Annotated in this window: 46 protein-coding genes and 1 pseudogene; 28 read left to right on the top strand and 19 right to left on the bottom strand. The window is 72.6% G+C overall.

What is annotated here, in order from left to right; translation table 11 throughout:
• Together N865_RS07010 and N865_RS07005 are read left to right on the top strand one after the other, a co-directional pair.
• Positions 1-2,771: alpha/beta fold hydrolase (locus tag N865_RS07010; RefSeq protein WP_034803419.1), on the top strand; the 2,771-nt coding region annotated here is incomplete at its 5' end.
• On the top strand, positions 2,768-3,691 hold the full coding sequence (locus tag N865_RS07005) for an ABC transporter permease (protein WP_084328026.1): 924 nt from the start codon (positions 2,768-2,770) through the stop codon (positions 3,689-3,691). The genes N865_RS07010 and N865_RS07005, both read left to right, overlap by 4 nt.
• Positions 3,692-3,808: 117 nt before the next feature.
• On the opposite strand, the gene N865_RS07000 is transcribed toward N865_RS07005, so the two are convergent.
• Positions 3,809-5,374: a catalase gene (locus tag N865_RS07000; protein WP_034803357.1), complete on the bottom strand. Its 1,566-nt coding sequence runs from the start codon at positions 5,372-5,374 to the stop codon at positions 3,809-3,811.
• Positions 5,375-5,457: 83 nt separating this feature from the next.
• Positions 5,458-5,940, bottom strand: a complete 483-nt coding sequence (locus tag N865_RS06995; RefSeq protein ID WP_084328025.1) for a Fur family transcriptional regulator — start codon at positions 5,938-5,940, stop codon at positions 5,458-5,460.
• 139 nt (positions 5,941-6,079) lie between these two features.
• Here N865_RS06995 and N865_RS06990 point away from each other — a divergent pair, with 139 nt between their 5' ends.
• The gene (locus N865_RS06990) at positions 6,080-6,994 is read left to right on the top strand and encodes an NADP-dependent oxidoreductase (protein WP_034803355.1); all 915 of its coding nucleotides are present in this window, start codon (positions 6,080-6,082) and stop codon (positions 6,992-6,994) included.
• Positions 6,995-7,021: 27 nt separating this feature from the next.
• Here the strand turns inward: N865_RS06990 and N865_RS06985 are convergent, their stop codons facing one another.
• From N865_RS06985 to N865_RS06970, 4 genes are all read right to left on the bottom strand, one after another.
• Positions 7,022-7,522 carry a hypothetical protein gene (locus tag N865_RS06985; protein WP_034803354.1) on the bottom strand — a complete coding sequence of 167 codons (501 nt, stop codon included), beginning with the start codon at positions 7,520-7,522 and terminating at the stop codon, positions 7,022-7,024.
• A 128-nt stretch (positions 7,523-7,650) separates the two neighbouring features.
• On the bottom strand, positions 7,651-8,712 hold the full coding sequence (locus tag N865_RS06980) for an alpha/beta fold hydrolase (RefSeq protein ID WP_157557596.1): 1,062 nt from the start codon (positions 8,710-8,712) through the stop codon (positions 7,651-7,653).
• 131 nt (positions 8,713-8,843) lie between these two features.
• A complete protein-coding gene (locus N865_RS06975) occupies positions 8,844-9,368 on the bottom strand; it encodes a phosphoribosyltransferase (RefSeq protein ID WP_034803353.1) in 525 nt (174 codons plus the stop codon).
• 34 nt (positions 9,369-9,402) lie between these two features.
• Positions 9,403-10,362: a phosphotransferase family protein gene (locus N865_RS06970; protein ID WP_034803352.1), complete on the bottom strand. Its 960-nt coding sequence runs from the start codon at positions 10,360-10,362 to the stop codon at positions 9,403-9,405.
• A 189-nt stretch (positions 10,363-10,551) separates the two neighbouring features.
• Here N865_RS06970 and N865_RS06965 point away from each other — a divergent pair, with 189 nt between their 5' ends.
• From N865_RS06965 to N865_RS06955, 3 genes are read left to right on the top strand one after another with little or no spacing between them, the layout of a single operon-like run.
• Positions 10,552-11,733 carry an aminotransferase class I/II-fold pyridoxal phosphate-dependent enzyme gene (locus tag N865_RS06965; RefSeq protein ID WP_407636745.1) on the top strand — a complete coding sequence of 394 codons (1,182 nt, stop codon included), beginning with the start codon at positions 10,552-10,554 and terminating at the stop codon, positions 11,731-11,733.
• Positions 11,730-12,344 carry a flavin reductase family protein gene (locus N865_RS06960; protein WP_034803351.1) on the top strand — a complete coding sequence of 205 codons (615 nt, stop codon included), beginning with the start codon at positions 11,730-11,732 and terminating at the stop codon, positions 12,342-12,344. Before N865_RS06965 ends, N865_RS06960 begins: the two co-directional genes overlap by 4 nt.
• Before the next feature lie 41 nt (positions 12,345-12,385).
• Complete coding sequence (locus N865_RS06955) at positions 12,386-13,141, top strand: DUF5995 family protein (RefSeq protein ID WP_051510299.1); 756 nt, start codon at positions 12,386-12,388, stop codon at positions 13,139-13,141.
• A 36-nt stretch (positions 13,142-13,177) separates the two neighbouring features.
• On the opposite strand, the gene N865_RS06950 is transcribed toward N865_RS06955, so the two are convergent.
• The gene (locus N865_RS06950; protein ID WP_084328023.1) at positions 13,178-14,479 is read right to left on the bottom strand and encodes an MFS transporter; all 1,302 of its coding nucleotides are present in this window, start codon (positions 14,477-14,479) and stop codon (positions 13,178-13,180) included.
• A 133-nt stretch (positions 14,480-14,612) separates the two neighbouring features.
• Here N865_RS06950 and N865_RS06945 point away from each other — a divergent pair, with 133 nt between their 5' ends.
• The 6 genes from N865_RS06945 (at position 14,613) to N865_RS06920 (ending at position 22,042) form a co-directional block, all read left to right on the top strand.
• A complete protein-coding gene (locus N865_RS06945) occupies positions 14,613-15,122 on the top strand; it encodes a MarR family winged helix-turn-helix transcriptional regulator (RefSeq protein ID WP_034803350.1) in 510 nt (169 codons plus the stop codon).
• A gap of 104 nt (positions 15,123-15,226) precedes the next feature.
• The gene (locus N865_RS06940; protein ID WP_034803349.1) at positions 15,227-16,069 is read left to right on the top strand and encodes an SDR family NAD(P)-dependent oxidoreductase; all 843 of its coding nucleotides are present in this window, start codon (positions 15,227-15,229) and stop codon (positions 16,067-16,069) included.
• 78 nt (positions 16,070-16,147) lie between these two features.
• On the top strand, positions 16,148-16,828 hold the full coding sequence (locus N865_RS06935; RefSeq protein ID WP_051510298.1) for a hypothetical protein: 681 nt from the start codon (positions 16,148-16,150) through the stop codon (positions 16,826-16,828).
• A 201-nt stretch (positions 16,829-17,029) separates the two neighbouring features.
• Positions 17,030-18,742 carry a VWA domain-containing protein gene (locus tag N865_RS06930; RefSeq protein WP_034803347.1) on the top strand — a complete coding sequence of 571 codons (1,713 nt, stop codon included), beginning with the start codon at positions 17,030-17,032 and terminating at the stop codon, positions 18,740-18,742.
• A gap of 9 nt (positions 18,743-18,751) precedes the next feature.
• Positions 18,752-20,446 (top strand): 5,6-dimethylbenzimidazole synthase, encoded by a 1,695-nt coding sequence (gene bluB / locus N865_RS06925; protein WP_034803345.1) that lies wholly within the window; start codon positions 18,752-18,754, stop codon positions 20,444-20,446.
• Positions 20,447-20,524: 78 nt separating this feature from the next.
• Positions 20,525-22,042, top strand: a complete 1,518-nt coding sequence (locus N865_RS06920; RefSeq protein WP_034803343.1) for a peptide MFS transporter — start codon at positions 20,525-20,527, stop codon at positions 22,040-22,042.
• Positions 22,043-22,055: 13 nt separating this feature from the next.
• Here N865_RS06920 and N865_RS06915 read toward each other — a convergent pair whose 3' ends face one another.
• Positions 22,056-22,886: a helix-turn-helix domain-containing protein gene (locus tag N865_RS06915; RefSeq protein WP_034803341.1), complete on the bottom strand. Its 831-nt coding sequence runs from the start codon at positions 22,884-22,886 to the stop codon at positions 22,056-22,058.
• An 82-nt stretch (positions 22,887-22,968) separates the two neighbouring features.
• On the opposite strand from N865_RS06915, the gene N865_RS06910 reads away from it, so the two are divergent.
• A complete protein-coding gene (locus N865_RS06910; RefSeq protein ID WP_034803340.1) occupies positions 22,969-23,541 on the top strand; it encodes a TIGR03086 family metal-binding protein in 573 nt (190 codons plus the stop codon).
• A 20-nt stretch (positions 23,542-23,561) separates the two neighbouring features.
• Here the strand turns inward: N865_RS06910 and N865_RS06905 are convergent, their stop codons facing one another.
• Together N865_RS06905 and N865_RS06900 are read right to left on the bottom strand one after the other, a co-directional pair.
• Positions 23,562-24,248, bottom strand: a complete 687-nt coding sequence (locus N865_RS06905) for a response regulator (protein WP_211244872.1) — start codon at positions 24,246-24,248, stop codon at positions 23,562-23,564.
• Positions 24,245-25,864, bottom strand: coding sequence for a sensor histidine kinase (locus N865_RS06900; RefSeq protein ID WP_245603693.1), 1,620 nt, complete (start codon positions 25,862-25,864; stop codon positions 24,245-24,247). Before N865_RS06900 ends, N865_RS06905 begins: the two co-directional genes overlap by 4 nt.
• Positions 25,865-25,955: 91 nt before the next feature.
• Between N865_RS06900 and N865_RS06895 the strand changes: the two genes are divergently transcribed.
• Together N865_RS06895 and N865_RS06890 are read left to right on the top strand one after the other, a co-directional pair.
• Positions 25,956-27,374, top strand: a complete 1,419-nt coding sequence (locus tag N865_RS06895) for a cation:dicarboxylate symporter family transporter (protein WP_034803399.1) — start codon at positions 25,956-25,958, stop codon at positions 27,372-27,374.
• Positions 27,375-27,528: 154 nt separating this feature from the next.
• Positions 27,529-28,716, top strand: coding sequence for an SMI1/KNR4 family protein (locus tag N865_RS06890; protein WP_051510296.1), 1,188 nt, complete (start codon positions 27,529-27,531; stop codon positions 28,714-28,716).
• 17 nt (positions 28,717-28,733) lie between these two features.
• Here N865_RS06890 and N865_RS06885 read toward each other — a convergent pair whose 3' ends face one another.
• The 3 genes from N865_RS06885 to N865_RS06875 are packed head-to-tail and all read right to left on the bottom strand — an operon-like array spanning position 28,734 to position 31,448.
• On the bottom strand, positions 28,734-29,456 hold the full coding sequence (locus N865_RS06885) for a nucleoside/nucleotide kinase family protein (protein WP_051510295.1): 723 nt from the start codon (positions 29,454-29,456) through the stop codon (positions 28,734-28,736).
• Between the two features lie 10 nt (positions 29,457-29,466).
• Positions 29,467-30,960: a PH domain-containing protein gene (locus tag N865_RS06880; RefSeq protein ID WP_034803338.1), complete on the bottom strand. Its 1,494-nt coding sequence runs from the start codon at positions 30,958-30,960 to the stop codon at positions 29,467-29,469.
• Positions 30,957-31,448: a PH domain-containing protein gene (locus tag N865_RS06875; protein ID WP_051510294.1), complete on the bottom strand. Its 492-nt coding sequence runs from the start codon at positions 31,446-31,448 to the stop codon at positions 30,957-30,959. Before N865_RS06875 ends, N865_RS06880 begins: the two co-directional genes overlap by 4 nt.
• A gap of 151 nt (positions 31,449-31,599) precedes the next feature.
• On the opposite strand from N865_RS06875, the gene N865_RS06870 reads away from it, so the two are divergent.
• Positions 31,600-32,457, top strand: a complete 858-nt coding sequence (locus tag N865_RS06870) for a P-loop NTPase family protein (RefSeq protein WP_034803334.1) — start codon at positions 31,600-31,602, stop codon at positions 32,455-32,457.
• A gap of 22 nt (positions 32,458-32,479) precedes the next feature.
• Here N865_RS06870 and N865_RS06865 read toward each other — a convergent pair whose 3' ends face one another.
• Positions 32,480-34,345 (bottom strand): ABC transporter ATP-binding protein, encoded by a 1,866-nt coding sequence (locus tag N865_RS06865; RefSeq protein WP_245603692.1) that lies wholly within the window; start codon positions 34,343-34,345, stop codon positions 32,480-32,482.
• Between the two features lie 88 nt (positions 34,346-34,433).
• Here N865_RS06865 and N865_RS06860 point away from each other — a divergent pair, with 88 nt between their 5' ends.
• From N865_RS06860 to N865_RS06845, 4 genes and pseudogenes are all read left to right on the top strand, one after another.
• Positions 34,434-34,883, top strand: a complete 450-nt coding sequence (locus N865_RS06860; RefSeq protein WP_034803332.1) for a MarR family winged helix-turn-helix transcriptional regulator — start codon at positions 34,434-34,436, stop codon at positions 34,881-34,883.
• A gap of 10 nt (positions 34,884-34,893) precedes the next feature.
• Complete coding sequence (locus N865_RS06855) at positions 34,894-35,457, top strand: 2'-5' RNA ligase family protein (RefSeq protein ID WP_034803394.1); 564 nt, start codon at positions 34,894-34,896, stop codon at positions 35,455-35,457.
• Positions 35,454-36,481: pseudogene (locus N865_RS06850) on the top strand (LLM class flavin-dependent oxidoreductase). The gene N865_RS06855 and the pseudogene N865_RS06850 overlap by 4 nt, the downstream one beginning before the upstream one ends.
• Positions 36,478-37,809, top strand: a complete 1,332-nt coding sequence (locus tag N865_RS06845) for a glycosyltransferase (RefSeq protein WP_051510292.1) — start codon at positions 36,478-36,480, stop codon at positions 37,807-37,809. Before N865_RS06850 ends, N865_RS06845 begins: the two are co-directional and overlap by 4 nt.
• An 89-nt stretch (positions 37,810-37,898) precedes the next feature.
• On the opposite strand, the gene N865_RS06840 is transcribed toward N865_RS06845, so the two are convergent.
• Entirely contained in the window at positions 37,899-39,917 is a 2,019-nt protein-coding gene (locus N865_RS06840; RefSeq protein WP_034803330.1) for an NADPH-dependent 2,4-dienoyl-CoA reductase, read from the bottom strand.
• 66 nt (positions 39,918-39,983) lie between these two features.
• On the opposite strand from N865_RS06840, the gene N865_RS06835 reads away from it, so the two are divergent.
• On the top strand, positions 39,984-41,447 hold the full coding sequence (locus N865_RS06835; RefSeq protein ID WP_034803390.1) for a flavin-containing monooxygenase: 1,464 nt from the start codon (positions 39,984-39,986) through the stop codon (positions 41,445-41,447).
• 85 nt (positions 41,448-41,532) lie between these two features.
• Here the strand turns inward: N865_RS06835 and N865_RS06830 are convergent, their stop codons facing one another.
• Positions 41,533-42,489 carry an SGNH/GDSL hydrolase family protein gene (locus tag N865_RS06830; RefSeq protein WP_157557595.1) on the bottom strand — a complete coding sequence of 319 codons (957 nt, stop codon included), beginning with the start codon at positions 42,487-42,489 and terminating at the stop codon, positions 41,533-41,535.
• 262 nt (positions 42,490-42,751) lie between these two features.
• Here N865_RS06830 and N865_RS06825 point away from each other — a divergent pair, with 262 nt between their 5' ends.
• Both N865_RS06825 and N865_RS06820 read left to right on the top strand, forming a co-directional pair.
• Positions 42,752-44,230 (top strand): HNH endonuclease signature motif containing protein, encoded by a 1,479-nt coding sequence (locus N865_RS06825; RefSeq protein ID WP_034803326.1) that lies wholly within the window; start codon positions 42,752-42,754, stop codon positions 44,228-44,230.
• A gap of 95 nt (positions 44,231-44,325) precedes the next feature.
• Positions 44,326-44,568: a hypothetical protein gene (locus N865_RS06820; protein WP_157557594.1), complete on the top strand. Its 243-nt coding sequence runs from the start codon at positions 44,326-44,328 to the stop codon at positions 44,566-44,568.
• 23 nt (positions 44,569-44,591) lie between these two features.
• Here the strand turns inward: N865_RS06820 and N865_RS06815 are convergent, their stop codons facing one another.
• Positions 44,592-45,857: a DUF4921 family protein gene (locus N865_RS06815; RefSeq protein WP_034803324.1), complete on the bottom strand. Its 1,266-nt coding sequence runs from the start codon at positions 45,855-45,857 to the stop codon at positions 44,592-44,594.
• A gap of 82 nt (positions 45,858-45,939) precedes the next feature.
• Here N865_RS06815 and N865_RS06810 point away from each other — a divergent pair, with 82 nt between their 5' ends.
• Positions 45,940-46,908, top strand: a complete 969-nt coding sequence (locus N865_RS06810) for an NADPH:quinone oxidoreductase family protein (protein ID WP_034803323.1) — start codon at positions 45,940-45,942, stop codon at positions 46,906-46,908.
• A gap of 32 nt (positions 46,909-46,940) precedes the next feature.
• Positions 46,941-47,771 (top strand): SDR family NAD(P)-dependent oxidoreductase, encoded by an 831-nt coding sequence (locus N865_RS06805; RefSeq protein ID WP_034803322.1) that lies wholly within the window; start codon positions 46,941-46,943, stop codon positions 47,769-47,771.
• Between the two features lie 37 nt (positions 47,772-47,808).
• On the opposite strand, the gene N865_RS06800 is transcribed toward N865_RS06805, so the two are convergent.
• Positions 47,809-48,270 (bottom strand): acyl-CoA thioesterase, encoded by a 462-nt coding sequence (locus N865_RS06800; RefSeq protein ID WP_034803321.1) that lies wholly within the window; start codon positions 48,268-48,270, stop codon positions 47,809-47,811.
• 65 nt (positions 48,271-48,335) lie between these two features.
• The gene (locus N865_RS06795) at positions 48,336-48,590 is read right to left on the bottom strand and encodes a Smr/MutS family protein (RefSeq protein WP_034803320.1); all 255 of its coding nucleotides are present in this window, start codon (positions 48,588-48,590) and stop codon (positions 48,336-48,338) included.
• Between the two features lie 319 nt (positions 48,591-48,909).
• On the opposite strand from N865_RS06795, the gene N865_RS06790 reads away from it, so the two are divergent.
• The 3 genes from N865_RS06790 (at position 48,910) to N865_RS06780 (ending at position 54,190) form a co-directional block, all read left to right on the top strand.
• Entirely contained in the window at positions 48,910-52,356 is a 3,447-nt protein-coding gene (locus tag N865_RS06790) for a DEAD/DEAH box helicase (RefSeq protein ID WP_034803319.1), read from the top strand.
• A gap of 68 nt (positions 52,357-52,424) precedes the next feature.
• Positions 52,425-53,471: a potassium channel family protein gene (locus N865_RS06785; RefSeq protein ID WP_051510291.1), complete on the top strand. Its 1,047-nt coding sequence runs from the start codon at positions 52,425-52,427 to the stop codon at positions 53,469-53,471.
• Between the two features lie 98 nt (positions 53,472-53,569).
• A complete protein-coding gene (locus tag N865_RS06780; RefSeq protein WP_034803317.1) occupies positions 53,570-54,190 on the top strand; it encodes a superoxide dismutase in 621 nt (206 codons plus the stop codon).
• Positions 54,191-54,253 lie beyond the last annotated feature (63 nt).

The following is a 54,253-nucleotide window of genomic DNA, read 5'->3' as shown; positions in this document are numbered from 1 at the left end:
CGGCCGCGGCTGCGGCCGCTGCTGCCGTCGCTCCCGCGGCGGCGCCGGCCGCCTCTCCGGAGGCCGCGCGCCTGTCCGTCCGCCCCGAGCCCGACGGCACTGCCGTGACGCTCGACGTGTCCTTCTGGCCGCAGTCCGACGGGCTCAAGCACCCTCTCGTCCTCCTCGCCCACGGGTTCGGCGGCAGCAAGGACTCCGTCGCCGACCAGGCCAAGGCGCTCCAGGACCGCGGCTACGTCGTCGTGACGTGGAGCGCCCGGGGCCACGGCGCCTCCGGGGGGCGGATCCACCTCAACGACCCTGCATACGAGATCGCCGACGCACGAGCCCTCCTCGACGCTGCAGCCAAGCGCGCCGACGTCGAGCTCGACGCCGCCGGCGATCCGCGGGCCGGAGTCCTCGGCGGCTCGTACGGCGGCGCGCTCGGCCTCATGCTCGCCGGGGCCGACCCCCGTGTCGATGCCGTCGTCTCGGCCATCACGTGGAACGACCTCGCCGACGCCTTCTTCCCCCAGGCGGCCCTCAGCGCCGCACCGACGACCCCCGCCGGGCGCACGCCGATCGCGACCCCCGGGCCGTTCAAGCAGGTCTGGGCCTCGACCTTCTTCCTCGGCTCGCTCGGGAGCGCGGCACGGGCGGGGGGCGGCGCCCCGGCCGCCACGTCGTGCGGCCGCTTCGACCCGACGATCTGCCGGCTCTTCGTGCAGGCCTCCGAGACGGGCACGCCGAGCCCCGCGCTGCTGGCGCTGCTCCGGGCCCACAGCCCCAGGCCAACCCTCACGCGCGTGACTGCCCCGACGATGCTCGTCCAAGGCATCGCCGACTCGCTCTTCGGCCTCGACCAGGCCGACGCCAACGCGAAGGCGCTCGCCGCGGCCGGGACACCGGTCGCGGTCCGCTGGAGCGACGGTGGCCACGACGGGCCGAGCACCCATGAGGCCGAGGAGACCGAGGCCGGGTACGCCTGGCTCGACCACTACGTCCGCGACAAGGCGCCGCGCACCTCCGCCCCGCCGACCGAGGGCTTCGTCTACCCGACCGCCGCCAACCGCCGGGGCCAGCCCTCCGACCTGTGGTCCCTCCCGGCATACCCGGGGCTCGGCGGCTCGACCGTCAGCACGACGACCATCCCGCTCGCGACGACCCGCGGCGGGATGGTGCACCCGCCCGGTGGGCAGCCCGCCGCCCTCGTCGCGGTCCCGGCGCTCTCGGCCCTCGGCGGTGGCGCCCTGTCGACCTACCAGATCGCGGCCCTGCCGGGTCAGTCGACCGCCCTCGACACCGACCCGGTCGAGAAGGGCGTCACCGTCGTCGGCTCTCCGACCGTGCGCCTCACCCTCACCGCTGACACGCCGACCGTCACGCTCTTCGCCTCGCTGTGGCGCCTCAACGGCGACCAGCCGGTCCTGCCCAACGCGCTCGTCGCCCCGATCCGGGTGCCCGTCACACCCGGCAAGCCGACCACGGTGACGGTCTCGCTCCCGGCGGCGACGTACGAGATGCCGACGGGCAGCCGCTGGCGCGTCCTGCTCACGACGACCGAGTCGACCTACTCCAACGACCGCACGCCGAGCCGCGTCATCGTCGAGGCAGCGGCCCAGCTCAGCGTCCCGACCTCGGTCGGCGCCCCGCTCGGCGGCGGTTCGGCGGGTGGGCCCGACACCGAGACGGTCATTGCCGCGTCGGTCCTCGCCGCCCTGCTCGTTCTCGCCGCGGTCAGCGCGCTCCTGCGTCGCCGCCGTCGTCGTCTCGAGCCCTCCCGCCCCGACCTCGCCGACGTGCCCCTCGTCGTCGACAGCCTCGTCAAGACGTATGCCGACGGGCACCGGGCCGTCGACGACGTGAGCTGGCGTGCCGAGAAGGGCCAGGTCGTCGGGCTGCTCGGCCCCAACGGTGCCGGCAAGACGACGACGATGCGGATGGTCATGGGCCTCATCTCGTCCGACTCCGGCTCGGTCCACGTCCTCGGCGAGCCGGTCCACGCCGGCGCACCCGTCCTCGGCCGGGTCGGTGCGCTCATCGAGGGGCCCGGGTTCCTGCCGCACCTCACCGGCCGGGCCAACCTCGAGGCGTACTGGGCGGCCACCGGCCGGGCCCCGGAGGAGGCCCGCTTCGACGAGGCCCTCGACGTCGCCGCGCTCGGCGGAGCCGTCGACCGGCCGGTCAAGTCCTACAGCCACGGCATGAAGCAGCGGCTCGGGATCGCCCAGGCGATGCTCGGCATGCCCGACCTGCTCATCCTCGACGAGCCGACCAACGGTCTCGACCCGCCACAGATCGCGGCGATGCGCCCGATCCTGCGGCGTTACGCGGAGACCGGGCGCACCGTCGTCGTGTCGAGCCACCTGCTCGCCGAGGTAGAGATGACGTGCACCCACGTCGTCGTCATGCACGCCGGCCGGGTGATCACCCAGGGCGCGGTCGCCGACCTCGTCGACAGCAATGACACGACGATCGTCGACCTCGCCGACGGCGTCGCCCCGGATCGGCTCGCCGCCGAGGCCGCGGCGCTGCGCAGCCGTGACGGCATCGGCGACGTCCGCGTCGAGACGCCCACCCGCCTGGTCGTGGTCGCCGACGTCCCCCGCGCCGAGGTGGTCCTCGCGGCCGTCGAGGCGGGACTTCCCGTCGTCGGGGTGAGCAGCCGTCGCCACCTCGAGGAGGTCTTCCTCGGGGTCATCTCGACCGCGCAGGGCGGCACCGGGACCGGGAGCGACGACACCTCCGGCTCGTCGATGATCGAGAGGCTGAGGCAGGTGCGGGCACGATGACCGACGCAACCCCGAGCGGCGGCAAGCCGACCCTCGACAGCAGCCCAGCGGCATACGGCACGGCGGTGACCGAGAGGCCACCGACGATCGAGACGGTCCACGACCCGCTGTCGTGGCGTGCGGAGATCGGGCGGCAGTGGGGGAGGCGTCGCACCAAGGTCGCGTTCGCGCTCATCCTCGCGCTGCCCGTCATCCTCGTCATCGCGTTCGCGTTCGGCGACTCGCCCAACGGTCGCCGCACGACGACGGCGGCGCGCTTCATCGACCTCGCGCAGACCGGTTCGGCCAACTTCACGCTCTTCACCATCTTCGTCAGCGCCGAGCTGCTGCTCACCCTCCTCGCCGCGCTGTTCTGCGGCGACTCGGTCCCGGCCGAGGCGTCGTGGTCGTCGCTGCGCTACCTGCTCATGGCGCCGGTCCGGCGGGCCCGGCTCCTGACGAGCAAGCTCGTCATCGGGCTCGGCACGACGGCGCTCGCCATGGTCGTGCTCGTCGGCTGGGCCCTCATCGTCGGTGGGCTGGCCTACGGGGTGGCGCCGCTGACGAACCCGCTCGGCGAGGACCTCTCGTGGGCGCAGCTGCTGCCGCGCCTCGGCCTCGCGCTCGCCTACATCTTCGTCACGCTGCTCCCGGTGGCCGCGATCGCCTTCTGGATCGGGGTGCGGTCCGACGCGCCGCTCGCCGCGGTCGGCGGGGCGGTCCTCGTGTCGATCGTCCTCAGCATCCTCGACCAGATCGACGCCCTCGACCCGTGGCGAAACGCCCTGCCGGGGCACTACTCGCGGGCCTGGCAGGACCTCATCGCCGTCGACCCGCAGTGGACCGACATCGTCCACGGCACGCTCTGGTCGCTCGTCTGGGCAGTCGCCTTCACGATGCTCGGCTACCGCCGCTTCAGCCGCGCCGACATCCTCAGCTGAGGGTCGCGTTCGCAACAACTCCGCCCGGGCGGAGTTGTTGTGGTGCCTCCTGCCCGCACGTATGCCGCGGGGCCGGCCACGCGGGTGCGTGACCGGCCCTGCGGCGGAGTGGCTCGGTCAGAGGACGTCGGCGAAGTCGTCCTGCGCGACTCCGGAACCGTTGCCACCGGCCGGACGGCTCGTCTCCTCGGGCAACGGCGCGGCCGCGGCCGAGAGGGCCTCGATCGCGGCACGGACTCCGGCGCCGTAGGCCGGGTCGGCCTTCGTGCAGTTGGCGATGTGCCGCTCGATCGTCTCCTTCGAGGCGCCCGAGATCGCCCGGGCGGTGTTGTCGAAGAGGGCCTGCTGCTGCTCCGGCGTCATCTTCTCGCGGAAGAGGATGCCCGGCTGCGAGAAGTAGTCGGCGTCGTCCTCGCGGAAGTTGAACCGGTCGGCGTACGGGTCGATCTTGAGGCCCGGCTCGCGGAACTGCGGCTGCTCGGCCCAGCGGCCGTACGAGTTGGGCTCGATACCGGGCGTCGGCTCGCTGTCGATCCGCATGGCGCCGTCGCGGTGGTACGAGTTGACGTTGCCGGCGGCCTTGGGCGAGTTGACCGGGATCTGGTGGTGGTTGACCCCGAGGCGGTAGCGCGCGGCGTCACCGTACGAGAAGAGCCGGCCCTGCAGCATACGGTCGGGGGAGAAGCCGATGCCGGGGATGACGTTGGCGGGCGAGAAGGCGGCCTGCTCGACCTCGGCGAAGTAGTTCTCCGGGTTGCGGTTGAGCTCGAAGACGCCGACCTCGATGAGCGGGTAGTCGGCCTTGGGCCAGACCTTCGTCAGGTCGAACGGGTGGTAGGGGACCTTCTCGGCGTCGGCCTCGGGCATGACCTGGACGTACATCGTCCACTTCGGGAAGTCGCCGCGCTCGATGGCGTCGAAGAGGTCGCGCTGGCTCGACTCGCGGTCCTTGCCGACGAGCGCCTCGGCCTCGGCGTCGGTGAGGTTCTTGATGCCCTGCTGGGTCCGGAAGTGGAACTTGACCCAGTAGCGCTCGCCGGCCTCGTTGTAGAAGCTGAACGTGTGCGAGCCGAAGCCGTGCATGTGGCGGTACGACGCCGGGATTCCGCGGTCGGACATGACGATGGTGACCTGGTGGAGGGCCTCGGGGAGGTTGGTCCAGAAGTCCCAGTTGTTCTCGGGGTTGCGCAGGTTGGTCTTCGGGTCGCGCTTGACCGCGTGGTTGAGGTCGGGGAACTTCAGCGGGTCGCGGAAGAAGAACACCGGCGTGTTGTTGCCGACGATGTCCCAGTTGCCCTGCTCGGTGTAGAAGCGGACGGCGAACCCGCGGATGTCGCGCTCGGCGTCGGCGGCCCCGCGCTCACCGGCGACGGTGGAGAAGCGGGCGAACGTCTCGACCTGGTTGCCGACCTTCGAGAAGAGGGCCGCCGACGTGTACTTCGAGATGTCGTGCGTGATGGTGAACGTGCCGTACGCACCGGAGCCCTTGGCGTGCATGCGACGCTCGGGGATGACCTCGCGGTCGAAGTGCGCGAGCTTCTCGAGGAACCACACGTCCTGCAGGAGGAGCGGCCCGCGCGCACCGGCGGTCAGGCTGTTCTGGTTCTCCCAGACGGGGGCTCCCGCGACCGTGGTCAGCGGTTTGGTGTTGCCAGGCTCCTGGCGGGGTCCTTCAACGCTCATCAGTTCTCTCCTGAGGTGTTTCTCGTTGGCTGGACATGGACAGCAGGGAAGGATCAGGGGGTATGCCGCTGGGCCGGCTCGGCCTACCGCGTGGGCTCGGTCGCAGGGTCGGGTGTCGGGCGAGGTCGTGAGCCCCGCGTCGGCGCGTTGTCGGCGGCGACGCAGCTCGGGCACCTGCCCCAGTAGATGACCTCGGCCTCGTCGACCTCGTAGCCGTGGCCGTGCCCTGCGTCGAGGCAGGGTGCCTCGCCGACGGCGCAGGCGATGTCGACGATGTCGCCGCAGGCCCGGCACACGAGGTGGTGGTGGTTGTCGCCGCGCTGGAGCTCGTAGCGGGCCGGGGAGCCGGCGGGCTCGAGGTGCCGGACGAGGCCGGCCTGGCACAGTGCCGAGAGGACGTCGTAGATCGCCTGGGTCGAGACCTTGCCGAGCTCGGCGCGGACGTGGAAGGCGATGGTCTCGACATCGGCGTGCGGGTGGAGGCGCAACTGGTCGAGGACGGCGACGCGGGGCCGGGTGACGCGCAGCTGTGCCTCGCGCAGCAGGGCCGTCGTCTCCGTCGTCATGCCTCCACACCATCACGCAATCTGGAACAAGTCAAGAAAATGGCCATTCCCGAGCGCGAACCACCGAGCGTAGAGTCTGCGCATCGGCGCTGGCGCGTGACCGGCTGCTCAGGGGGTCGACCGACCGCTGGAGGCCCCCATGTTCGCGCTCACCTACGACGAGTACGGTCCGGCCGAGGTCCTGAGGGTCGGTGACATCCCTGAGGTCCACGCGGGCCCGGGCCAGGTGCGCGTCGAGGTCGTGGCGTCCAGCGTCAACCCGATCGACTGGAAGGTGCGGGCGGGCTATCTCAAGGACGTCCTGCCCGCCACCTTCCCCGTCGTGCCGGGGGTCGACGCCGCGGGGGTGGTGGACGAGGTCGGCGACGGCGTCGAGGGCGTGGCCGTCGGAGACAAGGTCTTCGGCGTCGGCAGTGCGACGAACGCGCAGTATGCCGTCCTCGACGGCTGGGCCCGCAAGCCGGAGGGGATGTCGTGGGCCGAGGCCGCGGGGGCCGGGCTGGCGGTCGAGACGGCGGCGCGTGGGCTCGACGACCTCGGGGTCGGCACCGGCTCGACCCTGCTCGTCGAGGGCGCCTCGGGCGGGGTCGGTTCGGCGGCCGTCCAGCTGGCCAGGCAGCGCGGGGCCACGGTGATCGGCACGGCCTCGGAGGCCAACCACGACTACCTGCGCAGCCTCGGGGCCACGCCGACGACCTACGGTCCGGGTCTCGCCGACCGCGTGGCCGGCCTCGGCCTCGGACCTGTGACTGCGGTGCTCGACGCCGCGGGCTCGGGCTCCATCACCGACCTCGTGACCCTCGTGGCCGATCCGAGGGACGTCGTCAGCATCGCGGACTACACCGCGGCGGCCCACGGCGCGCGGGTCGTCCGCAGCGAGCCGCGGGCGATGGAGGCCCTCCAGACGTTCGCCGACGGCCATGCCCGGGGCGCCTTCCGCGTCGAGGTCAACCAGGTGCTGCCGCTCGAGCAGTCCGCGCAGGCGCACGCGCTGAGCGAGACGGGCCACGTCCGGGGCAAGGTCGTCCTCGCGGTCCGTCCCGGGTTCCTCTGAGGCGCAGTCGCCCCAGCGCACGAGGGGTCAGCGGCGGCGACGGGGGCGCATGGCGGGCCCGAGGTCGCGCGCCCGACGGTGCCGGCCGATCGACGCGAGCGTGTAGCCGAGACCGAGGAGCAGGAAGGTCGCGCTCCCGAGCGCCCCGAGGACGGCGAGCCCGTGGAAGAGCGCGTCGATGCCGAGGTAGTCGTCGACGCGGTTCGCCCCGAGCCACGTCACGAGGCTCGCGGCCAGGCCGATGAGGAGGACGACCGCCCCGGCCCGGGACGCGCGGAGCGCCGTCGGGGAGGCGCTCCGCGCGCCCTTGGGCGTGGCCCGCGCGACGTGGCGGCGCTCGAGCCACGCCCCGAGGGCGCCGTCGCCGACGGCGACGAGACTCAGGCTGACCAGCGTGATGGCGAACGAGCCGCCGTGCGACCGGGAGAGGATGCTCGAGACGAGGATGTCGGCCGCGAGCAGGACGGCCGAGGCCGCGACGGCGACCCCGAGCGGTGGGAGCAGGTGGCTGAGGGTGCGGCTGCCCACGCGACGGGCGTCGGCCACGGCAGACGGGGATGGGCCGCCAACAGCTGGATCTGACACGGTGAGAAACCTAGTGGCGCAATCGGATCCACGTCCAACGGAACCGTGGAGGAATCTGCCCTGAGAGGCGCTCAGCGCACGAGAGTGGCCACGATCTCCTCGGCGAGCCGGGCCGGGACCTCGAGTGGTATGCCGTGGGCCACGCCCTCGAGGGCCACCTCCCGCGTCGTCCCGCCGGCAGCGGCATACGCTGCGAGGACGGCGCGCATCTGGGCGACCATCGGCTGGGGTGGCAGGACGTCGGCGCCCGGCCAGCCGGGGATCGCGCCGAGCTCGCCGAGGGTGGCGAGGTCGAACATCGAGCGGTCGCTGACGACCTGGTCGGCGGTGCCGTGGACCCACGTGACGGGCGGCTTGCGGGTCAGGTCCACGATCCCCGACGCGTCGTAGTGCGTCGGCGCCATCGTGTTGAGGATGCCGCGGTCGCCGGGAGCGAGGGTCGGCCAGTTCTCCGACGGCGCGGCATCGCCCGGGTAGAAGTCCTCGCCGGTCCTGGTCGTCAGCAGCTCCGCGACGAGGAAGTCCTCGTCGACGTGGGGCGCGTTGTCGCCCGCGCCGAAGAAGGTCCGCATGACGACCCGCGGGCTCGACATCGGCTCGTCCTCGCTCGCGTCCCTGGCGCCGAGGCGCCGGACGAAGTCGGGGTTGGCCCCACCGGCTCCGGCGCTCGCACCGTCGGAGAAGGCCCGGGTGCCGTGTTCGTCGGTCGTGCCCCCGAAGCCGTAGGGCGAGAGCGGCGCGACGAGCGTGACGGAGGCGAGGTCGTCGGGGTGCTCGATCATGAGCTGCTCGAGGACCCCGCCGCCCATCGACCACCCGACGGCGTTGACGACGGCGCGGCCGGCCAGGCCCAGCGTCTCGAGGAGGGCGTGGACGTCGTCGACCATGTCACCGAGGCCGCGCGTCGCATCGACGGGTGCGGGGTCGGTCAGCCCGAAGCCGCGCAGGTCGGGCGCGATGACCCTCACGTCGTCAGGGAGCTCTGCGGCGACGTACGTCCAGAAGCCGCCCGTCGTGAGATTGCCGTGAACGAGCAGGAGCGGCACGCCGTCCTCTGGGCCGCTCGTCCAGACGTTGACGGCCAGGCGCGGGGTCTCGACGATCGAGCAGGTGAACGGCGACGACGGTGTCACGGAAGGTCCTCTCCCTCAGGGAAGGTGTGCTGGGGCCCCTGTCCCGCCCTGTCTATCGGGCGGTCACACCCCAGGGCCATGTGTGCCGACGACACCTCGGCCGTGTCCCTGTGGTGTCGCGCCTCACCTCGTCAGGCGCTCGACCCGGCCGGCCCCGCCGTGACGGGCGGTTCGGCCGACCACGGGAAGACGATCCACTGGTCGGTCTCCTTCCAGACGTAGTCGGGGCGCACCTCCGATCGCGGCTTGGCGTAGAGGACGGCGCTGCGGGCCTCGGCCCCGTGCTCGCGGAGCAGGTCGAGGACGAGCCCGAGGGTGCGGCCCGAGTCGGCGACGTCGTCCACGACGAGCAGCCGGTGTCCCTTGAGGCTCGCGGTGTCGAGGTGCGGGGCGAGCAGGACCGGGTCGGGGAGCGTCTCGTGGACGTCGGTGTAGAACTCGACGTTGATCGCGTCGGTCAGCTTGAGGCCGAGCGCGTAGGAGAGGCCGCCGCCCGGCAGCAGGCCGCCGCGGGCCACCGCGATGAGGATCTCGGGCGCGAAGTCGGACTCGGCCACCTGGACGGCGAGCTCGCGGCACGCCTCGCCGAAGCGCTCCCAGGTGAGGACCTCCTTCTCGGCGAGGTCGGAGGAGTCTGCGTGGTAGGCCGTCGTCATCGCTCGAGCGTATCGACCCGCGCCCGTATGCCGCTCAGTCCGCAGGTGCCCCCGCGCGGTCGAGTGCCTCCGAGAGATAGGGCACGAGCGCCTCCGCCCACCGGCTCGAGGTCGCGACGAGGGTCGGCAGCCCGACCGCGCCGGGCCCGCGCGACCGGACCTTGAAGGACATGGCCGCCGCCGCCGCGACGGCGAGCAGGTCGTCCGGATCCAGGTGGCGCAGGACGGAGTCCGTGCGAGCGAGCTCGCCCGTGGTCACCGCGCTGCCACTTATCGAGCAGTCGAGCGCGAGCATCGCGTGGTCCATCCACGCGCGACCGACACGGACCTGACCCCAGTCGACGAGCACGGTGCGATGTTCACCGAGCATGACGTTGTCCGACCGGATGTCCCAGTGCAGCAACGAGTCCCCGTCGATCAGGTCCGCGGCGCGCTGCGCGTGGGCGGCGAGCACGTCGAGGTGCTCGGCCCACCACGGCTCGAGCCTCGCCCGCAGGGCGGGGAGCTCGCGCCAGCGGGAGACGAAGATCGGGGCCGACGCGCTCGCCCTGGGCACGCCCTCCAGCTCGACGTCGTCGAGGACGTGCCGTAGGTCGCTCAGGGTCGCCGACACCCGGTCGAGGTCGGGCCGCCGCCATGGACTCGCTGGAAGGCCGCCGTCGAGGTCTTCGATGAGCAGCGCGACCCAGTCACCGTCGTCGTACACGCCGAGCAGCCGTGGCAGCGACGGGTGTGCCGGAAGGGCCGACAGGACCCTCGCCTCCGTCCGAAGCAGGTCCGGTGTGCGCGGGTTGAGCTCGGTGCCGCATGCCTTGACGAACCCGCGACGCCCGTCGGCTCCGACGACTCGGGCCGCCGGCCCGGGCGACATGCCCCCCGTGGCATCGAGCGCCTCGACGACGGAAGCCCCGAGCTCGCGCTCGACCCAGCGGCGGACGTGAAGCGGCCCGGCGGCATACGGGAGTCTGACCCCCTGCGCGTAGCCGTTCGCCATCGCCACATCCTCACCGGCCCGCGCGGGCGCGGGCAAACCGACTCGCGCGCGGCGCTCTCGATGCTGGTCCGATGGTCACGGCGAGACGGCGGAGGCCGGGCGCGAACGGTGGAGGAGACTGGCGGGGTGACGACGACGCCCCCCGCCTTCTCGCCCTCCCGCCGGTCGCAGGTCCAGCCGTTCGAGGTCATGGACATCCTCGACCGGGTGGCCGTGCTCCGGGCGGAGGGTCGCGACGTCGTCTCCCTCTGCGCGGGCGAGCCGTCCGGGGGCGCCCCGTCCCTGGTCTCCCAGGCCGCGGCCGCGCTCCACGCCTCGGGGCGCGCCCTGACCTACACGTCGGCTCTCGGCATCCGTGAGCTGCGCACCGAGATCGCGGGGCACTACCGCCGCTGGTACGGCCTCGACGTCGACCCCGCGCGCGTCGCGATCACGACCGGGTCGTCCGGGGCCTTCGTCCTCGGCTTCCTCGCCGCCTTCGACGCCGGCGACCGCGTGGCCCTGGCCCGGCCGGGCTACCCGGCGTACCGCAACATCCTCCGCGCGCTCGGCTGCGAGGTCGTCGAGATCGACTGCGGTCCCGAGGTCCGCTTCCAGCCGACGCCGGAGCTGCTCGACGCGGCCCAAGCGGCCGGTCCGCTGGCGGGGCTCATCGTCGCCTCGCCCGCGAACCCCACGGGCACCATGGTCGACCGGGCGGAGCTGACGGCGATCTCGCAGTGGTGCGAGGCGCACAGCGTCCGCCTCGTCAGCGACGAGATCTACCACGGCGTGACCTACCCCGAGGCGGGCGCGGACGACCCGCGCGGCGTCTGCGCGTGGGAGATCGACGACCGCGCGCTCGTCATCTCGTCGTTCAGCAAGTACTGGGGCATGACGGGCTGGCGCCTCGGCTGGATGCTCCTCCCGGAGGACCTCGCTCGCCCGGTCGACGCGCTCGCCGGCAACGTCGCGCTGTGCCCACCCGCGCCTGCGCAGTATGCCGCGGTCCCCGCCTTCGCCGAGGAGTCCTACCTCGAGTGCGACGAGGCCGTCGCAGAGTTCGCCCGGACCCGAAAGCTGCTGCTGGACAACGAGGCCCGTCTCGGCTGGGGCACGGCGGCCCCGGCCGACGGCGCCTTCTACTACTGGGCCGACCTCGGGACGCAGCTCGACCGCTTCGGGAGCTCAGCGGCATACGCGAAGGCCCTCATCGAGGAGGCCGGCGTCGCGATCACGCCGGGAGGCGACTTCGACGACCGGGCCGGCGGCCGCTCGGTCCGGCTCAGCTTCGCCGCGGGGAGCATCGCCGTCGGCGAGGCGATCGAGCGCATCGCCGCGTTCCACGCCCGACCTCACACCATGGCTACGTCGCGCGTCTACCGGGTGTGAACAGCCACATCACCATCGACCCGGCCATCCTCTACCTCGGCACCCCCGTCGTCCTGGTGTCCACGACGAACGAGGACGGGACGGCCAACCTCGCCCCGATCTCCTCGGCCTTCTGGATGGGCCACACCGCCACGCTCGGCTTCGGGCTCGCCTCCCACTCGCTCGCGAACCTCCGACGCACGCGCGAGCTCGTCATCAACCTCCCCAGCCACGACCAGGTCGACGCGGTCGACCGGCTCGCCCTCACGACGGGCGCCGAGCACGTGAACGCCTGGAAGTCGGCCGCGGGCTACCGGCACCACAAGGACAAGTTCGGCCTGGCACGCCTCAGCCCGGTCGCGTCCGACGTCGTCACCGCACCGCGTGCTGCGCAGTGCCCGGTCGCGCTCGAGGCGTGCGTCGAGGCGATCCACGAGACCGACCACGCCCTCGTCGTGGCGCAGGTCGTCCGGGTCCACGTCCACCCGGACGTCAAGGCCTCCGGCCATGCCAACCGGATCGACCCTGACGCATGGCGGCCGCTCATCATGAGTTTCCAGCGCTTCTACGGGCTGGGGGAGGAGCTGCTCCCGTCACGCCTCGCCTCGATCGACGAGGAGCACTACCGCTGATTCCCCGGCGCGCCGGTGCGTCCCGGTCTACCGTCCGCAGCATGAGCTGGTTCTCCGACGTCGTCGCGGCGGTCGGTGCGCGTCTGCGCCCGCAGAAGCCGGTGCCTCCTCCTCCCGGACAGCTGGGGTCGGTCGATGCCGTCGTCGCTCGGATGCAGGCCATCGAGACGGGCCTGCCGCCGACCGACGGGGTCGCCGAGTTCAACCGGATGTACCTCGAGGTCACCGAGCTCGTCCGCGACCGGATCGCGGCCGGGACCTTCGTCGACGCCGCCTTCGTGACCCGGCTCGACCTCGTCTTCGCGGGGCTCTACTTCGCCGCGGTCGACGCTGCCGCACCCGACCCGGCCTGGGCCCCGCTCTTCGCCACCCGCGCCGAGGCGGGGCGGGCGCCGATCCAGTACGCGCTCGCCGGCATGAACGCCCATATCAACCACGACCTGCCCATCGCCGTCGTCGCTGCGTGCCGGCAGCTCGGCCTGACGCCGGAGAGCCCCGGCGTCGAGGCCGACTACCGCAAGGTCAACGACCTGCTCGCCTCGGTGCAGCAGCAGGTCCGCCAGTCCTTCCTCGACGGGCTCGCCCTCGAGGTCGACAAGACGTATGCCGGACCGCTCGCCAACCTCGTCAGCGGCTGGAGCATCACCCGGGCCCGCGACGCCGCCTGGACCAACGCGAAGGTGCTGTGGACGCTCCAGGGCGTCGAGCCGCTGCGGACCGACTTCCTGGCGACGCTCTCCCAGACGGTCGGCCTCGCCGGCCGCGGCCTGCTCACCCCCATCGCCGACCTCCCGTGAGGGGCACCGCCTCGTGGGCGGGGCCCCTCCGCGGGGTCAGGCGGCGGCCGGAATTGCCGAGCCGGCCTCTTGCTCCCCGACCGCGACCGCGGGCGGGCCGGCCGCGGCCGGGCCGTCGGTGACCCGGACGACCGCGGACCGGTGCAGGGCCGCACGAAGGCGCCACGCCGCATACAGGGCCGTGAGGCTGATCCCGAGGTGCAGCGCGAGGAACCCGTTCGCGAGACCCGCGCCGAGCAGGGCCCCGGCGACGAGCGGGCCGAGGGCCGAGAACGTCGTCTGGATCGCCGTGAAGGTGCCGAGCGTCGTGCCGACGAGGCCCTTGGGCGCGAGGCTCGCCGTGAGCGGGTTGAGGACGGGGGAGTACATCGTCTCGCCGACGGCGAAGATGCCGTAGGTCGTCACGAAGAGCGTCGACGCGATGGCCGGGCTCAGCTGGGCGACCGAGAGGACGACCCATGCGAGGACCCAGATCGCCCCGACGGCCATGAGCAGCGAGCCGGCGCCGCGCCGCGCCGTGAGACGGACGACGACGACCTGGAGCGCGACGATGACGATGCAGTTGACCGCAGCGGCCAGCCCGATCGACGTCTCCCGGACGTCGAGGACCGTGAGGGCGTAGGCGGGCAGGCCCGACTCGAACTGGGCGTAGAACCCGAGCGCGAGCGCGACGGTGACGAGCGCGGTCCAGCGCAGGGCGGGGACGGCGAAGATGCGGCGGAGCCCCTCGAAGGTACCGACCCGCTCCTCGGCGTCGGCCGCCGCGAGGTCGGCGGGCGACGTCGTCGGCGCGCCGATTCCGGCGAGGTGGACGAGCGCGGCCGAGATCGCGAAACCGAGGCCCGCCGCGACGAAGGCGAAGGTCATGCCGTCGGGGCGGTGGAGGTCGACGACGTAGCCGGCGACGAAGGCGCCCACGGCCATGCCGATCGCCTCGCCCGTGAACTTGTAGGCGAAGACCCTCCGCCGGTCGCTGCTGTCGGCCCAGCGCAGCACGAGGACGGACGCGGCGGGGCCGGCCGCGGTCAGGCCGAGACCGAAGACGAACATGCCGACGAGGAACGTCGACGCCTGGTCGGCGAGGACGAGCGAGGCGACGCCGAGGGCGGCGACGACCTTGGCCCAGACGGCGACCGTGACCGGGTTGAACCGGTCGGACAGCCGTCCGGCGAACGGCGCGGCGACGAGCGCCCCGGCCGAGAACAGCGTGCTCGCCAGCGCGGCAGCGAGCGGTCCCCACCCACGGGTGTTGGCGGCATACGCGTACTGGTAGGGGAGCACGGTGCCCCAGCCGAGCATGCCGATGGAGGACGCGAGGATGAGCAGCTTGGTGCGCATGGGAACACCCCTTTCCTGGGTGGGCTGGCAGTTGGGCGAGCCACGGCGGTGGGGCTTCGATACCTAAGTCTTCGAAATCTAACTTTCGACTTCGAAAGATTAGCATTCGAACGTTTCGTGGGACAATCGGGATATGGGAGCCAGGCGCCGCACGGCGCAGCAGCAGCACGCGGAGGACGTCGCGTCCTACGTGGCGGCGGGCGGCGAGGAGACCGTCCAGCGCGTCATCACGGCCGTCTACGCGGTGACGAAGCGGCTCGACCAGTGGTACGCCCGTCAGTTCGCCGACCTCGGCCTGACCCAGGGCGAGTGGGCGGTCCTCGCCGCCCTGGCCAAGGCCGGTGACACGTGCCTCACGCCGAGCCAGCTCGCCGACCGCTCGAGCGTCGCCCCGTCCTCGATGACGCACCGGCTCGACAAGATGGCCGCCCGCGGACTGGTCAAGCGCACCCCCGACCAGACGAACCGCACCCGGACCCTCGTCTCGTTGACGAAGGACGGGTGGGCCCTGTTCAGCGCCGCGGTCCGGGAGTCCAACGTCGTCGAGAGCGACACGCTGCGCGGCCTCACCGCCGACGAGCGAGACGAGCTCGGCCGGCTCCTCGAGATCGTCATCGCCGGCCTCGACGACGTCGAGGCCTGAGAAGGAGGCCTGAGGAGGAGGCCTGAGAAGACGGTCGCGCAGGCGGCCGCGCGCCAGCCCGAGCGAGCGTCGACGGGTGCCCGCCTCGGGCGTAGCGTCGGGCCATGAACCAGATCGCCGTCGTCACCGGAACGTCCAGCGGCATGGGGCTGCACGCAGCAGTCGAGCTCGCCCGCCGCGGCCTCACCGTCGTCGCCACGATGCGCGACGAGACGCGCAGCACGGCCCTGCGTGACGCCGCGGCCGGCGCCGGGGTCGACCTCGACGTCCGCACCCTCGATGTCACGGACCACGAGGCCGCGGCCGCCTGCCTCGACTCCGTCGTCGCCGACCACGGCCGTATCGACGTCCTCGTCAACAACGCCGGGCGCGGCGCCGTCGCCACCGCCGAGCAGCTGAGCCTCGACGACATCCGGGCGCAGCTCGACGTCAACTACCTCGGCCCGGTCGCCCTGACCAAGCTCGTCCTGCCGGCCATGCGCCACGCCGGCAGCGGCCGCATCCTCACCGTGACGAGCGTCGGCGGCGCCGTCGGCCAGCCGTTCGCCGACGCCTACTGCGGGGCGAAGTTCGCCGTGGAGGGGTTCATGCAGTCGCTCGCACCCGTCGCCGAGCGGTTCGGCGTCTGGGTCAGCGTCATCGAGCCGGCGGCTGTCGCGAGCGACTTCGTCGGCAACGTCGCCAGGGTCGAGGCCGACGACTCCGACCCGTATGCCGCCCTGCTCGCCGCCTACCTCGCCCGCACCGCGGGGGCCTTCGACCGGGCCCAGACGGCCGAGGACGCCGGCCGGGCGATCGCCGATGCGGTCACCTCCGAGACGTACCGCTTCCGCTGGCAGAGCTCCGAGGCCGCGACGGCGTTCGTCGGGATGTCCCTCGACGACCTCGACGGCGAGCGGGTCCTCGGCGCGACGCGGACCTGGGTTCGCCTGACGACAGAAATGTGAGCAGTGCTCTTGCTTTTGACTGGGCCATGCCTCATGATCGTCCTGTAACGAGAGCACTGCTCACATAATGGAGGAATCATGAGCTCGCTGTCTGGCCGCACCGCGGCTGTCGGTTTCGTCGTCTCGGGCCTGGCGCTCGCCGCCTACCCCCTGCTCCGCCCCTGGGGCCCGGAGACGGGAGCCGAGGGAGCCCTGACCTACGCGTCGACGGCGTGGCCCGTCGCGCACCTGCTCGGGATGGTCGGTTTCGTCACCCTCGCCCTCGCCCTGCGCGGCCTCGCCTCGACCCCCGTCCCCACCTGGCCCGGGCGCGGGGTGAGGAGCGTCGAGACCCTCGCCTGGCTCGCGGCCGCCTTCCTCCTGCCGTACTACGGCGCCGAGGCCTTCGGCCTGCACGCCCTCGGGACGTATGCCGCTGAGCGCGGTGACGCGGCCGTGCTCGCCGTCGCCGACTCCTTCCGCTACGGCCCCGTGGCCCTGACGATCTTCGCGCTCGGGCTGCTTCTCCTCGCCGTCGTCGGGGTCCGGCTCGCCGTCGGCCTCTGGCGCTCGGGGACGGCCGGGCGCCTCGGCGGCCTCCTCGCTGCGGCGGGTGCGGTGACCTACCTCCCGCAGTTCTTCGGGACGCCCGTCGTGCGGGTCTCGCACGGTCTCGTCCTGGGGGTCGGTCTCGTCCTGATCGGCCTGGTCGTGGCGCGCACGGCAGTCGCGGGCGAGGCGGCCTCGACCGAGCACGGAGCCCTGGTCCGGACCTCCTGAGCGCGCCCGGATCTCGGGATTCGGCAGGTTCGCGGTATTGGGATGTGGTATCTCCTTGTCCTCGCCGCACCCCGCTGACAAACTCTGCGCATGGGGACACAGTCGAGCGGGCCAGTCACTGGTCCCCAGGGGGAGACTCGGAGGACCGCCGGCGGGGGCCGGCACCGTGCGCCGAGACGGTCGGCGGGGCGAAATGTCCTGGTGACCGCCCTCGTCCTCGCTCTGCTGGCCGGCGTCGGGGTGTGGTTCTTCGTCTCACGCTCGGGCGACTCGGCCGAGGCGGCGACGTGCGACTCCTCCCGGTTCCCGTTGCGCATCGCGGCGTCGCCCGAGGTCGCCCCGATCCTGAAGAAGGCCGCGGCGGCCTTCGACGCGGGCACCGCCTCCTCCGTCAACGGCGCGTGCGCGACCACGACCGTGACGGCCGTGGCACCCGATGCCTTCGGTGACACGCTGGGCGCGGCGCTCCAGGCCCGCGGCGGCGCGCAGGCCCCCACGGCCTGGGTGCCCGAGTCGGGGCTCTGGCGCAGGGTGCTCGCCCGGCGACCGGAGCTGTCGGCGGCACTTCCCCGCGCCAACCCCGTCGTTGCCGTGAGCCCGACCGTGGTCGCCGCCCCGCGGCCCATGGCCGAGGCGCTCGGCTGGCCGCAGCACGAGCCGTCCTGGTCCGAGCTCCTCGGCCTGGCCCAGGACGCCAAGGGCTGGGGTGCCCGCGGCCACAGCGAGTGGGGCCCGCTCCACCTCGCCTGGCAGGACCCGCTGCACAGTCCGTCGAGCCTCGCCGCCACCGCCAGCATCTACGACACCACGGTGCAGGACCAGACCTCGGTCGACGACGTGCGCCGTGACCTGCTCTCGGCCCAGAGCGCCATCACCTCCCTCGGGACCGACCCGTCCAAGGCGTTCGCGCCCCTGCGCGACGGCGCGATGACGACCGCCGAGGCGCTGCGCCAGACGCCGCTCATGCCGTGGACCGAGCGCGAGGTCATGGCCTTCAACCGCACCTCGCCACGGGTGCCGCTCGTCGCCCTCTACCCGAGCGACGGCGTCGCGCCCGCCGAGGTCCCCGTCATCACGCTCAACGTCCCCTGGGTCACCGACCAGCAGCGGGCCGCCCTCGACCGGTTCGCCGACTTCCTCGTCAAGGGCGACGCCGCCAACCAGTTCGCCGCCAAGGGCTGGCGCACACCCCGACTGGTCGCCGACCCCGACGAGAGCCTCGGCGCGCTGGCCGACGAGCCCCACTACACCCCGCCGACGCCCGAGGCCGACCGGGTCGCGACGGTCCTGCAGGCCTGGAGCGCGCTCGACCGGCAGGGCAGCGTCTTCGTCGTCCTCGACATCTCCGGCTCGATGAACGAGAAGGTCCCGAGCGCGGGCAACGCGACCCGGCTCGACCTCGCCAAGCAGGCCATCACGTCGTCGCTCCCGCTCTTCTCCGACCGGACGTCGGTCGCGCTCTGGACCTTCTCGCGCAAGGACCAGGGCACCGACTACACGTCGGTGTCCGACTTCGGCCCGCTCTCGCGTGCGGTCGGCGGGACGACAGCCCGCCAGGCGCTGCAGCAGTCGGTCAACGGCCTGACCGCCGACGGGGCCACCGGCCTGTACGACACCGTCATCGCGGCCGCCGACGCGGCCCGGACCCACTGGCGCCCCGGCAACAACACGATCATCCTCATCAGCGACGGCAAGAACGAGGACGAAGGCAGCGCCAGCCTCGATGCGGTGCTGGCGAAGGTCAAGCCGCTGGCCGACCCGCAGCGCCCCGTTCGCATCCTCAGCATCGCCCTGGGCGACCAGGCCGACGCCGCGTCCCTCGGGAAGATCTCCGCGGCGACGTCCGGTGAGCTCTACGTCGCGCGCGACGTGGACGACCTCGACCGGGTGTTCCTCTCCGCGCTCACGGACTAGTCGGGCAGCGTGGGTCGATCGATGTACGGCAGGCCGGTCCCGACCATCGGCGACGCCTCCTCCGCCGCCGAGCGCGCCCAGACGCCCGACGCCTGGGCGCTGACCGACGACATCGAGTCCCTCGCCCGGGTCGTCGGCGCGCGGCGCGACATCCGCCGCTTCCGGCCCGACCCCGTGCCCGAGGAGGCTCTCGAGGCCGTGCTCCTCGCGGGTCACCGCGGTCCGAGCGTGGGGCACTCCCAGCCGTGGCGCTTCATCGTCGTCACCGCCGCGGAGACGCGCGACGCCGCCGCGGCGATGGCCGACCGGGCCCGGCTGCGCCAGGCATCCGGGATGGCGGAGGAGTCCGCACGCGGCCTGCTCGACCTCCGGCTCGAGGGGATCCGCGAGGCGCCGCTCGGGGTCGTCGTGGCGTGCGACCGCCGCACACCCGCCGCCGGGATCCTCGGACGCGCCACCTTCCCCGACGCCGACCTGTGGTCGTGCGCCGCGGCCATCGAGAACATGTGGTTGACTGCCCGGGCCCACGGCCTCGGACTGGGGTGGGTCACCCTCTTCGAGCCCGAGGAGCTCGCGAACCTGCTCGGCCTCCCCACCGGCGTCGAGACCCTCGGCTGGCTCTGCCTGGGCTGGCCCGACGAGCGCCCGCCCGAGCCTGGCCTCGAGCGGGCCGGCTGGTCGCGCCGGCTCCCCCTCGACCAGGTCGTCATGCGCGAGCGCTGGGTCGAGGTCGACGCGCCCGAGTCGCACCTGCGCGCGCCCGACCAGGCCGACGTCGTCGCCGCCCGCGACCGCGCCGACGACCTCCTGGCCGTCCCCGGTTCGCTCGGCGTCCTCGACGGCGTCCTCGACCGGATCGAGGCCCTGCCCGTCGCCGACGGCGGGGGCACCCTCGTCGTCGCGGCCGCGGACCACGCCGTGACGGCATACGGCGTCTCCGCCTTCGATGCGTCGGTCACCGCGGACGTCGCCCGGGCGACCCGTGAGGGCACGTCGATGGGGGCGGTCGCCGCGCGCGCGGCCGGCCTCGACGTCGAGCTCATCGACGCCGGGATCGGCTCTCGCAGAGGCGATCTCGTCGCGACCGACGCGCTCGACGAGGAGACGTATGCCGCCCTGCGCGATCTCGGGCACGAGCGCGGTCGCGCGCTGGCGGCCTCCGGGCTCGTCGCTGTCGGCGAGGTCGGCATCGGCAACACGACGGTCGCCGCGGCGGTGGCAGCCGCCCTGCTCGACCGCCCGGCGGACGACGTCGTCGGGCGCGGCTCGTCCGCGGACGCCGCGATGGTCGAGCGCAAGCGCGAGGTCGTCGAACGCGCCCTGGCCCGCGTCGGGCCCCGACCCGAAGGCGCGTTCGGCATCCACGAGACCCTGCGCCGACTCGGCGGCGGCGAGATCGCCGTCCTCGCCGGGGTGGTCCTCGGCGTCGCCGAGGCGCGGGGCGTCGTCGTGCTCGACGGGCTGGCCACCTCGGTGGCTGCCCTGGCCGCGGTCCGCCTCGAGCCGGCCGTCGCCGCGCACCTCGTCGCGGGGCAGCGTTCGCGTGAGGTGGGCCACGCTCTCGTCCTTCGCGAGCTCGGCCTCGAGCCGCTGCTCGACCTGCGAATCCGTGCGGGGGAGGGCGTCGGAGCGGCCCTCGCGGCGGGTCTTGTGTCCGATGGGCGAGAACTTCGGCGCGGCGTCGCCCGAACCCGTCCGGTTTGAGGTATACGCGGACGCCACCTACCGTGGAAGGGTTGTCCGTTTGCCGATCCCCCCGTCGCGGGGGTCCTGGGAGCCTTCATGACCAGTCGTACCGACGACCGTCCCACGCCGAGGTCGAGCGCCGCTGACCGCGGTTTCCTCGGCCACCCCACCGGCCTCTCGACGCTGTTCTTCGTCGAGCTGTGGGAGCGCTTCTCGTACTACGGGATGCGGGCCATCCTGCTCTACTTCCTCGTGGACACCGCCGCGAACGGCGGCCTCGGGATCGCCGAGTCGACCGGCGCGGCAGTGGTCGCCATCTACGGCGCCTCCGTGTACCTGCTCTCCGTCATCGGCGGCTTCGCGGCCGACCGGCTCGTCGGCGCGCGCCGCTCGACGCTCTACGGCGGTCTCGTCATCATGACCGGCCACCTGTGCCTCGCCGTCCCGGCCGCGGCGACCGCGTGGCTCGGCATCGTCCTCGTCGCCCTCGGCACGGGCCTGCTCAAGCCGAACATCTCGACGATGGTCGGCCGGCTCTACTCGGACGACGACCCGCGTCGCGACGCCGGGTTCTCGATCTTCTACATGGCGATCAACATCGGCGCCCTGCTGTCGCCGCTCGTCGTCGCGTTCCTCCGCAACAACTGGGGTTACCACGCCGGCTTCTCGGCCGCCGCCGTCGGCATGGCCATCGCGCTCGTCTGGTTCGTCCTCGGACGCCGTACGCTCCGCGGCTCCGGCGACGACGTCCCCAACCCGCTCGGCGCCGAGGAGCGCGGCAAGGTCCTCGTCCTCGGCATCAGCGCGCTCGTCGCCTTCGTCGCCGTCGTGCTGCTCGCCGGCGTGTGGCGCGACACCCTCCTCGACCAGGTCATCGACGCGATCTCGATCGTCGCGATCCTCGTGCCGATCGCCTACTTCACGATGATGTTCCGCAGCCCGAAGGTCGAGGCGCAGGAGCGCTCGCACCTGGCCGCCTACATCCCGCTCTGGATCGGCGCGATGCTCTTCTGGATGATCTTCGAGCAGGCGGCGGGCAAGATGGCCCTCTTCGCCTCCGACAACACCGTCAAGCAGGTCGCGGGGGTGACCATCGACCCCGAGTGGTTCCAGTCGGTCAACCCGCTCGCGATCATCGTGCTCGCCCCGGTCTTCGGCTGGATCTGGACCAAGCGTGCGGGCCGGTTCCCCTCGACGCCGATGAAGTTCGTCCTCGGTGTCGGCCTGATCGGGCTGTCGGCCCTCGCCATGTCGTGGGCGTTCGCGACCTACCAGGGCAACACCGCCCCCGTCATCGTCCTCACGTCGGTCTTCGTCCTCCAGACCGTCGCGGAGCTGTGTCTTTCGCCTGTCGGCCTGTCGGCGACGACCCGACTTGCCCCGCGCGCCTTCACGAGCCAGGCGATGGCCCTGTGGTTCCTCGGCAGCGCCGCCGGCCAGGCGATCGCGGCGCAGCTCATCACCGGGATGGCCGACCTGCCGGACTCGCAGTACTACGCGGTGCTCGGCATCATGACGCTCGCCTTCACGGCCGTCCTCTTCGCCCTCGTGCCGTGGATCAGCCGCAGGATGGCGGCCGTCGAGCGCCAGGCCGTGCCGGTCCTGACGCACTGAGGCCGGTCTCGCCTCAGCGAAAGCGGGCGGCGAACTCGCCGGGCGTGATGCCGGTCGCCTTGCGGAAGTCACGGGTGAAGTGGGCCTGGTCGGCGTAGCCGAGCTCGGCGGCGATCCCGGCGAGCTCGGCGCCGGTGTCGCGGAGCCGGTCGGCCGCCTCCTGGAGGCGACGTCGGCGGATGAGCCACTTCGGCCCGATCCCGAGCCGCTTGTGGAGGAGCCGCTGGAGGGTGCGCTCGGCGATGTCGAACCGGGCGCACAGCTCGTCGACGCGCAGCAACTCGGGTGAGCCCTCGACGTCCTCGACGATCGCATTGACGAGCTGGCCCTCCTCGTCGACCGGCAGGTGCGGGCGGAGGGCGTCTTCGACGTGGGCGCGGGCCGCGGCCCGCGCCTGCTCGTCCCGAGGGCTGGGGCGCATGAGCTCGCGCACGAGCTCCGGGCGTATGCCGCTGAGCCCGGGGACGTCAGCCACGTCGATGTCACGGTCGGTGGCCTCACGGGCCCGGCGCCCCGTGAGCAGGGCCCCGGCCGCCGGCTGGAGCATGAGCCCGAGCCCCCAGCCCTGCCCCTCGAGGGTCGTCGCGGAGAGTCCGGACACGACGCCGTAGAACCGGGCATAGGTCTCGGAGATGACGATGAGGCTGACGGGGTACTGCAGGACCCGCTGCGTCGACTGTGCCCCCGCCGGGACGTCCCAGACGGGGATCCAGAAGCGGCGCGCCAGGGGCAGCAGGTCGTCGGAGACCGCATACCGGTCGATGGTGAACGGCTGGTCGGCCGGGTCGCGCAGGTGCGCCGGCTCGGTGTCGTCGGGGCGACGCGTGGCGCTCGGGGGAGCCATGTGTCGGAAAGTATCAAGACCCCCCGACAGGGCGCCGCCTAGCGTCGAACCGACCACCAGTCGAGCCGACAAGGAGACCACCGTGTCCACTGTTCTCACCACCTATGCCGACCTCGCCGACCGCTTCGGCGCGGTCGTCGACACCCTTCCCGCCGACGCCTGGGACGCGCCCTCCGCGTGCGAGGGGTGGTCCGGCCGCGACGTCGTGGCGCACGTCATCGGCTCCCAGCGGGACTTCTTCGCACGGCACGGCCTCGACGCCGGGCCCGTCGGTGCATCGGACCTCACGTCCGACCCGGTCGGGACATGGCACGCCCACGACGCGGTCGTCCGCAGCCTGCTCGCTGACGAGCACGTGGCCGCCCGGGAGTACGACGGCCTCCTGGGCCGCACGACGATCGGCGCGACGATGACGAGCTTCTACGGCTTCGACCTCGTCGTCCACCGGTGGGACCTGGCCCGGGCCGCCGCCCGCGACGAGGCCCTGACGCCGGCGGAGCTCGACCTCGTCGAGGGGTCGCTCCCCGGCTTCGGCGACCATCTCTACGACGACGGCGTCTGCAAGCCCCCCGTGCCGGTCTCCGACGACGCCGACCGCCAGGTGCGGCTGCTCGCCCTGCTCGGCCGGCCGACGCCCGTCACCGCCGGCCGGTGACCCGTCCGGCTGAGGCCGGGTCAGCGGAGCCAGACGTACTCGACCTCCGGACGCCCCGCACCGGCATACCGCGAGCGCCGGCTCGCGCGCCGCGTGTCGCAGAGGTACTCCGCGTAGCGTCGCGCCGTGACCCTGCTGACGCCCAGCAGCTCGCCGAGCTCTGAGGCGGAGCGTCCCGTGTCAGCCTCGCGCAGCGCTCGGGAGACACGGCCGAGGAGCTCCTCGCCCATCCCCTTGGGCAGCCGGACCTCACCGCCGCGACGCACGCCCGCGAAGACCTCGTCGACCTCGGCCTGGGTGCTCACCTCCTCGCCGGCGGAGAGCTGGTCGCGGTAGGCGCGGTAGGCGAGGAGCCGGTCGCGGAGCGTGGCGAAGACGAAGGGCTTGAGGACGTACTGGACGACCCCGAGCGACACCGCCGAGCGCACGACCTCGAGGTCGCGGGCCGACGTCACCGCGATGACGTCGGCCCGATGGCCTCTCGCGCGCATCGCGCGCACGACGTCTAGCCCGTGCCGGTCGGGGAGGTTCATGTCGAGCAGGACGACGTCGACGGCCCGGTCCTGCAGCGCCTTGAGGGCAGCCTGGCTCGTGCCCACCGTCGCGACGACCTCGAAGCCCGGAACGCGCGAGACGTATGCCGTGTGGGCCTCGGCGGCGATCGGCTCGTCCTCGACGACGAGCACCCGGAGCACGGGTCCGCTCACGTCATCTCCCTCCTCGCGCCGTCCCGGGGGAGGCGCACGGTGAACGTCGCTCCCGGCGGCCCCGAGACCTCCAGCGTCCCGCCGAGTCGCTCGACCGACTGGGCGACGAGCGCGAGGCCGATGCCGCGCCGGCCGGCGCTGCCCTGCTCCTTCGTCGAGAACCCGCGCCGGAACGCGTCGTCGACCCCGCCGGGCGGCAGTCCCGGCCCGGTGTCGGAGACGGCGAGGACGGCATACGGCTCCTGGTCGGTGGCGTCCTCGAGGTGGGCGTCGACCGTCACCCGACGCTCGCCCTCGGAGGCGGACACGGCGTCGATGGCGTTGTCGAGGAGGTTGCCGGCGATCGTCACGACGTCGCGGGCCGGGGCGACGTCGCGCGGCCAGTGCGAGCCGGGCGCGACGACGAAGTCGATGCCGCGCTCGCTCGCCTCGGCGGCCTTGCCGAGGAGGACGGCCGACAGGGCAGGCTCTTCGACGGCCGCGACGACGCGGTCGGTGAGCCGCTGCGAGACCTGCAGCTCGTCGGTCGCGAAGGCGAGCGCCCGGTCGGTGTGGCCGAGCTCGATGAGGCTGACGATCGTGTGGAGCCGGTTGGCCGACTCGTGAGCCTGCGACCGCAGCGCCTCGGTGAGGCCGCGAGCCGAGTCGAGCTCACCGGTCAGCGCCTCGAGGTCGGTGCGGTCGCGCAGGGTCGCGACGTGGCCGAGGAGGCGTCCGCGCCACATCGCCGGGCCCTGGTTGAGGACGAGCACCCGGGCCTTCGTCACGTGGAGCTCGTCCTCGTGCGGCTCGCCGTCGGTGAGCGCATCGGTGAGGGGGGCGGCGAGCCCGAGGTCGCGCACGGGGCGCCCGACGGCGTCGGCGGGCAGGTCGAGGAGCCGGACGGCCTCGTCGTTGGCGAGCCGGAGCGTGCCGTCGAGGTCGACGATGAGCAGGCCCTCCGTCACGGCGTGGAGGACGGCGTCGTAGTACTCGTACATGTCGCGCAGCTGACGCTCGCCGAGGCCGTGGGTCTGACGCCGGACGCGGCGCGCCACGAGGGCCATGCCGAGGCCGGTCACCGCGGCCGCCGCGAGACCGGCGAGGAGGATGCCGGGCAGCTGGGCGCGGACCTGCTCGCCGACCGCCGAGGTGCGGATGCCGACCGCGACGAGGGCCACGATCCTCGCGCCGTCGCGGACGGGGACGACGACGCGCGTCGACGGGCCGAGGGTGCCGGTGTAGTCCTCGACGACGGTGCCGCCGGCGAGCGCGGCCTCGGTGTGGCCGATGAACCGGTGCCCGATCTGGGCCGGGTCCGGGTGGGTCCAGCGGATCGCGTCGGGACTCATGATGACGACGAAGTCGGTCCCCGAGTCGGCGCCGACGCGCATCGCGTACGGCTGGAGGGTCGCCGTGGGGTCAGGACCCTCGACCGCCGTGACGACCGCCGGCGTTGCGGCGACGGTCCGGGCGACGGCCGTCGCCCGGGCCACTGCCTCCTCGGCCCCGGCCCGGCGCGCCTGGACGTAGGCGCCGAGGAGCCCTGCCGCGACCACCAGCACGGCGATGAGGACCTGGAGTGCGAAGGTCTGCGTCGCGACGCTCCAGCGCCGCGGCGAGAACTCAATGAACACAATCGTGACCCTAGTCACCTCGGCGGCCACGCTCGGAGTCACCAACCGGTCCCGCGGCCCTGCGGCCCGGACCCAGCCAACGGAGGTCACCGTGAGTTCAACCGCCGACAGCGCCGTCGACGCCCAGCAGGCCGCGTCGACACCGAAGCGCGACCGCACCCATCTGCTCTACGTCGCCGTCATCGTCGCCATGGTGGCGGGCATCCTCGTCGGGTGGCTCTTCCCCGAGTTCGGGAAGTCGCTCAAGCCGCTCGGCACGGGGTTCGTCAACCTCATCAAGATGATGATCACCCCGATCATCTTCTGCACGATCGTCCTGGGCATCGGCTCGGTCCGCAAGGCAGCCCAGGTCGGCAAGGTCGGCGGCCTCGCCCTCGCCTACTTCCTCACGATGTCGACGGTCGCCCTCGGCATCGGCCTCGTCGTCGGCAACATCATCAAGCCCGGCTCGGGGCTGCACCTCACCGCCGACATGGCTGCGGCCGGCCAGAAGCAGGTGGCCGGGGAGGCCCTGACGACGGTCGACTTCCTCCTCGGGCTCATCCCCGACACGCTCGTGTCCGCGCTCACCTCGGGGTCGGTGCTGCAGGCCCTCCTCGTCGCGCTCCTCGTCGGGTTCGCCCTGCAGAAGATGGGCCGCTCCGGCGAGCCGATCCTCTCGGCGATCAAGTACCTCGAGCGTCTCGTCTTCCGGCTCATGGCGATGATCATGTGGGCCGCGCCGGTCGGCGCCTTCGGCGCGATGGCCGCCCTCGTCGGGTCGACCGGCCTCGGCTCGCTGAAGAGCCTCGGGCTGCTCATGGTCGCCTTCTACGTCACCTGCGCGATCTTCGTCTTCGGCTTCCTCGGCTCGATCCTCAAGGTCTTCACGGGTATCAACGTCTTCTCGCTGCTGAAGTACCTCGCCCGCGAGTTCCTCCTCATCCTCTCGACGTCGTCGTCGGAGTCGGCCCTGCCGCGCCTCATCGCCAAGATGGAGCACCTCGGCGTCTCGCGGCCCGTCGTCGGCATCACCGTCCCGACCGGCTACTCGTTCAACCTCGACGGCACGGCGATCTACCTGACGATGGCGAGCCTCTTCATCGCCGAGGCGATGGACAAGCCGTTCACGATCGGCCAGCAGGTCTCGCTCCTCGTCTTCATGATCATCGCGAGCAAGGGCGCGGCCGGGGTGAGCGGCGCCGGACTCGCCACCCTCGCCGGCGGCCTCCAGTCGCACCGCCCCGACCTCGTCCCCGGTGTCGGCATCATCGTCGGCATCGACCGCCTCATGAGCGAGGCCCGCGCCCTGACGAACTTCGCCGGCAACGCCATCGCGACGGTCCTCATCGGCACGTGGGTCGGCGAGATCGACCGGGCCCAGGCCGACCGGGTCCTCGCCGGTCAGCTGCCGTTCGACGAGGCGACGATGATCGACGTCGACGAGGACGCCCTGCCGGCTGCGGCGGCGACGTCGGCCGCACCCGGACCGGACGGTCGGGAGCCCGAGCTCGTCGGCGCGGGCCGCTGAGCACAGGGACCCGGCCGTATGCCGCCGGGTCCCTCCCGGACAGCAGGTGGGCGCACGACGGGGGGACGTGCGCTCACCTGTGTCGGTCGACCTGCGATGCCTCTCGGCCAACGCGTGGGGTGTGGACGGGTCCGCGGTGACGAAGGATGGCAGGATGCCGCGGGTGGACCTGTCCGATTTGCGTGCCCTTGTCGGTGACCCCGCGCCGATGCCCTTCGATGTCGACTGGCCGGCGGTCGAGACTTGGCTCGGCACCTCCCTGCCGGCGGCCTACAAGGAGATCGGGTCGACGTTCGGGCCGTGGTATTTCGGCGACTGGGTCTGGGTCGAAGTCCCCTGCGGTGACCAGCCTGAGTTCCCCGGCTACTCGACCTGGCTTCGAACGACCGTGCGCGACACGCGCGCCCTGGCCCGGGAGTACTACGAGGACGCGCCGCTGCCGGACTTCCACCCGAAACGGGGAGGCCTGCTGCCCTGGGCCGAAACACGCAACAACGACCGGTTCTTCTGGGACACCACCGGACCGGACCCGGACGAGTGGCCCGTCGTGGTCTTCGCGCTCGACCTCGAGCCGGGCATTGACCCCTGGGTGCATACCGGTCTGACCTTCGTCGACTTCCTCGCCACCCTCATCACCACGGGGATCGACGTCTCCCCGCACCACAGGATCGGGCCCATGCCCCACCGGGCAAGCCGCACGAGCCACCGTGCCGAAGCGATCGCGTGGACGCCACCACCCCGTCCGGTCCGAGATACCGCTCGGGCCCGCCGACGCCAGGCACTCACCCGTGGCAACGGCCTGACCGCACTGCGCGCCCTCATCCCACCACCCACATCGCCGGACCTTGGTGAGGGCGGCACGTGGGAGTCGGTCCTCGAGGCGCTCGGCGGCCGCTTGCCGTCGGCATACGTGGAGCTGATGAACACGTACGGCGGGGGGATCTGGCGCTCCTACCTGCGATTCCCGTCGCCGCTGGACCTCTCCGCCGATGGGTTGGTCGCGCGTGCCCAGTTCGTCAGCCGCACCTACCGCGACTTGCGCGCGGGCTTCCCCGACGAGTTCCCGTTCGCGGCGTGGCCCGAGCCGGGAGGGCTGCTGGCCTTCGCGAACACCATCGACGGCGACCAGCTCGGCTGGCTCACCACCGGCGAACCGGACGACTGGCCGATCGTGGTCTACCCGCGCCACGGCGAGCAGGGACCGCCGCTGACCACCGACCTCATCGACACCCTGCTCGCCTTCATGCGCGGCCAGGACGTCCCGGACCTGGAACGCCTGGACCCCGAAGACGACCCGCTCGAGTTCGCCACCTTCACCTCCTGGGGACAGGAGGACCGCTGACGAGCCACCGCGTCGTGTCAGTGACGAGTCGCCGGGTCCTCGCTCGACGGTTCGCCCGCTCCTCGCACAGCTCGTGCGCTCGCGCGGGCCGTGACGACGGCGTCGGCGCGCGACCGGGTCTCGGTGATGACGCGCGCGTTGGCCTCGTCGCTGCCGAGGGTGCGCTCCCAGGCCTCCGCCGCGGAGCGGCCGTGGGCCTGGTGGCGCGCGGCGAGTCGCGAGCGCCTGACGTCGTCGGGGACGTCGAGGTACCAGCACGCGTCGAGGAGCTCGCGCACCCGTGACCAGGCGCCCGTCTCGAGGAGGAGGTAGTTGCCCTCGGTGACGACGAGCGAGACCTCCGGACCCACGCCGATACTCCCTGCGATGGCGTCCTCGAGGTCGCGGTCAAAGCGAGGCGCCCACACCGTCTCGCGGTCCGGGGTCCGGAGCCGGCCGAGCAGGTGGACGTAGCCCGCCGCGTCGAACGTGTGCGGCGCGCCCTTGACGGCGACCTCGCCCGAGGACGTCAGGACGTCGTGGGCGAGGTGGAAGCCGTCCATCGGGACGAGAGCCACCCCGACGCCACGCGCGCGCAGGACGTCGACGAGCCGGGCGGCATACGTCGACTTGCCGGACCCGGGAGGGCCGGTGATGCCGAGGAGCGTGCGGCGGCCGCGCTCCGCGAGCTCGAGGGCACGCTCCAGCGCATCCGTGTCGTCGAGAACCGGGGGCCGCGTCACAGGGACATGGTGGTCCATGGGGGCATGGTCAGGAGAAGTCGGCCACGAGCGCCGGCGTGATCTCGGCGACGACCGCGTGGGCGCGCTCCGGCGTCACGTCGACGAGCTCGTAGTGCTGCCGCCCCGCCGCGGTGGTCGCGACAAGCGTCACGACGCCCGCCCGGCGCTGGAAGAACGACTGCCGGATCGTCCACCCGATGATCCCCTCTCGGGCGAGCACCACCCGGCTGCGGTCGAGGGACCCGTGCTGGGCGACGAGGTGCGTCGGCGTCACGAGGTGGCCGAGGCCGGCATACCGGTCCATCCCGAGGGCGAACGCTGCTGCGAGCAGGACCGGGACGGCCACGGCAAAACCGGTCGGCCACCCGAGGACGGCCCGGGCCGCGATGAGGGCGGCGCCCACGACGACGGCCGGGGCGAGCGCCCGGTTGAGCCGTCGCCGGCGTGCGGCCGGTCCGTGCGGCACGAGCGCGGCGAGCACCGCGCTCGCGTCGTCGACGATCTCGACCGCCACGGTGGTGACGGCCTCCACGGGAGCCGGCGGCGACAGCCAGTCGGAGCCGCCGCCCCGCTCGGTGGGCAGACCGGTGCTCACCGCGCGAAGTCGGCGTGCTCCGGCGAGCCGCAGCCCGAGCGGCGCCTCGACCCGAACGCCCCGGAGCCGCGACCGGTCGATCGTCGTCTCCCGGGTCGTGAGGAGGCCGCGCCGGGCGTGCAGGGTCCCCAGGGTGTTGCGCGAGAGCCGGAACCCCCAGAACGACAGGACGTAGGCGAGGACCGCGAGGAGGGAGATGACCGCGAGGAGGATGACGACGTCGGCCCACCAGACGAGAGCACGGACCTGCTCGGCGGCGGACGTCAAGGCCCCGTCGTCGGCATAGCGCTGCAGGCCCTGGACGGCGAACCCGACGACGGCGGCGGCGGTCGCGAGCCCGGTGAGGGTGAGGGGCGCGTACCGGACCCACGCCGGGTCGAGCCGGAGCAGCTCCTCGTCAGCGCTGACGTCGGCCGGCGCGACCGGGAGGACGGGGTGCGCGGCGAGGTCGGGCGCAGGGGCCGGCGCGGCGCGATGGAGCAGCTCGGCCCGGAGGCGCCGGCCGTCGACGAGGCTGAGGGAGTCGAGGACGAGCCGGTCCTTGCCGGCGCTCCCGGTGGAGATCTCGACCTTGGCCAGCCCGAGGGCGCGGTGGTGCAGCTCGGAGGTGAGATCGACCGTGCGGACCCGGTCGAGACGGGCGGTCGTCGTCGTCTTGTTGAGCAGGCCCCGCCTCAGCTCGATCTGGCCGTCGCCGATCCGGTAGCGGGTCGTCAACCACCGCAGCGCGCCCACGGCCACGATGAGCGGCAGGGCGACCAGCTCCCAGCGGTCGCCGTCCGACGAGCCCGAGGTGCTCGACCGGGCGATGAGGATCGCGAGGATGGCCGGAAGGAAGCGGACGAAGGTCTGGACGGGGTGCACGAGCAGCATCCGCGCGTCGAGGCGGCGCCAGCCGGAACCGTCGCCCGGCGCGCGCTCGGTCACGTCGCGTCTCCGACGTCGAGGACGGCGGCCGCGGTGAGGGAGTCGACGAGGTCGAGCGCGACCGGCAGGTCGAGCCCGTGGATCCGGACGGGACCTGCGGCCGATGCCGTCGTCACGGTGACCGAGGCGAGTCCGAGCAGCTGCGACAGGGGTCCGCGTTCGAGGTCGACGGTCTGGACCCGGCTGAGCGGTGCGATCCGGCGCTCGAGGTTGAGCCACCCGGTCTGCGTGTAGATCGCGGTCGGCGTCGCCTCCCACCGGTGCACGCGGTAGCGCCACTGCGGCATGACGACGAGGTAGCCGAGCCCGACCACGGCCCACACCGCCGCGACGACCCGGTGAGCGGTGCGGTCGGGGGCGTCGTCGACGAACCACCAGACGGCCTGCGCGGCGAGCGCGACGAGGACCGCGAGGGCCGCCTCGACCGCCCAGAGCCGGCGCGCCCGGGGCGAGACGCGGTGGGCCGGCTCGCGCATCGCATGCACCATGGGTCCACCGTGCCACACCGTGCGCCGATCGTTACTCCTCGCGGGTCGCGTCGACGCCGCACGCACTCATAGACTGCGCTTCCGTCCGTGCGACGGTCGCCGATGATGTGACTCGGCGGCGCCCGGACCCCATTGAGCGAGAGTGAGTGTCATGGCTGGGCTGATCATCGTCGAGGGCCTGCCCGGGTCGGGGAAGAGCACGACGGCGCAGGGCCTCTCCACCTGGCTGTCCGGCCAGGGGGTTTCGGCCGAGCACTACCCCGAGGGGCGGCACGACAACCCGGTCGACTTCGAGCAGGTTGCCGTCCTGACGAACGACGACCTCGTCCGCTTCCTCGGCGAGCTCCCGTCGTCGGCCGACGACCTCATCCGCGCGGCGGAGCGCTCGGGCGACGTCTGGCTCGTGCGCCACGGTCGCCACCCCGAGTGGCCCCGGTCGCTGCGCAGCCGCCTCGCCGAGCACGACAGCTACGACGGGTCGGTCAGCCCCGAGCTCCACATGCGGGTCCTCACCGAGAGCTGGCGCCAGTACGGCCAGCGCTCGGCGCCCGCCCACGTCGAGGTCCTCGAGTGTGTCCTCGTGCAGAACCCCGTCACCGCACTCCTCGCGCGCTTCGACCAGCCGGTCGAGGTCGTCGAGTCGCACATCCGGGGCCTCGCCCGCGCAGCCGCCCCGCGTCGCCCGGCCCTCGTCTACCTCGACGCGGGTGACCCGCGAGCGACGCTCGAGCAGGCCGCCGCGGAGCGCTCGCCGGAGTGGCTCGAGTCGGTCATCGGCTACCACACCCAGCAGGGCTACGGCCTCGCCTACGGCCTCGAGGGCTTCGACGGCTACGTCGAGTTCATGCGCCACCGCCGGTCGATCGAGCTCGAGATCGTGTCCTCCCTTGACCTTCCGACGCTCGTCGTGTCGGTCGACGAGCGCCCCTGGCATGTCAGGGATTCCGAGATCCAGGCCTTCGTGGGCGATCATCTCGGCATCGACGACCGCGCGGTCTCCGGCTGGTGATGCGCAGGGCGGCGGGCTCCGGTCAGGCGGCCAGGGCCGGCCGTTCCGGCCGCTCGGAGCGGGACTCGACGAGGCGCGCGTAGCGACCGCCGAGGTCGAGCAGCCCGTCGTGGTCGCCGAGTTCGACGACCCGGCCGTGGTCGAGGACCGCGATCTGCTCCGCGTCGCGGACCGTCGAGAGCCGGTGGGCGATCGTCAGGGTCGTGCGGCCGGCCATGAGGCGGTCGATCGCGGTCTGCAGGTCGCGCTCGGTCTCGTTGTCGAGCGCGCTCGTCGCCTCGTCGAGGACGAGGATCCGTGGGCCGCGCAGGAGCGTGCGGGCGATCGCGAGCCGCTGCTTCTCGCCGCCGGAGAACCGGTGACCGCGAGCGCCGACGACGGTGTCGAGGCCGTCGGGCAGGCCCGCGACGAGGTGTGATACCTGAGCCGCCTCGAGGGCCTGCCACAGCTCGTCGTCGGTCGCCTGAGGTGCGGCGAGGAGGAGGTTGTCGCGGATCGACGCGTGGACGAGATAGGTCTCCTGGGAGACGACGCCGACGATGCGCGCGAGGTCTTCGGGGGCGAGGTCCCGCAGGTCGACCCCGTCGATGGTGACGCGCCCCGCGGCCGGGTCGGTGAGCCGGGACACGAGCCCGGCGAGCGTCGACTTGCCGGAGCCGGTCTCCCCGACGAGGGCGAGCGTCGTGCCGGCGGGCACGCTCAGCGTGACGTCGTCGACGGCATACCTCCGGCCGTCGTGCGTGACGCTCACGCCTTCGAAGCGGAGCTCGCCGCGGACCCGGTCGTGCTCGACCTCGACGGGGTCGGCCGGCGGGACGATCTCGACGGGCAGGTCGAGGTAGCCGAAGATCCGGCTGAAGAGCGCCATGGAGGTGACCCACTGGGCGCCGACGTCGAGCAGGCCCATGAGGGGGCGGAAGATGCCGGCCTGCAGCGCGGTGAACGCGATGAGCGTGCCGATCGTCATGCCGCCCGACGTCGCGGGGAACCCGGCGGCGAGGTAGATGAGGGCCGGGATGGCGGCGAAGATCATCTGCATCGTCGCCATCCGCCAGCGGCCGGCGAGCTGGGACCGGAGCTCGAGGTCGATGAGGTCGGTCGAGGTCGCGGCGAACCGGTCGGCTGTCAGCTGGCCCGCGCTGAGCGTCTTGATGAGGGTGGCGCCGCTCACGGTGAGGCCCTCCTCGACCTGGCTGTGGAGGTCGGCGAGGCGGCGCTGGCGCGCGGCGGTGATGTCGCGGCGGAGCAGGGCGACGCGGCGGGTCATCCACACGGCCGGCGGGATGACGAGGAGCGAGAGGAAGGAGAGACGGGGACTGAGCGCGATCATCGCGATCGCGGTGGCGACGGCGGTCGTCACGTTGCTCGCGATCGAGGTCGCGGTCGACGTGATGACCGACTGCATCCCCGAGATGTCGTGGGTGAGGCGCGACTGGACCTCGCCGCTCCGGGTCCGGGTGAAGAAGGCGATCGACTGCCGCTGCACGTGACGGAAGACGTCGGTGCGCAGGCCGTGCATGACGCGCTGGCCCACGGTCGTGGTGAGCCACGTCTGGACGACGCCGAGCAGCTGCGTGACGACGGCGACGGCGAGCATCCCTCCGACGGCCCAGAGGAGCAGGCGGAGGTCCTGCTGGGGGAGCGCGTGGTCGATGACGGCGCGCAGGAGGAAGGGCTGGGCCATCGAGATGAGCGAGATGGCGACGATGATCGCCGTGACGACGGCGACGGTGGCGCGGTGCGGTCGGAAGAGGCTCGCGACGCGGCGCACGGAGACGGGCGACTCGGCGAGCTGGGCGCGGTCGTCCGGGTCGATCCTCGCGGGGCCGCGGCCTCCGCGGGCGGGGGCGCTGGTGGTGACGTTCGTGGCGATGGTGGTGTCGTTCAAGGGCTACTCCATGTGTGGGCTCCGATTCACGGTGCTGAGGTTACCTCACTATGAGGTTTGGTCGCAAATCACGCCGTATGCTGCTCGCATGCCTCCCACGGACGAGCCGGCTCCCGACGACGCCGGGGCCCCCCTCGACGAGCTCCTCCTCGGCGCCGCCCGGGCGCTCCGCCGCCGCTGGTCGACCGGCCTCGACCCGCTCGACCTGTCGCCGCACGACGCCCGCGCCCTGCGCGTCATCGGGCACCACGGGCCCACCCGGCTCGGAGTCGTCGCGGAGCACCTGCGCATCGCGCCGAGGTCGGCGACTGACGTCGTCGACCGGCTCGAGAGGCGTGGGCTCGTCGAGCGGGCCCCCGACCCGGGCGACCGTCGCGCGACGACCGTCCGGCTGACGAGTGCGGGGGAGACGGTGCTCGGGGAGGTCGACGCGGCCCGGCGGGTCGGCGCGGAGGAGTTCTTCGGTCGCCTGAGCGACCGCGAACGCCGCACGCTCGCGACGGTCCTTGCCCGTCTCGACCCGGGACGCCTGCCGTGAGGCGTGGGCGGTGAGCCTCCACTCCGTCGAGGCCCTGCTCGACCCCGCGACGGATGCCGCCGTCCGGGCCGAGTGGCGTGCCCTGCTCGACGCCGGCCTGCCGAGCCAGGCGAGCCACCCGGGCGCGACCAACGCGCCGCACGTCACCCTCTCCGGCGCGTCGGCCGTCCCACCCGAGGTCGAGGCACGGCTGCCCGGAGCGATCGAGGCGAGCGAGGCCCGGCTTCCCCTGGCGGTCCGGCTCGGCCCGCTGCTCCTGCTCGGCTCCCGGGGGCCCGTCCTCGCACGACTCGTCCTCGCGACGACCCCGCTCCTCCGGCTCCAGGACGACGTCGCGGCGGCCATGGCCGCGTGCGACGAGGTCCCGGTCACCCTCCTGCCCGGCCGCTGGACGCCGCACGTCACCCTCGCGCGCGGCCTGCAGCCCGAGGAGGTCGGCCGCGCCCTCGCCGTCCTCGAGTCCGTCGGCCACCCGGCGGCCCGCGACGGTGAGCTCGTGGCCGTCCGACGCTGGGACCCCGTCGCCAAGCGCGTCTGGGAGGTGGCGGTGGCCGGACCTACGATGGGTCCATGAGTCTCGAACTCGGTCTCGACACCTTCGGCGACATCGCGAACGGCCCGGACGGAACGCCGCTCCACCCCGCCGTCGTGATCCGGGAGGTGCTGGCCGAGGGCGAGCTCGCCGACCGGCTCGGTCTCGACTTCTTCGGCATCGGCGAGCACCACCGGCCCGACTTCGCCGTCAGCGCCCCCGACACGCTGCTCGCCGCGCTCGCAGGTCGGACCGAGCGGATCCGGCTCGGCACGTCCGTCACCGTCCTCAGCTCCGACGACCCGATCCGCGTCTTCCAGCGCTTCGCCACGGTCGATGCCATCTCCGGTGGCCGCGCCGAGATCACGGTCGGCGCGGCTCGTTCATCGAGTCCTTCCCGCTCTTCGGCCTCGACCTCGGCGACTACGAGACGCTCTTCTCCGAGAAGCTCGACCTTCTCGCCGCCGTCCTCACCGAGAAGCCGGTGTCGTGGCAGGGCTCCCACCGAGCGCCGGTCGACGTGGAGTCGATCATGCCGACGACGGAGTCGGGCCACTTGCGCACGTGGGTCGGTGTCGGTGGCACACCCCAGTCGGTCGTCCGCGCCGCGCACTACGGCTTCCCCATCGTCATCGCGATCATCGGCGGGTCCGCCGAGCAGTTCGTGCCGCTCGCCGACCTCTACCGCCGGGCGCTTCAGGAGCTGGGCCGGCCGGAGCGGCCGGTCGGCGTCCACTCGCCCGGGTATGTCGCCGCGACGGACGAGCAGGCGATCGAGGAGTTCCTGCCGCACTTCGTCCCCTTCATGAACAAGCTCGGCCGCGAACGCCGCTGGGCGCCGATGACACCGCAGCAGGCGCTGGCCCAGCTCGGCCCGGACGGTGCGGTCTACTGCGGGTCGCCCGAGACCGTGGCCCGCAAGATCGCGCGCACGGTCAGCACCCTCGACCTCTCGCGCTTCCAGCTCAAGTACTCCCTCGGCACGCTGCCGCACGAGCAGCGGATGGAGTGCATCCGTCTCTACGCGGAGGAGGTCGCCCCCCGGGTCCGGGAGCTGCTCGCGTGAGGGTGCTCCTGCTCGGGATGGGCTCCCGCGGTGACGTCCAGCCGATGGTCGCGCTCGGGGAGCGACTCGTCGAGCGGGGGTATGCCGTGTCGCTGGCAGCCGCGGCAGACTTCCGCGACCTCGTGGCGGGGCACGGGATCGACTTCGAGGCGTTCTCCTTCGAGCTCGAGGAGGGCGTCCGCTCGGACCTCGGTCGCGAGTGGCTCCAGGGCTCGAGCACCAACCAGGTCCGTGAGGCCCGTCTCATGCGCCGAGCCGTCGCGTGGACGGCCGAGGCCCTTGCGGGCGACCTCGAGCGGCTCGTCGCACGGGCCGACGCCGTCGTGTCGAGCGCGCTCACGTTCGACGCGGTGGATGCGCTCGTGTCGGGGACGAGCACGCCGCACGTCTACGCGATCTTCCAGCCGGTGTGGCCGAGCGAATACGGCCCGTCGCTCGCCTTCGCGCTCCGGCCCCACGGCCGATCGGTCGCCAACCTCGCGTGGAGCCTGCTCGCCGGACGCGCGGCTCACGACATCGTCCGGCCGACGGGGGACCTCCTCCGTGCCCGGCGCGGCCTCCCGCGCGGGAGCTTCCGGTCGTATGCCGCTGCCGCCCGTCGCACCCCGACGCTCCTCGCCGTCGGCCGCGCCGTCGTGCCACCGGCGCCGGACTGGCCGCCGGCGGTGCGCCAGACCGGCTTCTGGTTCTGTCGCGCCCCCGGCTCGGAGCCGCTCGATCCCGCCCTCGAGCGGTTCCTCGACGCCGGACCGCCGCCCGTCCACCTCGGCTTCGGGTCGATGCCGACCGCCGACCCCGTCGCGGTCGTGCGGGGGTTCTGTGCGGTCCTCGACCGGCTCGGCCTGCGCGGTGTCGTGAGCGCGGGCCTCGCGGGCCTCGCGGTCGAGGCGATCTCGGAGGCCGGGCTCCCGACGTCGGTCCTCGGCATCGCCGGCGCACCGCACGAGGCGCTCTTCCCGCGCTGCTCCGCCGTCGTCCACCACGGCGGCGCAGGGACGAGCGCCGCTGCCTTCCGGGCCGGGGTGCCGCAGGTCGTCGTGCCCCACGCGGCCGACCAGCCCTACTGGGGCCGTCGGGTCTCCGACCTCGGGGTCGGCCCGCGACCGATCGCTCGCAAGGACCTGACCCCCGACCGTCTCGGCGCCGCGCTCGAGGTCGCGCTGTCCGCGCGAGCCCGCTCAACGGCATACGACCTCGGGGTGCGCGTCCGGACGGAGGACGGCGCCGACGACGCGGCCCGCCACATCGACGGGTTCCTGCGCCGCCAGGCGGTCGACGGCTCCCTCACCGGGAACCCGTGCCTGCGCACGACGCCTCGAGGAAGGTGAGCACGGGCTGCGACGCGCTCGTCCACCAGCGCCACGACCTGCCCCACGCGCTGGGCCGCCTCCTCGACGACGGCCTCCGCGGCGCCGGTTCAGATGGTGGCGGCGAGCTCGGTGCCCTGGCGGATGGCCCGCTTGGCGTCGAGCTCGGCTGCGACGTCGGCGCCACCGATGACGTGGACGGTGACGCCGGCCGCGGCGAGCGCGGGCCCGAGGTCGTTGACGGACTCCTGGCCGGTGCAGAGGACGATCGTGTCGGCGGCGATGACCTCGGGGTCGGTGCGCTCCTCGCCGTGGGTGATGTGGAGGCCCTCGTCGTCGATGCGCTCGTAGTTGACGCCCGTGTGCAGGTGGACTCCCTTGGCCTTCAGGGCCGCCCGGTGAACCCAACCGGTGGTCTTGCCGAGGCCCTTGCCGATCGACGTGGCCTTGCGCTGGAGCAGGTGGACCTCGCGCGGGGAGGGCGCGGGGTGCGGCTCGACGAGGGCGCCGCGTCCGGAGTCGGGTGCGCCGACGCCCCACTCGGCCATCCACTGCGCGACCGTGAGTGGCGACTCGACGTGTGTGAGGAACTCGGAGACGTCGACGCCGATGCCGCCGGCGCCGAGGACGGCGACGCACCGGCCCGCCGGGACGCCCTCACGGACGAGCTGGGCGTAGGTGACGACCTTCGGGTGGTCGATGCCGGGGATGTCGGGGATGCGCGGCTCGACGCCGGTCGCGACGACGACCTCGTCGAACCCCGTCAGGTCGTCGACTGCCGCCCGGCGCCCGAGGTGGACCTTGACGCCGCCGAGCTCGAGCCGTCGGCGGTAGTAGCGGACCGTCTCGGCGAAGTCCTCCTTGCCCGGGATCCGCATCGCGATGGCGAACTGGCCGCCGAGGTCCGTCGAGGCCTCGAAGAGCTCGACGCGGTGCCCCCGGTCGGTCAGGGCCACCGCGGTCGCGAGGCCCGCCGGGCCGGCGCCGACGACGGCGACGGACTTCGAGCGTCGGGTCGGCGCGAGGACGAGGGTCGTCTCGTGGGCGGCGCGCGGGTTGACGAGGCAGCTCGCCGTCTTCTTGGCGAAGGTGTGGTCGAGGCAGGCCTGGTTGCAGGCGATGCACGTGTTGATCTCGTCGGACCGGTCCTCGGCGGCCTTGCGGACCCAGTCGGGGTCGGCGAGGAACGGGCGGGCCATCGAGACGAGGTCGGCCTTGCCGGCGGCGATGACGTCCTCGGCGAGCTCGGGCATCGTGATCCGGTTGGAGGCGACGACGGGGACGGACACCTCCGGACGCAGCATGGCCGTCACGTCGATGAACGCTCCGCGCGGCACGGAGGTGACGATCGTCGGGACGCGTGCCTCGTGCCAGCCGATGCCGGTGTTGATGATCGTGGCCCCGGCCGCCTCTACGTCCTTGGCGAGGGCGACGATCTCCTCCCACGTCTGGCCGTCCGGGACGAGGTCGAGCATCGAGAGCCGGTAGATGATGATGAAGTCGGGGCCCACCGCGTCGCGGATGGCGCGGACGACCTCGACGGGGAGCCGGCGACGGTTCTCGGCCGAACCGCCGTAGGCGTCGGTGCGCTTGTTGGTCCGCGGCGCGAGGAACTGGTTGAGCAGGTAGCCCTCCGACCCCATGACCTCGACGCCGTCGTAGCCGGCCTCCTTCGCGAGCCGGGCACAGCGGGCGTATGCCGCGACCTGGCGCCGGATGCCCGCCGCGGAGAGCGCACGGGGTGCGAACCTCGAGATCGGCGCCTTGATCGCGGACGCCGAGACCGCCAGTGGGTGGTAGGCGTAGCGGCCCGCGTGGAGGATCTGGAGGGCGATCCTGCCGCCCTCGCGGTGGACGGCGCTCGTGATCCGCTCGTGCCGCCTACCCTGGCGTCGCGTCATGAGGACCGACCCACCCGGGTAGAGCGAGCCCTCGATGTTCGGCGCGTAACCGCCCGTCACGATGAGCCCGACCCCGCCGCGCGCCCGCTCCGCGAAGTAGGCCGCAAGCCGGTCGACGTCGCGGGCCCGGTCCTCGAGGCCGGTGTGCATCGAGCCCATGATGACGCGGTTGCGCAGCGTCGTGAACCCCAGGTCGAGCGGCTGGAGCAGGTGCGGGTAGGCAGTCACCCCGCCGAGGGTAGCCGGTGCCTACTCCCGGGTAGCGAGCCCAGCGGCATACGTCACAATGCCGTGGTGAGCGATGAAGCGAGCGACCCGGTGACCGAGCACCTCGACGTCCTCGTCGTCGGCGCCGGGCTCTCCGGCGTGGGGGCCGGCTACCGGCTCCAGACGATGTGCCCGACGAAGACGTATGCGATCCTCGAGTCCCGCTCCGCGATCGGCGGCACGTGGGACCTCTTCCGCTATCCCGGCGTGCGCTCCGACTCCGACATGCAGACGCTCGGCTACCCCTTCGAGCCGTGGGTCGAGGCGGAGGCGATCGCGGACGGCGGCCAGATCCTCGACTACGTGCGGCGGACTGCTGCCAAGTACGGCATCGACAAGCGGATCCGCTTCCGCCACAGGGTGGTTGCCGCCGACTGGTCGAGTGAGGACGCACGCTGGACGGTGACGGTCGAGACCGGCGGCGGTGAGCAGCGCCTCACGTGCGGCTTTCTCTACCTGTGCAGCGGCTACTACGACTACGAGCAGGGGCACGCGCCCGTCTTCCCCGGACAGGACGACTTCGCCGGCCGGATCGTCCACCCTCAGTTCTGGCCGGAGGACCTCGACGTCTCCGGGAAGAAGGTCGTCGTCATCGGGTCGGGCGCGACCGCGGTCACGCTCGTGCCCTCGCTCGCCGAGCTCGGGGCCGACGTGACGATGCTCCAGCGCTCGCAGACGTGGATCACGTCGCTGCCGCGGCGCGACCGCGTCGCCGACGCCCTGCGCAAGGTCCTGCCGGGGCAGGCTGCGGGCGACGTCATCCGCTACAAGAACGTCCTCACGACGGGCGCGTTCTACCAGCTGAGCCGGCGCCGGCCGCGGGTCGCCCGGGCGCTGCTGACGAAGGGGGCCGTGCGGGGCCTCGGCTCGAGCGAGCTCGTCCGCGAGCACTTCACGCCGAGCTACGACCCGTGGGACCAGCGCCTCTGCCTCGTGCCCGACGGCGACCTCTTCGAGGCGGTCCGGGCCGGGACCGCGCACGTCGTGACCGACACGATCGACACCTTCACCGCCAGCGGCATCCGGCTCACGTCCGGACGCGAGCTCGATGCCGATGTCATCGTCAGCGCGACCGGCCTGCGGATGAAGATCGCCGGCGGCATCGACATCAGCGTCGACGGCGAGCGCCGTCCGACGCACGACCTCGTCGTCTACCGGGGGATGATGTTCGGCGGGGTGCCCAACCTCGCGATCTGCGTCGGTTACGTCAACGCGTCGTGGACCCTGCGTGCCGACCTCGCGAGCCGCTACGTCTGCCGCCTCCTCACCCATCTCGACGCCCACGGGTGGCGGTCCGCGATGCCCGTGCCGCCGGGTGGGATGGACCGACGCCCGCTCCTGCCGCTCAGCTCGGGATACGTCGCCCGCGCCGCCGACCAGCTGCCCGTGCAGGGCGACGGGGCCCCCTGGCTCATGCGCCAGAACTACCTCCTCGACCGCCGCGACATGCTGCGGGGCGACGTCACCGAGGGGATGGCCTTCGCGCGCTGACGCCGGCGTCCGTATGCCGCTGAGCCCGGTCGCCGACGCGGCTCTCCTCGCGCTGTGGTTCGGGAGGCCGGCGGGTCAGGGCGGTTCAGGGACTCGGCGCGCCGAGGAGCGCGGTCTCGAAGGCCCCGGCGATCTTCGTGTGCCCGCTGCGGGTGGGGTGACGGCAGTCCCCTCCGCCGACGAGGTCGCCGGCGCCGAGAAGGCCGAAGGTCTCGGCCGTCACCGCGCCGTAATGCTGCGACACCGAGCGGATGATGTCGTTCACGCCGTAGGGGAGTGTCCCGAAGCCGGGAACGGTCCCGCCCTCGAGCACCCAGTTGCCGAACGCCTCTGCCGCGGCCGGATCGGCCTGCCCGAGGACGCAGAAGGGCAGCGGGTTGTAAAGCGTCATGGTGGCGATCCGCGCGTCAGGGCCGGCCGCCTGCCGCAGGTCGGACACGATGTGCGAGAAGTTGGCGGTGAACTCGGTGAACGCTGACGTGAGCGCCGCTGAGCAGGCACCTGCATCGCCGCCCAGACAGCTGCCCAACGCCGGGACGAGGACGTCGGCACCGCCGGCGGTGATGGTGACGACCTCGACATCGTTGCGGGGGTTGGCGTCGTGGTTGCGCGACCCGAGCAGGGCCGTGGCGGTGGGCAGCTGCTCCTCGATGAGGATCGGGAGCGTCACGCCCGGCTTCTCCGGCTGCCCGTTCAAGGGCGGGACCGCCGACCTGCTGAGGTTGAGCAGCTGCAGCTGCCTGCACCCGTCGGCCGCGTGAGTGCTCGCAGCGGGCAGGCAGTCGAGCCGGGTCACGAGCGCCGCATCGAGCTGGGCGACGTAGCCGTTGGCGCGCCAGCCCGCGACCGTCTCCCAGTAGGCGGGCAGGGTCGGCGCGGACGCCTCGCCGTTGGCGATGGAGTCGCCGAGCGCGAGATAGACCGGGAGCCCGGGCACGAGCCCCTCGTCGGCGCTGCTCGCCCGAGACATCGACGAGCCGGCGCCCACCACCAACAACGCCATCATCGCGAGGATGCTCGTTACGCGCTTGCGGGTGTCCATGCTGTCCCCCTTGACCTGTGTCCTCCCTCCACGGTATAAGCCGGGCTCGACGCATGCGGCCGTTTGCTCAGACTCGTCCGCCTGCCGGCCCCTCAGCCGCGGGGCCCGGGGCCGGCTCTCGCCCCGTCGGGAGCGCTGATTGCATTGGGCTGCAAGAAGATTCATGCAAATTGACGTGCCGGAACCATTGACCTGCATGTCGAACGGATGTTCCAATTGACCATTGGGACCGCGGTTCTCGGCGAGTCAGGGGAGGGGTGCGATGCCGTTCATCGATGTCTCACTGTCCCCTCTCGAGCGGGCGACCGCCGCCTCCCTGACTGCCGCAGGTGTCCTGTCGGTCTCCGCCGCTGGTGAGGCTGTCGGCACTCGGGTCGACCGCTTCGTGTCACTAGCTCGGGCGGCAGACGCAGCCCTCGCGCAGATCGAGGCGCTGGAGGTCGAGAAGGCTCGGCTGGAGGGCCGGCTCGTCGACGCGTACGCAGCGCTGACCTCGATCCAGGAGCAGCAGCACGCCGGGGCGGCGCTGGTGGGCCACAACGGCGTCGTGCCGGTGTCCGTGAGTCAGATCGTGACCCAGGAGATCGCCCTCGCGACGGGAGTCGGTGTCGGTGAGGTGTCCCGGCGGCTCGCCCTGGCGACAGCGCCCAGACGGCACCGCGTGATGCGGGCGGCGCTGCGCCGCGGGGACGTGAGCCTGGCCCGGGCTCTACAGGTCGTGTCCGAGACGTCAGCGCTCCCCGACGAGGTCATGCCGGCCCTCGAGGAGGCGCTTCTCGCACCCGGACGCGACGGCCACGCGCCGTCGCAGCGGACGTTCACGACCAGGCTGCGGCGGTGCGTCCGGTCGGCCGACGCCCGCGGTCAGGAGGAGCTGCGGCTGTCGGCCGCGGGGTCCCGGACGGTGTACGGCCGCCTGACCGAGGACGGGCTCGGCGTCCTGACGGTGGTCGCGCCGGCGGAGCGGGTGGTGGCCATCCTCGACCGTGCCGACGAGGTCGCGCGGGCGGTGCGCGCCTCTGGGGACGAGCGCACGCTGGAGCAGCTGCGCTGCGACGTGGTGTGCGACCTTCTCCTTCACGGCTGGCTCACTGACGGCCTCCGTGCCGGCGACGCGACGGCATCCGGCGGCCCGGGGAGCTGGGGGCGGCCGCCGAAGGCCCGGGTGTGGATCGTGGTGCCGTTCGAGGTCGCTGCGGGCCTGTCCGACGCCGCCTGCGAGATTCCCGGGCACGGCTGGGTGACGGCGGCGCATGCGAGGGAGATCATGACCGCGCCGGACTCGGTGTGGCAGCGTCTCGCCGTCGACGTGGACACCGGGCGGGCGTTGGAGCTCTCTTCGGACCGCTACGTGCCGAGCCGTGCGATGGTCGACCACGTCCGCGCCGTCGACGGCGTGTGTCGCGGGCCCGGGTGCGAGGTCCCGGCGCATCGGTGCGACCTCGACCACGAGGTCCCGTGGCCCCGAGGCCGCACGGAGGTCGGCAACCTCCACGCCAAGCACCGCTTCTGCCACAACACCAAGACCGCCCGGCTGTGGCGGTCCGAGCCGACGCCTGACGACGCACTCACGTGGACGACGCTCGCGGGCCGCCGATACGTCACCTACCCGAAGGACTGGCGAGCCGCCCTGCGCGGCCCCGGCCCCGGGCACGACAACAACACAGGGACCGACCGGGCGGTCGTCACCGCGACGGTCCGGGGCGCGCCCGCCGCGGCGGACGACCCGCCGCCCTTCTGAGCACTGGTCACCTCGAGGGGCCCGAGGCGCCGATCGCCCGAGCGCCGAGACGGACTCAAATGGCGCGAATGCCGATGCTGCGTCAGGCTTCCCCTGTGATCCGACGAGGCCAGACGCTTGCCGCCCGATCCCTCACCGCCGATGAGTGGGCACTCCTGGGCGCGCTCGCCTTCGCGGGCGTCGTGCTCATCCCACCCCTCGGCGCCGTCCCGCTGGTCATCGCCGCCGTTCTCAGCCGCCGGAAGGGTCTTCGTGCCTGGGTGCCGGCGGCTCTGCTCGTCGCCGCCGCCTTCGTGGCGGGCTACTTCGTCCTGTCGGCGCCAGGCTTCACGGCCTGAGTCTCGATGGCACGCCCGGTCGCTCAGCCCACCGTGATGCGGTCGGACAGCGCGCCGGCGTCGCGCAGCTCGCGCAGGCGGGTGACGGTCCGCTCGCGCACGGTCCATGGGTCGATCGTGTTGACGTAGATCTTCGTCCCGCCCTCGAAGCCGGCGAGCGTCGAGATCCGCCACTTGATGACGGCCCGGAGCGGTATGGGCACGTCGACCGACGGCGGCTTGTGGTGCCACTCCTCGTTCGAGGGCACGTGGACCCCCGTCGCCGCGTGGCAGGCGTGCACGAGGTCGGCGAAGTCCCGGATCTGGTCGGTGCTCAGCTCCCACGGGCGCGGCCCACCGTCGAGAAGGTGCACGACCAGGGCGGGGTACCGGTGGCCGACCCCGGCGAACGCCACGGCGTGCTCGGCGCGCGCGATGACGAGACCCTGCTCGGCGGCATACTGCGCCCCCCAGCGCAGGAAGACGTCGGGCTCCTTACGGACGCGGCGGACCTCACGCTCCTTCTGCGAGCCGAGCTCGTCGATCGCGACAACCTGCTTGTGGAGGTGGTCGAAGGAGGCGCCGGCAGGGCCGAGCCAGTTCTGGAAGACGGAGACGTATCGCGCGCACGCGTTGTCGCGGTAGAGGTCGCGCATCGCCTCGATCGTGAACTCGACGTACTTCCAGTGCTCCTCGGGTGTCAGCGTCCCCGATCCGGCGAGCTGCGTGTCGTCGGTGGCGCCGTCGACGAAGTGCCGCCGCGCGATGACGACCTGGTGGTTGCCGGCGAAGAGTCCCACCGCCTCGCGCTCGAGGTCCGCCTCGGCGAGGGGCTCGGCGTCCGCGCCGGCGGCCCCGCGCGCCCGCATGCGGATCCGCGCGAGGGCGGCGACGTGCGCGTGCCCCGCAGGGGTCGAGAGGTATGCCGCTCGCCTGGCTTGGGACTCGGGCGTGGGCTCGAACCCGTGGGCGAGGTTCCAGTAGTCGTAGCTGAGGATCTCGAAGAGGTTGGGGATGAGCCGGAACTCGGCGACGGTGTCGTGGAGCTCCTCCGCGAGCAGGCCCCGCAGCTCCTTCCACGAGCCGTTCGGCCGGACGAGGCGGGCGATCTCCGGCGTCGTCTCGAGCATGCGGCCCGCGCAGAAGGCGCAGTGTCGGTCGTGGTCGGCCGGGTCGATGGGCAGGGGCGTGCGGGTCGGCACGCCGATCGGTCGGGCGGCCCGGCCGGGGAGGGTCCAGACCTTCGTCCCGGTGAGGGGGTTGACCTGCTTGATGGTGCCGTCCGGGAGCCGGACCAGGGGCTCGATCACCCTCTCACCCTAGAGCGCGCCCGCGTCGGCTCATCGGGCGCAGCCGAACCGGAGGCCAGGTTTCGTCGCTAGGGTCACCAGCATGAGAGCAGCACGAGTGACGAGCCTCGACGGGCCGTCCGCGGTCGAGGTCGCCGAGGTCGAGATCCCCACCCTCCAGCCGGGGCACGTGCTCGTCGACGTCCACGAGGCGGGCGTCAACTTCCCTGACGTCCTCATGACGAAGGGGCTCTACCAGATGCGCCCCGACCTGCCCTTCGTCCCGGGGTCGGAGTGCGCGGGTGTCGTCCGCGAGGCCGCCCCGGGCAGCGCGTTCGCGACGGGGGATCGCGTCGCCGCCTTCCCGGTGCTTGGCGGCTTCGCCGAGACGGTGTCGGTGCAGGAGGCCCTCGCCTTCCCGCTGCCCGACTCCGTCTCGTTCCGCGCCGGGGCCGCGCTGCCGATGAACTACCTGACCGTCCACTTCGCCCTCGTGCGTCGGGCCCAGCTCGAGCGCGGCGAGGTCGTGCTCGTCCACGGCGCGGCCGGCGGCATCGGGACCGCGGCGATCCAGCTGGCGCGCGCGATGGACGCCCGCGTCATCGCCGTCGTCTCCACCGAGGACAAGATCGAGACCGCCCGCGCCGCCGGGGCCCACCACATCGTCCTCGCCGACGACTTCCTCGCGGGCGCCAAGGAGCTGACGGAGGGCCGGGGCGTCGACGTGATCGTCGACCCTGTCGGCGGCGACCGGTTCACCGACAGCCTCCGCGCGCTCGCCCCCGAGGGGCGCCTCCTCGTCATCGGCTTCACCGCCGGCCAGATCCCCGAGGTCAAGGTCAACCGGCTCCTCCTCAACAACCTCAGCGTCGTCGGGGTCGGTTGGGGAGCGTTCTGGACCCGCGACCCGGGCTACCTCCGCACCCAGTGGGACGCGATCCTGCCCCTGCTCGCGCAGGGCGCGCTCGACCCGGTCCTCGGGCCCGGCTTCCCCCTCGCCGACGTCGCCGCCGCCCTCACCGAGATCGACGAGCGCCGGGCCCGCGGGAAGGTCACGCTGGCCATCCGCTGAGCTGAGCGGCATACGGACATAGGGTCGTCCGTATGCCGCTCACCCCGCATCGCGCCCCCACCTCCCACCGTCGCGTCCTCGTCACCGGCGCCGCGTCGGGTCTCGGGCTCGCGCTCGTGCGCGGGCTCGCCGCGCGCGGCGACCGGGTCCTCGCGACGGACGTGGCGCTCGAGCGCCCGGACGCGATCCCCGTCGGGGTCGACTACCTGCCCCTCGACGTGCGCAGCGACGATGCCTGGGCCCGGGCACTCGACCACGTCATGGCCTCGATGGGCGGACTCGACCTGCTCGTCAACAACGCGGGTGTCGCGGCCGGCGGCCGCATCGACGTGGCGACGATGGACGAGTGGCACTGGATCGTCGACATCAACCTCCTCGGCGTCGTCCGCGGCTGCCGCACCTTCGTGCCACTCCTCAAGCAGCAGGGCAGCGGCCACATCGTCAACACCGCTTCCCTCGCCGGTCTCGTCCACGCACCGGGCATGGCCGCCTACAACACGGTCAAGGCCGGCGTCGTCGCGCTGAGCGAGACGCTGTCGCACGAGCTCGCGCCGCACGGGGTGACGGTGTCCGTCGTCTGTCCGTCGTTCTTCCAGACGAACCTCGGGGCGTCGTTCCGGGGCGCCGACACCGAGATGGAGGACGCCGGCCGGGCGATGGTGAGCGGATCGAGCCGAACCGCTGAGGGCGTCGCCGCGATCGTCCTCAAGGGCATCGACTCGGGCAAGGACGTGATCCTCACCGACCGCGAGGGGCACATCGCGTGGCGGGCCAAGCGGTTCGTGCGCCCCCTCTACACGGCGGTGATGCAGGGGGCCGGACGTCGACTCCACCAGGGCAAGGCCGTCCGGCTGCCGCGCTGAGACGCCTGCGGGGCGCCGGGTCTCGGGTCGCGGGCCCTCAGCGCGCGGCCTCCATCAGGGCGCGGAGCCCGTCCGGGATGGGGGTGGGCCGGCGGGAGGCCGCGTCGATCTCGACATGGACCCAGTGGCCGAGCGCCTTGACCGCAGGGTCGGGGTCGGACGCCCGGTCGGGGTCGAGAAAGAGGCCGAGCTGGTAGGTCACGCTGCTCGTCCCGATCCGCACCACCCGCAGACCCACGACGAGCGGGGAGGGAAAAGCCACCTCGCCGTAGAAGACGCAGCCCGACTCGGCGACGACGCCCTGGGTGGCGTCGGTCATCGGGTCGATCGTCAGGTGCTCGGCCTGCCAGGCGTTGATCGCCGAGTCGAAGAGCTCGTAGTAGACCGCGTTGTTGAGATGGCCGTACATGTCGTTGTCGGACCACCGCGTCGTCACCGGCCGCCGGACGGGGAAGTCGGCGAGGGTCAGCGTGCGGGGGTCGCGGTCGTCGTCGGCCATGGCGTCATCTTGGCCGACGGGTTGTCCGCCTGTCAGCCGACCCCGACCTGTAGCGGGCTGGGTGCCTACTTCCACCTGAAGTGGACGAAGACGCGGCCGAAGTTGTCGGAGTCCTTCTCGACCCGGTGGTAGAGCGCTTTGATGTCCTTGCGGTCCAGGAAGCGCAACACCCGCTTCTTGAGCTGACCAGAGCCCTTTCCGGGGATGATCTCCACCAGGGGCGCCTTCTTCTCGATCGCCTCGTCGATGACGGCCCGGAGCGCTCGCTCGATCTCGTCGCCCCTGTTGTAGATGTCGTGCAGGTCGATTTTGAGCTTCACGACATGATCCTCCAGCGCCGCCCCGGATGACGCCAGGTGCCCAGCGCCAATGCTGATGATCGGTTCACAGAGAGTGCCGGCCGCCCATCGGGACGTGCGGCCACCTCGGGCCCCTGGGCAAGTGATGCCGGGATCGACGACGACCAACCGTCGGCCCCACGCACCACGACGGTGTTGCTTCAAACCCACTCGCTCTGCCGGACCCAGACGCCATCGGCCACCTGACTGACCGTCGGTCCACTCGGTCAGCCCGACCGGCCCCAGGGCGACGCTGTGGAGGACGCATCCCGATGTCCGCCGCCGCGCCTAGAGTCGAGACATGGCGTGGAGCGTGGGGCAGGCGACGTGGGTCGGTGACCTCACCGACCCCGAGATCGCGCAACAGGTCGGCTCCCGGACGTTCGAACGCGGTCAGGCGTATGCCGCCGAGGGCCGCGTCCGGTCCCTGGCCGCCCGGCCGGAGGGCCTCATGCTCCTCGGCACCGTGAGCGGCAGCCGCGACGAGACCTACCAGACGATCGTCGAGGCCCGGCCACACCCGAAGGGGCGCTCGCCGCTGTGGTCCGGGCGCTGCAGCTGCCCCGTCGGCGCCGACTGCAAGCACGTCGTGGCCCTGCTCCTGCTGGCCCGTGATGTCGCCCGGGGCATCGACCCCGACGGCGTCGCAGAGGGCGGCGCGGAGGGACTCAGCGACCCTGATGCTGGCGCGAAGCGGGTGCACTGGTCCGAGGTCCTCGGGCACGTCCGACCGCGCTCGCAGGCGGAGGGCGAGGGCGAAGCCAGAAGGCCCGAGGCCCGCGGTGACCTCGTGCCGGCAGGGCTCTTCGTCGACCTCGTCTACCGCGGCGGCGGGGCGTGGTCGGAGGCGCCCGAGCTGGGCTACGGCCTCCGACCGACCCGCTGGACGCGCACGGGGACGTGGCACAAGAACCTCTCCTGGCACGAGGCCCTCCCGCAGTGGCGCAGTGGGCTGCGCTACCTGCCCGAGCACGAGCGGATCATGAGCCGGCTCCACGACGCGGCCCGGCACGGGTCCGGCCGGACGACCTTCTTCACGGGCACGGCGCCGATCGCGCTCGACGCGAGCGCCGAGGTCTGGCCGCTCCTCGGCGAGGCGCGCCGGGCCGGCATCGAGATCCTGCCCGGCAGTGGGGTCGAGGGCCCGATCCGCATCGCCGAGGAGCCGGCGCGCCTCGTCCTCGGGGTGCACCGCGCCGACGACGAGTCCGGCGACCTCGTGCTGAGGGTCGAGGTCGTCGGGCTGCCCGACGAGCTGTCTGATGGCCTCCCAGGGTCGCGGCTGCTCATCGGCGACCCGGTTCACGGGATTGCCGTCGAGGGCGACGACGGGTCGCTCACCTTCGTCGCGCTCGACCAGGACCTCGGTCTCGACCGCGACGGGCTGCTCCAGGCCGAGGCCGGGCTGCGCGTGCCCGCCGAGGAGCGGGCGCGCTTCCTTCGCACCGCCGTGCCCGGCCTCCGCGACCGGGTCCGCGTCCGCTCCGAGGTCCCCCTGCCCGTCCCCGACGCGGAGCCGGCCAGTTGGGAGGCGCCCCGGGTCACCGTCCTCGTCCGCGTCACCGCCGACGTTCCGGGCGAGGTCCACCTCGACCTCGGCCACGCCTACGACGGTCGGGCCCGGGCGTTCTCGACCGCCCGGTTCGGCGGGACGGGCGGGGCCCGCGACCACGAGGCCGAGCGCGCGGCGGTCGAGGCCGCCGCATCGGTGCGGGCCATCCCCGGGGCGACGCGCCTCGACGTCCTCGGCCATCCCTACCTCCTCCCGCGGGTCGTCCTGCGTGGCCTCGACGCCGCCCGCTTCGGCACCGACGTGCTCCCGGCCCTCGAGGCCGACGAGCACGTCACCGTCGAGCTCGACGGCGACCTCCCGGTCTACGAGGAGGTCACCAGCGCGCCCGTCATCCGTCTCGGCGCCCTCGACCAGGGACGCGATGCCGCGCCGGCCGCGCCGGGCGAGCCGGGCGACTGGTTCGACCTGCACGTCTCCGTCGAGGTCGACGGTGAGGAGGTCCCCTTCGAGCCGCTCTTCGGGGCGCTCGCGCGCGGCGAGGAGATCATGCTCCTCGACTCGGGCGCCTGGTTCCGACTCGACCGCCCCGAGCTCCAGCGCCTCCGCGCCCTCATCGAGGAGGCGCGCGACATCGCCGACCCCGAGACCGGCGGCCTGCGCCTCAGCGCGCACCACGCCGACTTCTGGGAGGAGCTCGTCGCGCTCGGCGTCGTCGACGAGCAGAGCGCCCGCTGGGCCGCGAGCGTCGAGGCGCTGCGCGGGGTCGACGACGGGCCGCCGATCGAGGTCCCGGAGGACCTCCGGGCGACCCTGCGGCCCTACCAGCTCGACGGCTACCGCTGGCTCTCACGCCTCTGGGACGCCCGCCTCGGCGGGATCCTCGCCGACGACATGGGCCTTGGCAAGACCCTCCAGACGATCGCCGCCCTCGCCCGGGCCCACGATCGCGGCGAGCTCGGCGGCGTGGCCGACGACGCGTCACCCGCCCGCGGGCCGGTCCTCGTCGTCGCACCGACGAGCGTCATCGGCACGTGGCTCGGCGAGTTCGAGACGTTCGCGCCGCACCTCCCGGTGGTCGCCGTCGCCGAGACCGAGCGCAGGCGCGGGCGGCCGCTCGCCGACGCCGTCGCGGGCGCCGAGGTCGTCGTCACGTCGTATGCCGTCCTCCGCCTCGACGCCGAGTCCTTCCAAGGCGTCCGGTGGGGTGGCGTCGTCCTCGACGAGGCGCAGTTCGTCAAGAACCGTCAGGCCAAGACGCACGTAGCGGTGCGCAAGCTCGGGGCGCCGTTCACCATCGCGGTCACGGGCACCCCGCTCGAGAACTCCCTCATGGACCTCTGGTCGCTCCTGTCCCTCACCGCCCCCGGGCTCTACCCGCGACCCGACGTCTTCACCAAGAGCTACCGCAAGCCGATCGAGTCGGGGGAGCGGCCCGAGCTGCTCGACCTGCTGCGGCGGCGGATCCGCCCGCTCATGCTCCGCCGCACGAAGGAGCAGGTGGCGATCGACCTGCCCCCCAAGCAGATCCAGGTCATGCCCATCGCCCCACACCCGGTCCACGCCCACATCTACGACCAGCACCTGCAGCGCGAGCGTCAGCGGGTCCTCGGCCTGCTCGACGACCCCGAGGCCAACCGGGTCGCCATCCTCGCGGCGTTGACCCGGCTGCGTCAGCTCTCCCTCGACCCGGCCCTCGTCGACGACGCGCACGCCGGCAAGGCGACCGCGGCCAAGGTCGAGTTCCTCGTCGAGCAGCTTCGCGAGCTGGCCGCCGAAGGGCATCGCGCCCTCGTCTTCAGCCAGTTCACCGGTTTCCTGCGCATCGTCGAGCGGGCCCTCACCGAGGCCGGCCTGCGCACGTGCTACCTCGACGGGACCACGACCGACCGGCAGTCCGTCATCCGGGGCTTCCGCGACGGTCAGGCCGCGGCCTTCCTCATCAGCCTCAAGGCCGGCGGGTTCGGCCTGACCCTGACCGAGGCCGACTACGTCTTCGTCCTCGACCCGTGGTGGAACCCCGCCGCCGAGGCCCAGGCGATCGACCGGGCGCACCGCATCGGCCAGAGCCGACCGGTCACCGTCTACCGGCTCGTGTCGGCCGGGACGATCGAGGAGAAGGTCGTCGCCCTGCAGGAGCGCAAGCGCGACCTGTTCCAGCGGGTCGTCGACGAGGGCGGCGCCCTCTCGGGCGCCATCACGAGCGACGACGTCCGCGACCTGCTCGGGCTGGGCTGAGCGGCATACCGAATCCGCCCGGCCCGAGGAAGCCACTGGCAGGATGAGGACATGCGGCGTGGTGGGTCATGCTGACGAGCAAGAGCAACCGGCGCCGCTCGCTGCTCGGCGGGGTCGACAGCGCTCGCAGCGCGGTCAACCGGATCGGTTTCGCCGTGCTTGCCCTCGGTGCGGTCATGGTCGTCGGGGCCATCGGCTACGTGGTCCTCGGCTTCACGCCGCTCGAGGCGATGTACCAGACCGTCACCACCGTCGCCACGGTCGGCTTCCGCGAGGTCCGCCCGCTGACGACGGCCGGCCAGGTCTTCACCATGGTCCTGATCCTCCTCGGCGTCGGCGTGGTGCTCTACAACCTGGGAGTCATTGTCGAAGCGCTGACCGAGGGTCACCTCCGTGCGCATCTCGAGAGGCGTCACATGGACCGTTCGATAGCGGCACTGCGGGGTCACATCATCATCTGCGGCTACGGCCGCGTCGGGCGGGCGGCCGCCGCGCAGCTCATCGCGACCGGCAACGACGTCGTCGTCATCGACAGCGACGAGAGCCGCCTCGTCGGGCTGACGACACCGCACCTGCAGGGCAACGCGCTCGACGACGCGACGCTGCGGGCCGCGGGGATCGCGCAGGCTCGGGCGCTCATCGTCGCCCTCGACACCGACACCGACACCGTCTACGTCACGCTCTCCGCCCGCGCCCTCCGGCCGGACCTCGTCATCATCTCGAGGGCGCGCACCGTCGACGCCAAGGAGAAGATGGTGCTCGCGGGTGCGACCCGCGCCGTCAACCCGCAGCTCATCGGCGGCCGGCGGATGGCGTCGTTCGCCCTCCACCGGGACGTCGCGGAGTTCCTCGACGTGGTGATGCACGACGAGGACATCGACTACCGCATCGACCAGATCCGGATCCCCGAGGGTTCGTCGGTATCCGGACGGGCCATCGGCGAGCTGGACCTGTTCCAGCGCTCGGGGGCCCAGGTGCTGGGGCTGCGCCTGCCCGACCGGGGCCGCTTCGTCGCCAACCCGCCACCCGACACGGTGCTCTCCGCGGGCATGACGGTCATCGCCCTCGGTGACAGTGCCCAGATCTCGACGTTGTCCGGGTTCCTCGGATCCTGACGACCCGGCTGCGGCCCCGCCCAGACACCCCTGCCGGACCTCTTCCGCACCGGCATAGAGTGGTCGGAGCCGAATGGTCTCCACGAAAGGAACGACAAGTGGCTTACACGCTTCCGGAACTTCCCTACGACTACGCAGCCCTCGAGCCGCACATCAGCGCGCGGATCATGGAGCTGCACCACAGCAAGCACCACCAGGCCTACGTCGACGGCGCCAACGCGGCCGTCGCCAAGCTCGAGGAGCTGCGGGCCTCCGGTGACTACGCCACGATCAACGGCGTCGAGAAGAACCTCGCGTTCCACCTGGGTGGCCACACGAACCACTCGGTCTTCTGGCAGAACATGAGCCCCGACGGTGGCGGCCGTCCCGAGGGCGAGGTCGCCGCGGCGATCGACGAGTACTTCGGCGGCTTCGACGCGTTCCAGGCGCACTTCAACGCCAACGCCAACGCGATCCAGGGCTCCGGCTGGTCGATCCTCGCCTGGGACACCATCGCCGAGCGGCCGCACATCATGCAGCTGTTCGACCAGCAGGGCAACATCCCCGTGGGTCAGATCCCGCTGCTCCAGCTCGACATGTGGGAGCACGCCTTCTACCTGCAGTACGAGAACGTCAAGGCCGACTACGTCAAGGCCTGGTGGAACGTCGTCAACTGGCCCGACGTCGCTGCTCGCCTCGAGCGCGCCAAGGCGACGAAGGGTCTCATCCTCCCCGCCTGAGGCGATCCGGACCGACCTTCCGAGACAGGCGCAGGGCGGCCATCCCTACCGGGTGGCCGCTCT

Source organism: Intrasporangium oryzae NRRL B-24470 (assembly GCF_000576595.1).
Classification (GTDB): domain Bacteria; phylum Actinomycetota; class Actinomycetes; order Actinomycetales; family Dermatophilaceae; genus Intrasporangium_C; species Intrasporangium_C oryzae.
The sequence above is the reverse complement of the archived record's forward strand: the minus strand, read 5'-3'. Positions and strand labels throughout refer to the sequence as shown.

Coding starts and splice junctions, on each gene's coding strand:
- N865_RS06920 (WP_034803343.1), top strand. CDS start 20,525: ATGACCAGTCGTACCGACGACCGTCCCACGCCGAGGTCGAGCGCCGCT.
- N865_RS06995 (WP_084328025.1), bottom strand. CDS start 5,940: ATGACGACGGAGACGACGGCCCTGCTGCGCGAGGCACAGCTGCGCGTC.
- N865_RS06825 (WP_034803326.1), top strand. CDS start 42,752: ATGCCGTTCATCGATGTCTCACTGTCCCCTCTCGAGCGGGCGACCGCC.
- N865_RS07005 (WP_084328026.1), top strand. CDS start 2,768: ATGACCGACGCAACCCCGAGCGGCGGCAAGCCGACCCTCGACAGCAGC.
- N865_RS06950 (WP_084328023.1), bottom strand. CDS start 14,479: ATGCGCACCAAGCTGCTCATCCTCGCGTCCTCCATCGGCATGCTCGGC.
- N865_RS06810 (WP_034803323.1), top strand. CDS start 45,940: ATGAGAGCAGCACGAGTGACGAGCCTCGACGGGCCGTCCGCGGTCGAG.
- N865_RS06940 (WP_034803349.1), top strand. CDS start 15,227: ATGAACCAGATCGCCGTCGTCACCGGAACGTCCAGCGGCATGGGGCTG.
- N865_RS06945 (WP_034803350.1), top strand. CDS start 14,613: ATGGGAGCCAGGCGCCGCACGGCGCAGCAGCAGCACGCGGAGGACGTC.
- N865_RS06800 (WP_034803321.1), bottom strand. CDS start 48,270: ATGGCCGACGACGACCGCGACCCCCGCACGCTGACCCTCGCCGACTTC.
- N865_RS06990 (WP_034803355.1), top strand. CDS start 6,080: ATGTTCGCGCTCACCTACGACGAGTACGGTCCGGCCGAGGTCCTGAGG.
- N865_RS06970 (WP_034803352.1), bottom strand. CDS start 10,362: ATGGCGAACGGCTACGCGCAGGGGGTCAGACTCCCGTATGCCGCCGGG.
- N865_RS06870 (WP_034803334.1), top strand. CDS start 31,600: ATGGCTGGGCTGATCATCGTCGAGGGCCTGCCCGGGTCGGGGAAGAGC.
- N865_RS07000 (WP_034803357.1), bottom strand. CDS start 5,374: ATGAGCGTTGAAGGACCCCGCCAGGAGCCTGGCAACACCAAACCGCTG.
- N865_RS06915 (WP_034803341.1), bottom strand. CDS start 22,886: ATGGCTCCCCCGAGCGCCACGCGTCGCCCCGACGACACCGAGCCGGCG.
- N865_RS06975 (WP_034803353.1), bottom strand. CDS start 9,368: ATGACGACGGCCTACCACGCAGACTCCTCCGACCTCGCCGAGAAGGAG.
- N865_RS06965 (WP_407636745.1), top strand. CDS start 10,552: ATGGACATCCTCGACCGGGTGGCCGTGCTCCGGGCGGAGGGTCGCGAC.
- N865_RS06885 (WP_051510295.1), bottom strand. CDS start 29,456: ATGGACCACCATGTCCCTGTGACGCGGCCCCCGGTTCTCGACGACACG.
- N865_RS06875 (WP_051510294.1), bottom strand. CDS start 31,448: ATGGTGCATGCGATGCGCGAGCCGGCCCACCGCGTCTCGCCCCGGGCG.
- N865_RS06955 (WP_051510299.1), top strand. CDS start 12,386: ATGAGCTGGTTCTCCGACGTCGTCGCGGCGGTCGGTGCGCGTCTGCGC.
- N865_RS06805 (WP_034803322.1), top strand. CDS start 46,941: ATGCCGCTCACCCCGCATCGCGCCCCCACCTCCCACCGTCGCGTCCTC.
- N865_RS06935 (WP_051510298.1), top strand. CDS start 16,148: ATGAGCTCGCTGTCTGGCCGCACCGCGGCTGTCGGTTTCGTCGTCTCG.
- N865_RS06860 (WP_034803332.1), top strand. CDS start 34,434: ATGCCTCCCACGGACGAGCCGGCTCCCGACGACGCCGGGGCCCCCCTC.
- N865_RS06785 (WP_051510291.1), top strand. CDS start 52,425: ATGCTGACGAGCAAGAGCAACCGGCGCCGCTCGCTGCTCGGCGGGGTC.
- N865_RS06890 (WP_051510296.1), top strand. CDS start 27,529: ATGCCGCGGGTGGACCTGTCCGATTTGCGTGCCCTTGTCGGTGACCCC.
- N865_RS06830 (WP_157557595.1), bottom strand. CDS start 42,489: ATGGACACCCGCAAGCGCGTAACGAGCATCCTCGCGATGATGGCGTTG.
- N865_RS06790 (WP_034803319.1), top strand. CDS start 48,910: ATGGCGTGGAGCGTGGGGCAGGCGACGTGGGTCGGTGACCTCACCGAC.